47 protein-coding genes and 1 riboswitch are annotated in these 46,293 nt (G+C 41.1%); of the genes, 12 read left to right on the forward strand and 35 right to left on the reverse strand.

What is annotated here, in order from left to right:
• Positions 1-355: 355 nt before the first annotated feature.
• A complete protein-coding gene (locus tag Q1J64_RS12080) occupies positions 356-1,759 on the forward strand; it encodes a purine-cytosine permease family protein (RefSeq protein ID WP_301109329.1) in 1,404 nt (467 codons plus the stop codon).
• Between the two features lie 315 nt (positions 1,760-2,074).
• Here Q1J64_RS12080 and Q1J64_RS12085 read toward each other — a convergent pair whose 3' ends face one another.
• The 18 genes from Q1J64_RS12085 to Q1J64_RS12170 all read right to left on the reverse strand — a co-directional run bounded on the left by Q1J64_RS12085 (position 2,075) and on the right by Q1J64_RS12170 (position 19,028).
• On the reverse strand, positions 2,075-2,371 hold the full coding sequence (locus Q1J64_RS12085; protein WP_301109330.1) for a hypothetical protein: 297 nt from the start codon (positions 2,369-2,371) through the stop codon (positions 2,075-2,077).
• Positions 2,372-2,390: 19 nt separating this feature from the next.
• Positions 2,391-3,611: an MFS transporter gene (locus Q1J64_RS12090; protein WP_301109331.1), complete on the reverse strand. Its 1,221-nt coding sequence runs from the start codon at positions 3,609-3,611 to the stop codon at positions 2,391-2,393.
• Between the two features lie 74 nt (positions 3,612-3,685).
• Complete coding sequence (locus Q1J64_RS12095; RefSeq protein WP_301109332.1) at positions 3,686-4,477, reverse strand: 2-keto-4-pentenoate hydratase; 792 nt, start codon at positions 4,475-4,477, stop codon at positions 3,686-3,688.
• Positions 4,478-4,479: 2 nt separating this feature from the next.
• On the reverse strand, positions 4,480-5,499 hold the full coding sequence (gene dmpG / locus Q1J64_RS12100) for a 4-hydroxy-2-oxovalerate aldolase (protein ID WP_483315959.1): 1,020 nt from the start codon (positions 5,497-5,499) through the stop codon (positions 4,480-4,482).
• A gap of 22 nt (positions 5,500-5,521) precedes the next feature.
• Positions 5,522-6,400: an acetaldehyde dehydrogenase (acetylating) gene (locus Q1J64_RS12105; protein WP_301109334.1), complete on the reverse strand. Its 879-nt coding sequence runs from the start codon at positions 6,398-6,400 to the stop codon at positions 5,522-5,524.
• A gap of 29 nt (positions 6,401-6,429) precedes the next feature.
• Entirely contained in the window at positions 6,430-7,209 is a 780-nt protein-coding gene (locus Q1J64_RS12110) for a 2-keto-4-pentenoate hydratase (protein ID WP_301109335.1), read from the reverse strand.
• 65 nt (positions 7,210-7,274) lie between these two features.
• Entirely contained in the window at positions 7,275-8,744 is a 1,470-nt protein-coding gene (locus tag Q1J64_RS12115; protein WP_301109336.1) for an aldehyde dehydrogenase, read from the reverse strand.
• Between the two features lie 10 nt (positions 8,745-8,754).
• Positions 8,755-9,201 (reverse strand): RidA family protein, encoded by a 447-nt coding sequence (locus Q1J64_RS12120; RefSeq protein ID WP_009498735.1) that lies wholly within the window; start codon positions 9,199-9,201, stop codon positions 8,755-8,757.
• Complete coding sequence (locus Q1J64_RS12125) at positions 9,198-10,208, reverse strand: amidohydrolase family protein (protein WP_301109337.1); 1,011 nt, start codon at positions 10,206-10,208, stop codon at positions 9,198-9,200. The genes Q1J64_RS12120 and Q1J64_RS12125 overlap by 4 nt, the downstream gene beginning before the upstream one ends.
• A complete protein-coding gene (locus tag Q1J64_RS12130; RefSeq protein ID WP_301109338.1) occupies positions 10,205-10,750 on the reverse strand; it encodes a 3-hydroxyanthranilate 3,4-dioxygenase in 546 nt (181 codons plus the stop codon). The genes Q1J64_RS12125 and Q1J64_RS12130 overlap by 4 nt, the downstream gene beginning before the upstream one ends.
• A gap of 281 nt (positions 10,751-11,031) precedes the next feature.
• Entirely contained in the window at positions 11,032-11,538 is a 507-nt protein-coding gene (locus tag Q1J64_RS12135) for a flavin reductase family protein (RefSeq protein WP_483315960.1), read from the reverse strand.
• Between the two features lie 186 nt (positions 11,539-11,724).
• Positions 11,725-13,209, reverse strand: a complete 1,485-nt coding sequence (locus tag Q1J64_RS12140; RefSeq protein ID WP_301109340.1) for a 4-hydroxyphenylacetate 3-hydroxylase family protein — start codon at positions 13,207-13,209, stop codon at positions 11,725-11,727.
• 340 nt (positions 13,210-13,549) lie between these two features.
• Positions 13,550-14,827, reverse strand: coding sequence for a TRAP transporter large permease (locus Q1J64_RS12145; RefSeq protein WP_301109341.1), 1,278 nt, complete (start codon positions 14,825-14,827; stop codon positions 13,550-13,552).
• The gene (locus tag Q1J64_RS12150; protein ID WP_301109342.1) at positions 14,824-15,309 is read right to left on the reverse strand and encodes a TRAP transporter small permease; all 486 of its coding nucleotides are present in this window, start codon (positions 15,307-15,309) and stop codon (positions 14,824-14,826) included. Before Q1J64_RS12150 ends, Q1J64_RS12145 begins: the two co-directional genes overlap by 4 nt.
• A gap of 14 nt (positions 15,310-15,323) precedes the next feature.
• Positions 15,324-16,352 carry a TRAP transporter substrate-binding protein gene (locus Q1J64_RS12155; RefSeq protein WP_301109343.1) on the reverse strand — a complete coding sequence of 343 codons (1,029 nt, stop codon included), beginning with the start codon at positions 16,350-16,352 and terminating at the stop codon, positions 15,324-15,326.
• A gap of 146 nt (positions 16,353-16,498) precedes the next feature.
• Positions 16,499-17,245 (reverse strand): IclR family transcriptional regulator, encoded by a 747-nt coding sequence (locus Q1J64_RS12160; protein ID WP_301109344.1) that lies wholly within the window; start codon positions 17,243-17,245, stop codon positions 16,499-16,501.
• Positions 17,246-17,866: 621 nt separating this feature from the next.
• Complete coding sequence (locus tag Q1J64_RS12165; RefSeq protein ID WP_301109345.1) at positions 17,867-18,505, reverse strand: hypothetical protein; 639 nt, start codon at positions 18,503-18,505, stop codon at positions 17,867-17,869.
• Positions 18,495-19,028, reverse strand: a complete 534-nt coding sequence (locus Q1J64_RS12170; RefSeq protein WP_301109347.1) for a sigma-70 family RNA polymerase sigma factor — start codon at positions 19,026-19,028, stop codon at positions 18,495-18,497. The genes Q1J64_RS12165 and Q1J64_RS12170 overlap by 11 nt, the downstream gene beginning before the upstream one ends.
• A 186-nt stretch (positions 19,029-19,214) precedes the next feature.
• Between Q1J64_RS12170 and Q1J64_RS12175 the strand changes: the two genes are divergently transcribed.
• From Q1J64_RS12175 to Q1J64_RS12210, 8 genes are all read left to right on the forward strand, one after another.
• Positions 19,215-19,472 (forward strand): hypothetical protein, encoded by a 258-nt coding sequence (locus tag Q1J64_RS12175; RefSeq protein WP_301109349.1) that lies wholly within the window; start codon positions 19,215-19,217, stop codon positions 19,470-19,472.
• A gap of 171 nt (positions 19,473-19,643) precedes the next feature.
• A complete protein-coding gene (locus Q1J64_RS12180; protein ID WP_301109350.1) occupies positions 19,644-20,471 on the forward strand; it encodes a gluconate 2-dehydrogenase subunit 3 family protein in 828 nt (275 codons plus the stop codon).
• Between the two features lie 17 nt (positions 20,472-20,488).
• The gene (locus tag Q1J64_RS12185) at positions 20,489-22,234 is read left to right on the forward strand and encodes a GMC family oxidoreductase (protein WP_301109351.1); all 1,746 of its coding nucleotides are present in this window, start codon (positions 20,489-20,491) and stop codon (positions 22,232-22,234) included.
• Between the two features lie 404 nt (positions 22,235-22,638).
• Positions 22,639-23,199, forward strand: coding sequence for a TetR/AcrR family transcriptional regulator (locus Q1J64_RS12190; protein ID WP_301109352.1), 561 nt, complete (start codon positions 22,639-22,641; stop codon positions 23,197-23,199).
• Positions 23,200-23,279: 80 nt separating this feature from the next.
• Positions 23,280-23,747, forward strand: coding sequence for a GNAT family N-acetyltransferase (locus tag Q1J64_RS12195; protein ID WP_301109353.1), 468 nt, complete (start codon positions 23,280-23,282; stop codon positions 23,745-23,747).
• Positions 23,744-25,090 carry an MATE family efflux transporter gene (locus Q1J64_RS12200; RefSeq protein WP_301109354.1) on the forward strand — a complete coding sequence of 449 codons (1,347 nt, stop codon included), beginning with the start codon at positions 23,744-23,746 and terminating at the stop codon, positions 25,088-25,090. Before Q1J64_RS12195 ends, Q1J64_RS12200 begins: the two co-directional genes overlap by 4 nt.
• 60 nt (positions 25,091-25,150) lie before the next feature.
• Positions 25,151-25,344, forward strand: a riboswitch (cobalamin riboswitch).
• Positions 25,345-25,380: 36 nt separating this feature from the next.
• A complete protein-coding gene (locus Q1J64_RS12205; RefSeq protein WP_301109355.1) occupies positions 25,381-25,533 on the forward strand; it encodes a hypothetical protein in 153 nt (50 codons plus the stop codon).
• A 59-nt stretch (positions 25,534-25,592) separates the two neighbouring features.
• Positions 25,593-25,814: a hypothetical protein gene (locus tag Q1J64_RS12210; protein ID WP_301109356.1), complete on the forward strand. Its 222-nt coding sequence runs from the start codon at positions 25,593-25,595 to the stop codon at positions 25,812-25,814.
• 60 nt (positions 25,815-25,874) lie between these two features.
• On the opposite strand, the gene Q1J64_RS12215 is transcribed toward Q1J64_RS12210, so the two are convergent.
• The 10 genes from Q1J64_RS12215 to Q1J64_RS12260 form a co-directional block, all read right to left on the reverse strand.
• Positions 25,875-27,815, reverse strand: coding sequence for an FtsX-like permease family protein (locus Q1J64_RS12215; RefSeq protein ID WP_301109357.1), 1,941 nt, complete (start codon positions 27,813-27,815; stop codon positions 25,875-25,877).
• Positions 27,805-28,566 carry an ABC transporter ATP-binding protein gene (locus tag Q1J64_RS12220; protein WP_301109358.1) on the reverse strand — a complete coding sequence of 254 codons (762 nt, stop codon included), beginning with the start codon at positions 28,564-28,566 and terminating at the stop codon, positions 27,805-27,807. Before Q1J64_RS12220 ends, Q1J64_RS12215 begins: the two co-directional genes overlap by 11 nt.
• Positions 28,567-28,659: 93 nt before the next feature.
• Complete coding sequence (locus Q1J64_RS12225) at positions 28,660-29,664, reverse strand: sensor histidine kinase (RefSeq protein ID WP_301109359.1); 1,005 nt, start codon at positions 29,662-29,664, stop codon at positions 28,660-28,662.
• The gene (locus Q1J64_RS12230) at positions 29,661-30,350 is read right to left on the reverse strand and encodes a response regulator transcription factor (protein ID WP_301109377.1); all 690 of its coding nucleotides are present in this window, start codon (positions 30,348-30,350) and stop codon (positions 29,661-29,663) included. Before Q1J64_RS12230 ends, Q1J64_RS12225 begins: the two co-directional genes overlap by 4 nt.
• A 158-nt stretch (positions 30,351-30,508) precedes the next feature.
• Complete coding sequence (locus tag Q1J64_RS12235) at positions 30,509-31,291, reverse strand: YqhG family protein (RefSeq protein ID WP_301109360.1); 783 nt, start codon at positions 31,289-31,291, stop codon at positions 30,509-30,511.
• Positions 31,245-32,825 (reverse strand): DEAD/DEAH box helicase, encoded by a 1,581-nt coding sequence (locus Q1J64_RS12240; protein WP_301109361.1) that lies wholly within the window; start codon positions 32,823-32,825, stop codon positions 31,245-31,247. The genes Q1J64_RS12235 and Q1J64_RS12240 overlap by 47 nt, the downstream gene beginning before the upstream one ends.
• A 175-nt stretch (positions 32,826-33,000) precedes the next feature.
• The gene (locus Q1J64_RS12245) at positions 33,001-34,842 is read right to left on the reverse strand and encodes a YcdB/YcdC domain-containing protein (protein ID WP_301109363.1); all 1,842 of its coding nucleotides are present in this window, start codon (positions 34,840-34,842) and stop codon (positions 33,001-33,003) included.
• A 9-nt stretch (positions 34,843-34,851) separates the two neighbouring features.
• Positions 34,852-35,217 carry a hypothetical protein gene (locus tag Q1J64_RS12250; protein WP_301109364.1) on the reverse strand — a complete coding sequence of 122 codons (366 nt, stop codon included), beginning with the start codon at positions 35,215-35,217 and terminating at the stop codon, positions 34,852-34,854.
• Between the two features lie 226 nt (positions 35,218-35,443).
• On the reverse strand, positions 35,444-36,883 hold the full coding sequence (locus Q1J64_RS12255; RefSeq protein WP_301109365.1) for a vWA domain-containing protein: 1,440 nt from the start codon (positions 36,881-36,883) through the stop codon (positions 35,444-35,446).
• A gap of 14 nt (positions 36,884-36,897) precedes the next feature.
• Positions 36,898-38,082 (reverse strand): AAA family ATPase, encoded by a 1,185-nt coding sequence (locus Q1J64_RS12260; protein WP_301109366.1) that lies wholly within the window; start codon positions 38,080-38,082, stop codon positions 36,898-36,900.
• Positions 38,083-38,484: 402 nt separating this feature from the next.
• Here Q1J64_RS12260 and Q1J64_RS12265 point away from each other — a divergent pair, with 402 nt between their 5' ends.
• The gene (locus Q1J64_RS12265; protein ID WP_301109367.1) at positions 38,485-39,216 is read left to right on the forward strand and encodes a Bax inhibitor-1/YccA family protein; all 732 of its coding nucleotides are present in this window, start codon (positions 38,485-38,487) and stop codon (positions 39,214-39,216) included.
• 52 nt (positions 39,217-39,268) lie between these two features.
• Here Q1J64_RS12265 and Q1J64_RS12270 read toward each other — a convergent pair whose 3' ends face one another.
• The 3 genes from Q1J64_RS12270 to nadX all read right to left on the reverse strand — a co-directional run bounded on the left by Q1J64_RS12270 (position 39,269) and on the right by nadX (position 41,607).
• Complete coding sequence (locus Q1J64_RS12270) at positions 39,269-39,934, reverse strand: TIGR04104 family putative zinc finger protein (protein ID WP_301109368.1); 666 nt, start codon at positions 39,932-39,934, stop codon at positions 39,269-39,271.
• Positions 39,915-40,436 (reverse strand): sigma-70 family RNA polymerase sigma factor, encoded by a 522-nt coding sequence (locus tag Q1J64_RS12275; protein WP_301109369.1) that lies wholly within the window; start codon positions 40,434-40,436, stop codon positions 39,915-39,917. Before Q1J64_RS12275 ends, Q1J64_RS12270 begins: the two co-directional genes overlap by 20 nt.
• Positions 40,437-40,824: 388 nt before the next feature.
• Positions 40,825-41,607, reverse strand: coding sequence for an aspartate dehydrogenase (gene nadX, locus Q1J64_RS12280; protein ID WP_301109370.1), 783 nt, complete (start codon positions 41,605-41,607; stop codon positions 40,825-40,827).
• 535 nt (positions 41,608-42,142) lie between these two features.
• Between nadX and Q1J64_RS12285 the strand changes: the two genes are divergently transcribed.
• Together Q1J64_RS12285 and Q1J64_RS12290 are read left to right on the forward strand one after the other, a co-directional pair.
• Complete coding sequence (locus tag Q1J64_RS12285) at positions 42,143-42,919, forward strand: DUF2935 domain-containing protein (protein ID WP_301109371.1); 777 nt, start codon at positions 42,143-42,145, stop codon at positions 42,917-42,919.
• A 222-nt stretch (positions 42,920-43,141) separates the two neighbouring features.
• Positions 43,142-43,270, forward strand: coding sequence for a hypothetical protein (locus tag Q1J64_RS12290; protein WP_301109372.1), 129 nt, complete (start codon positions 43,142-43,144; stop codon positions 43,268-43,270).
• Positions 43,271-43,406: 136 nt separating this feature from the next.
• On the opposite strand, the gene Q1J64_RS12295 is transcribed toward Q1J64_RS12290, so the two are convergent.
• The 4 genes from Q1J64_RS12295 to Q1J64_RS12310 form a co-directional block, all read right to left on the reverse strand.
• A complete protein-coding gene (locus Q1J64_RS12295) occupies positions 43,407-43,901 on the reverse strand; it encodes a hypothetical protein (protein ID WP_301109373.1) in 495 nt (164 codons plus the stop codon).
• A 76-nt stretch (positions 43,902-43,977) separates the two neighbouring features.
• On the reverse strand, positions 43,978-44,730 hold the full coding sequence (locus Q1J64_RS12300) for a GNAT family N-acetyltransferase (RefSeq protein ID WP_301109374.1): 753 nt from the start codon (positions 44,728-44,730) through the stop codon (positions 43,978-43,980).
• A gap of 37 nt (positions 44,731-44,767) precedes the next feature.
• Positions 44,768-45,436: an HAD hydrolase-like protein gene (locus Q1J64_RS12305; protein WP_301109375.1), complete on the reverse strand. Its 669-nt coding sequence runs from the start codon at positions 45,434-45,436 to the stop codon at positions 44,768-44,770.
• A gap of 72 nt (positions 45,437-45,508) precedes the next feature.
• Positions 45,509-45,856 (reverse strand): cell division protein FtsK, encoded by a 348-nt coding sequence (locus Q1J64_RS12310; RefSeq protein ID WP_301109376.1) that lies wholly within the window; start codon positions 45,854-45,856, stop codon positions 45,509-45,511.
• Between the last annotated feature and the right edge of the window lie 437 nt (positions 45,857-46,293).

The raw sequence follows: 46,293 nt of genomic DNA on the forward strand, positions 1-46,293 counted from the left end.
TCCTCCAGTCTTTTTGGGATGTTTTGTCGACTACCATTATACAAGACTTGGGGAGGTACTTCTTTTTTGATGCCTTCAACCCCATGGGAGACAAGGGCCTGGAATTATGAAATTCATTCAAAGAATAAAGTATTTTTAATACTTAGCATTAAATATTTTCTTCTGAAATAACTTTAATTTCCATTAGAAATACAAGGAAATCGCAGGATAGACTTGATTTTTTCATTACATTATTGTTAACATAATATAGTATCAATTCAACTTACCTAACAGTTATAAATTTCTATATGAATAAGTATTGGCCAGACATACTTGCAGAAGGGGTTGACTATTTTATCAGAAGGAGCAGATGTGTATGACAACAGAACAGTCCATGTTACCTCATGATTCAGAAGATGAAGCAGTAAAAGATTATTCATTGGAACGTGTGCCTATAGAAGACCGGAATAAAAGCTGGCTGAGCATTACAAACATTACGTTTGGAATCGCAACTGCCATTTTTTATTTTCAGATGGGCAGCGTTATGGCGCTTCAGTTTGGAGCTCCAAATGCCATAGCCTCAGCGATTTACGCTATTGTCGTGGCGGGACTACTCGGTACAGTGATTGCATATTTATCAGCCAAATCAGGTATGAATGTTAACTTGCTATCACGTGGCGGTGGTTTCGGATATATCGGTGCATCACTCACCTCACTCATTTACGCCTCTAATTTCATTATGTATTGTGCTTTTGAAGGGTTGATTCTAGTCTCAGCCGTTCATCATTTTGTTCCAGACCTCCCTCAATGGATTCTTATCGTAGTTTTCGGAACACTTGTCATTCCATTAAACTGGTTTGGCATTGAGCAGCTGGACAAACTCCAGAAATGGTCCATGCCTGTTTTCATCATATTCCTAGTTACAGCTATTGTTGTGTCATTTATAAAACCTGCTGTTTACACCGGATCCGTCTTTTCTTATATGCCTGAAGGAGTTCAATTCGGAGGAACAGCATTATTATTCTGCATAGGAATGCACAATGGGATCATGGGATTGACAGCGCTACTCGCTTCCGACTATGCGCGTTTTTTAAAGCCCAAAGACCGAAAGTACGGTTCAATCGCAATCGGCTTCATCCCACAGATTTTCTGTTACGGTGTAATGGGCGGCCTCGGTATTTGGTTCGGAGTTCGTTTCCTTGAAGACGACCCAGGAGTTTACATCGTTCTATTACTCGGAATCGGCGGTGCATTATTTACTATGCTGACGCAACTTCGAATTAACGTCACAAATATTTACAGTAGTTCGCTTTCTTTATCTAATTTCTTTGAAAATGTTTTCCGTTTCACACCGGGACGTCGATTTTGGGTCATCGTCTCTGCAATATCTGCAATGCTATTGATGCTCGGAGGAATAGTGGATCACTTAGATACCGTGATGACTTTCCAGGGAGTGTTCTTATTCTCCTGGGCCGCTGTTTTAGTGACGGATGCATTGGTTGTGAAAAAATGGATGAAAATTGGACCAAACTATTATGTCGCACGACAGCAATTTCTTCATAAATGGAACCCCGTCGGTGTTGTCTCATTATTAGTGGCAAGTGCATTCGGTTCAGTAGCCGCATCTGGCTATCTGGGCATCTTCCTTCAATCAACAGCTGCCTTCTTCGCTGCATTACTCGCCGCAGTGCTGACAGTAGTGATCGCGAAGATGACAAAAGGTGCTTATTATGTAACGCGGGAACCAAAAGATATAACGGCAGATGATAAATTTTCTTGAATCATAATACAGAGTTAAGATACGATTGCCCTTACTTTTCCAACAGCATCTTGCTAGCGGACTAGCGTTAAACCAACTCGCTTGTATTTCAATATTCCTATACAACCAAAAAGCAAGTGCCTGTAAAATCGGCACTTGCTTTTTTAAATTCCACCTGACTCATTTTTGATTTCCTGAAAGTTCTCGTCGTTCGATATGTCTCCAGTCTCGCTTTCAGCATCGCTGAATAAGCAAAGATGACAGCCAGCATATAGAGAAGCTAAAGCTAAAGCTAAAGATAACCATAATTCATATAATTATTGATAACGCGGGATATTAAATCGCTTTCTCTCTCATATAAAGTAGAACATATGGCTCTTCCAAGTATTCTTCTATCTCTTGACTTAATACTATTTCTCGTGTTTTCAAATACTTTTCGCTATTCAACTCTTTCATTTTAATATATTCCAAAAAGGCCAGATGGTGTCTGCGACGTTCTGATCTTTTATCTATGCCATACCGATAAAAAAATAAATCTATTTCATTGTGTATTTTTTTACTTAACTTGTATTCGCTATAACAGTGATGAATAAACACCGCGTCAGGTACCAATACCATTTCCTCAGTTGACAACTTCATCCCCCTCCTTCTGTTAAACTTTTTTATTCGTTTGTATTAATAAGAGTACAATTACAGCCATTAATGCAGCGACAAACAGCCAGCCGTTTGAAAAGGAACCGCTTGTATCTACGATATAGCCAAACAACGGAGGAATTATCAATACCCCCCATGAGCTGATCGTGACGGTAACACCAGTAGCAAGTCCCGAGTTCTCTTTTTCTACCAATTCCACTATAATCGTCATCCATACTCCGTTATAACCGGAAATCGAAAACCCGAAGATGAATACTGTAATCAATATGGCAAGTAAAGGAGTCGCAGGCAGCAATAGCGCACATACCAATGCGCTGATCCCAGTCAGGACTGTTACAATGAACATAACGATCATTCGATTTCCTGCAAAGAAACGATCACTTATTGTACCCCAGGCAACTCTGCCGATTGAGCCCCCCACTTCAGCCAATACCAGCAAAAGACCAGCCAAAACAAGTGTCATTTCCAGTTTTTCAAAAGCAAATAAGATGATGTATGTTGTTAGGCACAGCTGTGCGCCCTGCAATCCCATCGCACTGATGCTCAATAAAAGAACCTGCCTATTGCTCATGATTGTTCGAAGGTCTTTACGAAATGTACTTTTATTCAATGGTGCGGGCTTCAATATTGCAGATTCCGCAGCATCTTGATAGTAGTAAGACACCAATGCCCCGAGGATCAACAATACGATGCAACTGACGAATAACGCCGGTCTCCAGCCAATTTCTTTAGCCAACGGGAGTAATAGCAGCGCTGCCATGGCAGAACCTGCAGTAATCCCCATTTGTTTAATCCCCATTGCAGTACCTCTGCTGTGCTGGGGAAACCAATAGAGAATACCCCTGTTTGTAGTTGGATGTATGGCTGCATATGCTCCGCCGCCCACCACTACAACCAGTAACAGTAAAACGAAATGAGTCGTGAATGAGATAAGAATAAAGCTGATTCCCAGTAATACTACTGTTCCAAACAGTTGTTTTTTCGAGCCTAAACGATCTACCAGCAAACCGGAAGGAATCGCAGAGAAAGACTGTCCAAGAAATAAAGCGGCAGGCAGCAATCCAATCTGTGTATGAGAGAGGGATAGGTCTTTACCTAGTAAAATAGTTAAAGGTGCCAAACTTCTGCCGACGAAGGACACCATGACTTGAGCAATCAATAACCAAATCAACATTTTCCAAGCTGTCCGTAAAGTAGGTTCTGTGGTTTGTACATTCATGATTCGGATCATCTCTTTTACTTTCTATAATGAAAAAGAGTGAGCTGGCAGCCAGCACACTCTCCTTTGACCGATCACTTACAAAACATCGAAACGCTGCCTAATCCATCGAATTGCGCAACGATGGAATCACCTGATTCAAATGAAATGGCTTCAGACATCGCACCGCTAAGTATGATATCTCCTTTTTTCAAACCTTTACCGCGCTTACTGAGCTCTTTAACAGACCACGCAACTGCTTCAGCCGGATGACCTAAGACAGCAGCACTTGAGCCTGTTTGCTCCACTTTTCCATTTTTGGACATGACCATGCCAATGCCGCCTAAATCTATGGATTCCGGGGAAATCCATTTACTGCCAACAACGAATCGAATCGAAGAACAATTATCAGCTATCACGTCGACTAATGTAAATTTAAAGTCCTTATATCTACTATCGATCACTTCGAGTGCAGGAGCCACATATTTCGTAGCCTTAATTACATCTTCAGCAGTGATATTTTCCCCCTCTAGATCTTCGCCCAATAAAAAGGCAATTTCAGGCTCTACTTTTGGATGAATCAACTCAGAATAGTTGACTGGCTCCCATTCTGTCGCAAGCATATCTGCATGCAAGTACCCGTAGATTGCTTGGTCAACCCCCATCATGACTTGTTTTGCCTTACTCGTAAGCCCAAGTTTCACGCCTACATGCTTCGTATTATTCTCAGACAAGCGATGTTCCAACAGACGATCTTGTATCACGTATGCTTCTTCAATTGTCAGTTCCGGATACTTATCGGTAACTTTAACAACCTCACGGGCATCACGCTCCGCTGTATATAAATAGTCCACAATTTCTTTTTCACGATCTGTAAGTACTGTCATAGTTATACCCCCGCTTTCTCCTTCTTGGCCAATTCAGCAGCCACATCCAGAATCATATCTTCCTGTCCGCCAACCACTTTCATTCTTCCCAGCTCCATTAAGATATCGCGCGGATCCAGTCCAAATCTCGCTGCAGCCCGTTCTGAGTGCAATAAGAAACTCGAATATACGCCGGCATAGCCTAGCACCAGACTACCTTTTTTTATTTCCTGCGTGTCGGGAATCAACGGTCCGACAATATCTTCAGCTAAATCCATCATTTTATATAAATCAATTCCTACATCCATACCCATACGATCCATTACCGCGAGCAAAACTTCCGTCTGCGTATTGCCTGCTCCCGCACCTAGACAGCGAACCGCACCGTCTATACGGGTTGCCCCCTCATCAATCGCTGCAAGAGTATTGGCAACCGCTAAAGATAAGTTATTATGCGCATGGAATCCGACTTCAACATCCAATGAACCCCTCAACGCTTTGATCCGCTCACTTACTTGATGAGGCAGCAATGCACCCGCTGAATCCGTTACATAAACCGCCTGGGCTCCGTAACTCTCCATCAGTTTCGCCTGCTCTACTAATTTTTCAACAGGTACTGAATGTGCCATCATTAAAAATCCTAACGCTTCCATTCCTAGTTCGCGAGCCTGGCTGATATGCTGGGCTGAAACATCCGCTTCCGTTGAGTGAGTTGCTACTCGCACGAGACTTGCGCCCAATTTATGTGCTTGTTTCAGCTCACTCATCGTGCCGATACCCGGGATTAGCAAGACCGCTACTTTTGAATTGGTACATTCATCGACGGCAGCTTCGATCAATTCCATTTCATTGACCAAGGACTTTCCGTATTGAACCGTTGAGCCGCCCAGCCCATCACCATGACTTACTTCTATATAATGCATGCCTGCTTCATCTAATGCGCGGGTTACATTTCGTACCTGCTCAACAGTAAATTGGTGCGCTACGGTATGGCTCCCATCGCGTAAACAAACTTCTGTAATTTTAATTGGTTTCTTCGTCATGTACTTCACTCCTTCCCATTCATTAAATAACAGATCCTTGCATCGACCGCGCAAAGTCTTCCGCTACGCGTGTCGCTGCGGCTGTCATGATATCAAGATTGCCTGCATACTCCGGGAAATAATCGCCTGCTCCCTCCACTTCAACAAAGACCGTTACGACATTGCCTTCAAAAAGTGGTGCATGCTTCAATCGATATCCCGGCACATACTCTTTCACTTTCTCCACCATATTTTCAATGGATTCCTGAATCGCTTTTTCATCCATATTTTTCACTTCACAATAAATTGTGTCACGCATCAAGATAGGTGGATCAGCAGGATTTAAAATAATCAACGCTTTTCCTTTATCCGCCCCGCCGACTTCTTCTATTCCTCTACGTGTAGTAATCGTAAATTCATCGATATTCGCGCGTGTTCCCGGCCCAGCACTCAAACTTGAGATAGTCGCTACGATTTCTCCATATGTAACATCCGCTACCTTATTGATGGCATTCACAATGGGTATCGTTGCCTGTCCGCCACACGTAATCATGTTGACGTTATCCAGCTCACCTGCATGTTCTTCATTGCTTACAGCCGGCGAGAAAAAAGGCCCAATGGCTGCAGGTGTTAAATCGATTGCCAGCTTCCCTAATTTCTTAAGTACTTCCGCATGATGAATATGAGCTTTTGCAGAGGTTGCATCAAATACGATATCCGCCAGTTCCGGATGATCGACAATCGCTTGAATTCCAGTAGAGAAAACTTGATAACCTCTCTCTTTCGCCCGCTTCAATCCATCCGATTCGGGTTCGATTCCAATTACAGCTGTTAACTCTATAACATCACTGCGTTCAAGTTTGTACATTAAATCAGTTCCGATATTTCCGGAACCGATGATCGCCGCTTTTATTTTATCCATCTCATACTTCCTCCTTACTAGCCTGGTTTTTATTCAAAGTGTACAGTGACAGCACCGACCGGGCCAAAATCCGCCTTGATCGTGTCTCCTGCTTCCACTACAACCGCGCCGGATAGTGCTCCTGGTAGAATCAATTCGTCTTTTTTCAATGAAATGCCGAATTCATGCAATTTATTAGCAAGCCACGCAACAGCATGTGCCGGATGACCAAGCGCAGCAGCTCCTGCTCCTGTTGCAATCAACTCTTCATTTTTATAAAGAACCATACTATTTGTTCGTAAATCTAACGTTTCTAGCGTTGATTGCTTTTCACCAACCACCACTTTTGCGCTCGAACCGTTATCAGCAACTGTATCAATTAATTTAATTTTCCAATCTGCTACACGGCTGTCGATAATTTCAATCGTTGGTACGACATATTTAGTAGCCATCATGACGTCCAGATACGTTACATTCGGTCCCACTAAGTCTTCTGACAGCACAAAGCCAATTTCTGCTTCAACCTTTGGTGATACCATCGAATTCACTTTGACGACAGCTTCATTTTTTAATTCCATATCGTCATACAGATGACCGTAATCCGGCTCATCAACATTCAGCATTTTCTGCATCGCCGCACTTGTCAGGCCTACTTTTTTACCGATGACTGTTCTTCCTTCGGACAATTTCCGTTTCACCATTTCCAGCTGTATATGATAAGCATCTTCCACAGTTAATGAACTATCTCTATCCGTCAAAGGCGCTATTCCTTTGCGTGTTTTTTCCGCTTCTAATAGTTCTGATGCATAATCTTCAATTTTAATAGACAAGTTATTCCATCCTCCTGCTTGAAAACAACAAAAGGCGGGCGCAATGCCACCTTTAGTTGTTCGGTTTATTTTTTAATCGTAATGGTCTTCGCTTCTGTATAGAAATCAAAGCTGTGGCGGCCGCCTTCTCTTCCAATCCCGCTCGCTTTCGCCCCTCCAAACGGAGTACGCAGGTCTCGGACGTACCAGCAGTTTACCCACAGTAAACCCGAATGCACTTGAGAGGTTACGCGTTGACCGCGCCGCAAGTCATTTGTCCACACAACGCCAGCTAATCCATAAATGGAATCATTGGCAATGTCGATCGCTTCTTCTTCTGTCTTGAAAGGAATAATGACAGGAACCGGTCCAAAGATTTCTTCCTGTGCCACACGCATTTTATTATTCACGTCATATAAAACAGTAGGTTCATAGAAGTTTCCTTCCGGTAAACCTTCAACCATCTTACCGCCGCATGCCAGTTTCGCACCCTCATTAAGACCAATCTGAACATAGTCGGCTACTTCTTTTAAATGGCTTTTTGATACAAGCGCACCCATATCAGTAGCTTCATCTGTCGGATCGCCGACTTTAATGTTCTTCGTTGCCGCTACGAATTTCTCTAAGAACTTTTCATAAATGCCTTCCTGTACGAGAATTCTAGAACCCGCCAGACAAATTTCACCTTGATTTCGGAAGATCGCTTCAATTGAGCCTTCTACCGCTTCATCCAAATCCGCATCTTCAAATACAATGTTGGCCGATTTCCCGCCCAATTCCAATGAAACAGGAGTCAGATTTTCCGCAGCATTACGCATTACGGTCTTGCCTGTCTCGGATTCACCGACAAATGAAATCCGCTGAACATATGGATGCTTGGCCATTACAGTTCCTACCGTACTTCCAGGTCCTGTAAGAATGTTCAAAACTCCAGGCGGCAAGCCGGCTTCATTGGCAATCTCTCCAAGCAACACTGCACTTAAAGGCGTATCGGAAGCTGGTTTAATCACTACCGTATTTCCTGCGGCCAAGGCAGCAGATGCTTTCCAGGTCATTTGCATAAATGGAAGATTCCACGGAATAATTAAGCTAGTAACACCAGCAGGAGCATATTGTACATAGGACATGTGGTTCGCCATATCATAATGCTCATGCACCATATATTTCGCCATTTCAGCAAAGAAACGGAAATTTGATGCAGCACGCGGAATATCGAACTCACGGCTTTCACGAATTGGTTTTCCGACATCCAACGTCTCAATATATGCAAGCTGGTCCACTTTTTCCAGAATCAAATCGGCCATACGACACAAAATCTCTGAACGTTTTTCAACCGGCATATTGCTCCAAACTCCGCTTGTGAATGCTTTGTGTGCCACTTCAATTGCCAGGTTGGCATCTTCTTCTCCACCCTTTGCAACTGTAGCAAGCTTTTGGTTTGTTGCAGGATTTATCGTATCGAAAGTATCTCCTGAAATCGCATCTACGTATTTTCCACCTATAAATAGTTTCGCATCCTGGACAGTCGTATTGTCCGCTACTAATTCTTTAGCCACGATATTCCTCCTACTCTTCGATCTCGATGATCATCTCAATTTCTATCGCCGTATTGTTAGGAAGTTGCGACATACCGACTGCAGACCTTCCGTGCTTTCCTTTTTCTCCAAACACTTTACCGATTAAATCGGAAGCGCCGTTCATTACTTTCGGCTGATCCGTGAAATCCTCTGTGCTGTTGACCATACCCAGAACCTTCACAAACTGCTTTACTTTGCTCAGCTCACCAATTTCTTCTTTGACAACACTGATCAGGTTCAGCATGGATTGCTGAGCAGCCAAGTATCCTTCTTCTACAGTCAGATCTCTCCCCAGTTTGCCATGGTACTGATCTACGCCCTGTCCGGCTGTAAATAATAAATTTCCCGTGCGGACACACCGAACATAATCTCCAAGTGAAGGACGTAAAGGAGGCAGTTCCAGCCCTAATTCTTTCAATTTTTCTTCAGGTGTCATTTTTTCATCTCTTCCTTTATGGATATGTTTAAAAATTCCAGTGCATTTCCACCAAGAATCGCTTTTCTTTGTTCATCAGATAGATTCACTGTTTCATCAACTACTTTGCCGGGTGGGATTTCACGCAGCAGGAATGGATAATCAGAACCCATTACAATCTTTTCATGGCCGAAACGATCGATCATATAATTAAGATTCAACGGATCATAATTTAATGAATCAAAGTAGAAGTTCTTTGCATAAAAGCTTGGCAGTTCTTTCGTCTGTCTCAGATGCGGCCAAACTTTCCAGCCTTGGTCCAATCTCGGAAGAATATACGGGAATGACCCTCCACCGTGTGCAAAACAGACTTTAAGTTTCGGAAACTTCTCTATTACGCCGCCATTGATCAAACTCGCTGCTGCTAAAGCTGTCTCACTCGGCATGCCTACTGTATACATGAAGTTATGTCGTGGCATCCTATCTTTACCAAGAGTTTCCCATGGGTGTACAAATAAAGGAACTTCCCACTTTTCCGCCATTTCAAAGAACTTTGTGAAATCGGGATCATCTAAATTCTTACCATTAATATTTGTACCGATTTCAATTCCTTTTAAGCCAAGCTCCTTGACGCATCTTTCCATTTCACGAATCGATACTTCTACGTCCTGCAATGGAACAGTGCCCAGTCCGATAAAACGGTCTGGATATTTTTTAACAGTATCTGCAATAAAATCATTTTGGATTTTAGACATTTCTTCTGCCTGTTTGCCATCTGCCCAGTAGGAAAACGTTACCGGAATTGGAGACAGCACTTGAATATCGACGCCTTCCGCATCCATATCGTCAATGCGTTTTTCAGGGCTCCAAACCTGATCAGTTACTTCACGAAAAACATTGCCTTCAACCATGATATTTGCTCCGCAGGAACAGGTCTTTTCTAAAGTTGGCCAGCGTCCGCCACCGAACTTTTCCACAAAGTCAGGGATGTTTTCAGGAATAATATGTGTATGAAAGTCTACTCTCATTTCCACAACCCTACTTCTTCAGGCATTACATGACCACAGTTATTACATGTGCGCAGCTCCTCACTGCCATTGAACTCTTCAATCCCAGCTTTTACCTGTGTACCGATATCAGTCAGCTGAATCGTTTTTCTATGCATCTCCTGATCACAACTTTCACAGAACCAAACGAAATCTTCTAGTTCACCTTGGTCGCGTTTACGCTCAATTACGAGACCATACGTGTCTGCAATTCGATGCGGAGAGTGAGGCATCATAGCAGGGAGCATAAATACTTCTCCTTCTTTCACTTCTATTACTTCACGCTTGCCTTCGAAATTAATGACTTCAACAAAACAGCTGCCTTTAATTTGATAGAAAAATTCTTCAGAAGGGTCCACATGAAAATCCCGCCGTCTATTTGGACCGCCTATAATCATACAAATAAATTCCGAATCTTCCCATAAAACCTTGTTGTTGACTGGCGGCTGAAGTGCGTCCTTATTCTCTTCGATCCACTGCAGCAGGTTGAACGCCTTTAAAGTTTTGATTGTTGAAGTTGTCATTTGAAACCCTCCATTATTTTAGTTTTTTTCGTGCTAGAAGATGGAGATGTTCTGTACAATTCCACATTAAAATTGCACTGACCCCGACATCCTCTCGTGCCTTACTAGTTATAGCTTCACTATAAATGAAAACGCATACATTTTTCTATATCGCTATTTCACCATGTGAAATAGTTAGAATTTTTTTAATAAATATTTTTCAAAAAAAGGTCCAGACTCTCATGTAGAAAGTCTGGACCTTTTTCTTATCGCTTCATAGATCGTGTATTTTAGTCGATTACTTATTTTGCTGTGTAAAAATCCGCCGGAATAGAACCAAACACTCTGCGGTGGTATAGCATTGGATCCTTGCTAGCATCTACCTTCAAATCAACTACTTCACCTATTAACACCGTGTGATCACCTGCTTCAATCGCTTTAAATGTCTTACATTCAAAAACGCCGAATGCGCCATCAATGATCGGCAGCCCATTTTCAGATTGATGCCATTCACATGTACTGAAACGATCTTCGTGGCTGCTTGCAAACGTTTTGCACAGTTCGGATTGTTCTCCCGCCAATACATGCACTGCAAACTTTCCACCTTCCGTAAACTCTTTCAATGAAGAGACTCTATGATCAATAGACCATAGTAACATCAATGGATCAAGGGAAACAGATGCAAATGAATTTACAGTTAAACCAACTGGTACTCCCTCACCTGTAGTAGTCGTAACAATTGTTACGCCAGTTGGGTAATTCCCCATAATATCTTTAAATACTTGTTGTTTTTCTTCTTTATTCATCATTATCTCTCCCTAAAATTAATTCTATTTATATCAATTCACCAAAATTATAGCATAAGCCGGATGCTACTTCATGATATCCATCTGATAGAATAACCAAATTTTTAAAAAATCTAAAATATAGTAGACAAAAAGCATTACCAAAGTAAAGGCCTCTTACCTGATAATGCTTTTTTACTTATGATTCGATTAATTGACTACAGTATCTTTCGCCATTTCCAATGAATCTTTCAATGCTTTATTAACCATATCATATGACGGATTATTACGTTTGTGAGTATTATAGAACATACCTAATTTACGAACCGGATCTCCAGAATAGTAGCGCTCGTATTGTACAAGACGCTGACCGAATGCTTCTCCGCATAGATCCCAAGCCAACTTGAATAAACGCACGCGGTGTTCAGCTGTTACGCCAGAACGGCCACTGTAGTATTTGACCATATCCTCTGCTGTTTCAGGATTTGCGAAATCTCCGCCTGTAGGAGACATTAACAATCCACCAGCACCGATCGTTTGCAAGATTTCCATTGCACGCGGATAAAGCGTTGGCAGGATTCCTCGAATCGTCTCTAATGGTACGATAGCAGGAAGTGCTTCTCCGTATGGCGTCATAACAAATTCTTGCTCCGCTGTTCGCACTAATGCGCGAATCGTCTCGACTCCTTGAATCAGTTCAGATAATTGGTTTTGCACGTTGAGGAATCCATCGACCCCTACAGCGTCCGCAACTGCACAGGTAACTTCAGTAGCAAATGAAATCTTTGTCAGGCCGCGAACTGCTGACTGATGTGAAGGCTGCAAGTTGATGCCTGTTTTCGGATATAGCATATTTCCTGCTTCCACATTTTGATTGATAAATACACGATCCCACGGTACCATTACATCATGGAACACAAGCACAGCATCCATTTCTTCAAAACGGCTGGCAAGCGGGTGATCCCATGTAGAACGTTCACCACTTTGCGTCTCTTCACGGCAATACATACGAAGTCCCGGAGTATCGATGGGAACAGCAAATGCAATTGCATACTTTTCATCACCTGGCTTGAAACTTGGATAGGAATAGATAATGACTTCGTCGGTTACAGGTGCAAGCGTTGCAAGCATCTTAGACCCTCGTACAATCAAGCCTTCCTCTGTTTCACGCACCACACCCAAGTGCAAAAATTCGTCATCTTGCTGACTGGAGGCTTTACTACGGTCATTCTGTGGGTTAATGATTGCGTGAGTCAAAAACAAATCATTATCTCGAATGTATTTATAATAGTTTACAATATTATCTCCCCAGCGTTCACCATATTGTCTGAAGAACCAATCATTAGAAGCCATTGCCGTTACGACTGTTGCCAAGAAATCGGGAGTACGACCCATTAAACCGAACGTCGCTTCTGCCCATACTTCAAAAACCCGCCTGCGCGCTTGCAAGTCTTCTCCACTTTTTGGAATAAGAAACGCATTGTTTACTCGCTCGCCCGTTTCCTCACATACATGCGTGATTTCTTCCTGATACTTCGGATCATGCTGCATATCATATAGTCTGGCCATTTCTTTAATAGGCTGTTTGAATACTGGTTCTTCCGCCAAGTTGAAAATACGGCGGCCTCCTAAATATACTTCCGGCTGACGCGATTGAACTGCTTTAATGTAATCCGCACCTGTTCTAATACCCATAGTGTATTCCTCCTGTATGTTGATAGTTTCTTCATTGAGAATCGTGAAATTGGTCAAAAACGAAATTGTAAGCCCTTTCATTTCCTTTTATTAAAAGAAGCTTCTAAGATATATAAAGCCTTTTTCATCTCACACAATTTCACTTCAATTAACTTACTTGTAATATACCGAATCCGCAAATTCGTCACAATATTCATATTTCATCATATGAAATAGTAAGAATATTTCATAAAGAAATTTTTATGACATACTGAAAGACTAGTGGGTGATGATACTTCTACAAAAAGAAAGACTGTAGATTTCCTCCTTATTTTGGAGTAGATCTACAGTCTTGAATATTCTAATCTTTATACAGGCTCGGAATCCATAATGCAGCATCTTCCCAGTATGTCAGGATGAGCAGCACGACAATCGCCATCGCCAAAAAAGGCATAATAGATTTGATAAGATCTTCAAATTTCACCTTGGCAATGGACGATACAATGAATAATCCTGTGCCTACTGGCGGTGTCAGAAGACCAATCGTTAAGTTAATACATACAATTACACCGAAATGTACGGGATCAATCTGGTATGTAGCAAGTAACGGAAGCATAACCGGTATTAATATAATTAATGCCGCTATCCCATCCAGCACAGTACCAATCAATAGTAAGAAAATGTTTACCAACAGCAAGAATACTAATGGATTCTCTGAAAGACTAAGCATAGAATTAGCTACCAACTGCGGTATCTGCTCATATGCAATGATAAAACCAAATAAATTGGCAGTGACAATCAGGAAAGAAATTGTCGCTGTATTTACTACTGTGCTGACAAAGATTTCAGGCATATCTTTCAGTTTCAATTCCCGGTACGCCAATCCAATGACAAATGCAATAACACAAGCAATTGCTGCAGATTCAGTCGGCGTAAAGACACCGCCGAGTATACCGAAAATGATGGTGAAAGGAATTAACATTGCAGGCAGTACACGTAAGAATGATTTAACAATCATATCGAAGGTTGCTTTTTCACTCTTAGGAAACTGCTGCTTGTGATTCATGAATCCTATTACAATGATAAAACCAATTCCCAACAAAATACCCGGTATCACTCCAGCCATAAACAAATCAGCAATGGATGCTCCTGTCAGTGTCCCGTATATGATAAATAGCATACTGGGAGGAATAACAGGGGCTACGATAGAAGATGCCAATGTGATTGCTGCGGAAAAATCACGCTTGTAGCCTTCCTTTTCCATTTCAGGAACCATCACTTTACTCATCATCGCAGCCTGTGCATTGGCAGAGCCTAAGATGGATGCTAAAAACATATTGGCAATGACAGTTACATACGCCAATCCACCGCGATAATGTCCAATTAGAACTCTCGCAAATGACACAAGCCGGGTTGTAATTCCTCCGCCATTCATTAACTCACCTGCCAGCATGAATAACGGAATAGCCAAGAGGCCAAAATTATCAATTCCGGAAAACATTTTTTGTGGTGCCGAGCTCATCAGTGTCGTCAAATTCGAAAGAAGCAAATAACTGAGGGACGTGATTGCAAGTACTAACGAAATCGGAATACCGATTATTAAAAATAGTAAAAATAATGCAATGACAGCAAATATCATGTCGTTTGTCCCCCCTGCTCTTTCGGCTTAAACAAGTTCACAAGGTGGGTTAATAAGTGAATGAAGGCAAAACTTAATCCTACCGGGACCGATGCATATGGAATCCACATCGGAATCCGCATAGTAGACGATTTTTGATTCAAAACGGTGATCAGCCATTCGTAACTCAAATATAGTAAGATTGCAATAAACGCCAAGATAATTACATATGAAACGATTTCCAAATATTTTCTTCCTTTTTCCGAAAGCCGATCAACTAAAAAGGTAACAGAAGCCTGGGACTTATATTTAAGTCCCAAACTTCCACCAATAAACGTAATCCATGCCATGATGAAAATACTTGCTTCATTCGCCCAATAAATTGGTGCGTTCAAGAAGTAGCGGAACACTACGGCGACTGCGATAATAATCGTCATCGCGGCGATCAGTATCATCGCCATAACTTTTTCTAACGTTTCTATCCAGCTGCTCAGTTTATTCATACTGCGTATTCCTCCTATTTACGGAACGTCTCAATAAACTCTTTAATTAAAGGATCTTTTGCTTTGTATTGCTCATCGTATTTCTCTTTAAAAGGATCAAACAATGACTCGTCCATTTCATACAATTCCATTCCTCTATCTTTCAACGTGTTCATGTATTCCTCTTCTAAAGATGAACGTTTCATCGTTCCGTATTCAGAAGCAGCAGCCATTGCTTCTTCAACAATTTTTTGGTCTTCTTCAGGCATTGCATCAAACTTTTCACCGCTCGCAATCATTACTGAAGGCCATACCATATGATTCGTCAAAGCAGCAAACCCAGTTACTTCATTGAAATTCGATGTAACAGCAGCGTCTAAATCCATTTCCATTCCATCAATAACGCCTGTTTGTGCAGCTTGGTACACATCCGGAAGTGATATAGACTCAGGATTAGCACCCAGCAAACGATACCAATCTTGTAATGCAGGACTAGGTGTTACGCGCAGAGTCAACCCTTTCATATCTGCAGGCGATTCCACTTTCTCTCTGAACATCATCGTACGATTCCCTGAGAAGAAGTAGTTCATTGCACGCAAACCTTGATCATCAAGTGTTGCAAGAATTTTCTTCGCTATATCAGAGTCTTTTGCTTCAAAAGCAGCTTCATATGAATCAAACAAATACGGTGCAAACCATCCGCTGAACGCATCTGATCTAGATGTCAAAAATGCCGTTGTGATAAATCCAAAATCCAATGAACCTGTCTCTAACTGCTGAACCATATCAGGCTCACTGCCCAACTGCCCGCCAGGATATAATTCCATTTTCATTCTGCCGTCAGAACGTTTTTCAAGTTCTTCAGCAAACTTTTCAGCTGTTTCATTCCAAATATGATCAGGCGGTGCAATATGAGCAAGCTTAAAGTTATATGTCTTTCCCGCATCCTCCGTTTTACCACTATCATCAGCCTTTACCTCATCGCTATCTTTACCACATGCACTTAAAAAAAGTGCGGCTACAATGGTCATAATAAAAAAATACATTCCTCTTTTTTTCAACATAATAGATTCCCCTTTTCTCTTTTTCTTAGTTTAAGTCACAATATTCCGTAAATTCTTTTTGAAAATTTTCGTCTATTTCTGTATGTTGAATAAGTAAATCCATCTGTTCTTCATCTCGCCCCCTTATTTGACTGTACTTTACGATTCTATACTTCTATATATCCTAGTTCCTTGGATATGGAATCTGCTGTCTTAATTACACTCTGTCTAATCATTTGCTGATTGATTCCTTGCATATAAGAAACAGGACCAGCCAAATTTACAGCCGCTATCGTCTTACCTGAGTACGATAAAATAGGTGCGGCAATAGCATACGTGCCTGTACTATTCTCGTTATTACTTATAGAGTAGCCGACGTTTCGTACTTGTTTGAGATCTTCCTTCAACTTGTCAATATCTGTGATTGTATTCGGGGCTTGCGGGGAAAGTCCTCTTTCAATTGTTTCTTTTAGATAGTTTTTATTATAGGCCAATAGAACCTTTCCGGTGCTCGTGGCATAAGCGGGCTTACGTGATCCGATGTATGTGTGAATAGGTGACGCTTCTTGAGAGGATATTTTCAATACAAATACGACCTCTCCCTTATCAAACATCCCTATATGTGCGGTACCCACGAATCTGCTAATCAAATCTTTTACAAGTGGAATAGCCTTATCATAAATATCTTGTTGAAACATGACATTGTTATTCCACTCCAACAATTTCCAACCTAAGCGATACCTTCGATCCTGGTCTCTCATTAATACACCTTCATTGCAAAGCGTGCTGACTAAGTGATGTGTTGTGCTAGGGCTCATCCCAAGTTTATCTGCAATTTCCAAATTCCCCAAAACAGGTTGTTCGCTAGAAAAACAACTGATTATATAGCATGCCTTTTTAACGGATTCTATCACGTTTTTTCTCCTCTCCGGCTTGATCTTAGCCTGTTCGGTAATTCAATTGATGTAAACGCTTTCAAATAAAGAAAAAAAGACTTTCTGACTAAACCTTTCGCCAGCTGTTTTAGGACGGTAAGTTTTAATGATTCATCTTCTTTCGAATCGACCATTGTAAGTAGTAATTCATATTATATGAATGTAAAAACAAGATAACAAGTCCCAAATTCCACATTATGAAATTTGTTTAACAAATTATCAAACTAGTTACTTATCAAGCTTACTATTAACTGTTAATAAAACAATCAACTTAGGACCCATTTCACCCAACATCTAATCTGGATTCTATCTGGAAAATGAGTTAGATTCCTATTTATAGTAAACCTTTTTACTTTTCAAATGACTTCTAGCCTATAAACCTGAAATTTTGAACTAAGACTTCACTTGTTGAAGAAATAAAAATGTGATCACTGCAGTGAATGCAGGAGGATAATACATCACAAAAAAGCGAACCTCCGCAGAAAGTTCACTTTTCAACTTGACACAAAGTTATTTATTTACTGTTGGCTTTTCTATTTGATTTGTTTTTTTATAGAACTGCCAACGCCCCACACCAATACTTCTATTACTACGATCTTTTTATTGAATCGGCATAAACGCAACTTGCCAAATGCCGTTTTCATTTTGGATCAAGTTAAATATACTGGGTATATCACGGTTTTCCGCTGCTTCAAATTCGACTGTCCCTTCATACTCACTCGTCTGATGAAATACTCCATCATTGAAGTGCTGAAAATACGTATAGATATCCTCAGCGCTGTCATTTACAATCTCACGGTGCTCTTTGTCTTCCTCCTCACTCCACGCAATCCATTCTTCGCGGTCAGTGTACAGTGCGTACATCATGTCATGATCTTGATTGGCACTTGCTTCAATGTAGAGTTTGGCTACCGACATGGGTTCAAGACCTGCCAATACCTGCTGATCGAATGTTTCATTAAATGCATGATATATCTGCTGTTCTTCAGCAGTTAAAGTAAATTGTGGCTGTTGTTGCACCGATCCGGCCGACCGGAATTCCTGCTGAGTGAAGTAGACACCGATGAATAAAATAATCGCTGACAATAGAACACCCACAGCGCGTGGTACCATGACACTTCTTTTTGTCGGTATTTTTAACTTATTTATTACCTGCTGCTTCTGTTCGTCAGTAAAGCGAGTTTCCGTAAATAACTGTTCATCCATTACTTTCCGAAGATTCTTCAAGTCAACCGACACTTGTCTCACCTCTTTCCAAGTTTACGCCAAGTAATTCTCTGCCGCGTTTCAGTCTCGTTTTGATTGTATTTATATTAATTTTAAGCAAAGCACTTATCTCAGCTACCGATAATTCTTCATAATAAAATAAATGTATAACTTCTCGATACTTAACTGGCAGCTCGAGCACTTTTTTAACTAGCATTGTATTTTCATCTCGCGCTATAACTGCCGCTTCTGGTGATACTGTGGTTGACTTCAGAAAAGCAAACAGGTTGTTGTTTACTGTCACCCGTTTAATCCAAGAGCTTTTTAATACGTCTTTACAGCGATTGATCGTAATACGGTAAGTCCATGCTTCAAGCGACTGAATTTCTTCGATTTTTGCGTACTGACTATAACAAGTGAAAAATACATCTTGAACTACTTCCTGCGCCTTTCCCCAATCTTTTAGATAACTGTAGGCCAAATTAGTCAGTCGACCTCCATACTCATCCATTAAATTTCGCAGCCACTTTTCCGATTCACCTTGCGAATTCTCCAACATCTCACCGCCTTTTCACGTTCTCACCCTAAAGACGAGATATAAATCGTCTCGGTTTCATTTTCCCCATAAAGATATTTCGTACCAACGTCCCATTTTACATCGTTTAGGTTTATAAATGTCAAATAGGGCTATTATTAACTTAGAGCGATCAGCAATTAATCAACTAAGAGGAGGAGATCTTTCATGGATCTTACAAAATTAAAAAATAACAACTTACTAAAAGTTGGAGCAGCAGCAATATTATCTATAGGCGTACTAAGTGCGTGCGGTGACGATAAAGACGATCCTGTTATTGATAATAATGACGATGTAGATATCGATCAGCCGGCAGATACAACACCTAACGATGATGTGGATGTGGATATGGAGCCGGATGCTGATGTAGACATGGACGTTGATATGAAGGATGAGGAAGACGGAGATACTAAAGCAACTAACTAAAATTTAATAATATGACAGATCCCTGAGCCATCCAGTTCCCCCTGGACAGCTCAGGGATTTTTTATGTATAAATTTCAACTTATAGGTATAGTTTCAGCAATATCACCACAAGATGACTCATAGTTGATTGGTAAAAATGTGTAACCTTACATTCATGAGGAGGAGATATATGTGACAGGATCACAACAGCCTGAAACTGAACAAAAAGGCATGAGCCGCCGTAATTTTATGAAAAATACCGGTTTAGTGGCAGGAGGATTGGTAGGAGGTTCTTTATTAGGAGGTTTAGTAACCCACCAAGTTCAGAAGCCAACTACAGGGAAGGAATCATCAACAGATAACATATTGGAAGCGCGGACGTTTTTCAGCCGTAGTGAAGATTTTGAAATCCTCTCTGCTGCTACCGAGCGACTCTTTCCGAAAGATGATCTCGGGCCAGGCGCAATTGAACTGGGTGTACCCTACTTTATCGACCGTCAGCTTACCGGCGAATGGGGCATGAACGCGAAAGAATATATGCGTGGACCTTTCCCGCAGACTGCTGAGACCGCTATATATGAAAGGCAAGATCGCGACCAAGATACGCAAGGCCCGAACGCAGAGACGCAAGTACCCGCTCCTACTCCGAGATACCAAACTCGAATGACGAGAGCTGAAATTTTCACTGAAGGTGTACGAGCCCTTGAACAGACTTCGCAAGAGAAGTTCAAGACAAACTTTAGAAAATTGGAAGCTTCACAGCAAGATGAAATCCTTCAGCTGTTTGATGAGGGCAAAGCCAAAATGAACGGCGTATCTTCCAGTATGTTTTTCAACCTGCTGTTGCAGACAACATTAGAAGGTGCATACGCAGATCCTGTTTACGGTGGCAATCGAAATATGGATGCCTGGCGGATGAAAGAATTTCCCGGACCCCGCATGAGTTACACAGAGGATATCGACAAAAAAGAGTTCATTGTAATGGAACCAGAAAGTTTACGCAGTTACCAAGGACACTGATAAATGGAGGAACTTAAATGGCGAAAAAACTAGAAAAAGTTAATGTAGTGGTAGTGGGAAGCGGCTGGGCGGGCGGTGTTGTAGCTGCTGAACTGTCAAAAGCCGGGCATAAAGTCGTGGTGTTAGAACGCGGAAAAAAACAGGACCGCGCCGACTATATTGGGGTAAAGGACGAGTTGCGTTATACAAATCGCTATGAAATGATGCAAAATCTAGCACCTGAAACGATTACATCTCGCGTGACGATGGACGATACGGCTCTTCCCGTCCGTACACGTAAAGAAATGATGGCCGGGACAGACCTGGGCGGAGGCAGTGTTCACTGGGCAGGCGCAACGTACCGGTGGAGAGCATACGACTTTGAAATTCGCTCTAAAACGATTGAACGATATGGAAAAAAGAAAATCCCTGAAGGCATGACAATTCAAGACTGGGGCATCACCTACGATGAAATGGAACCTTATTACGACCGGTGGGAAAAGACGGCCGGTATTTCAGGGGAACCTGATCCGCTCGGTGAAAAACGTTCGAGTGACTACCCGACTCCGCCAATGAAAGAATCACCGGCAGTTCGTTTATTCAAGGATGCAACCAAAAAAATGGGTTACCACCCGTATCAAGTTGCTTCCGGAAATCTGTCACAGGCATATACGAACCCTGACGGTGAGTCGTTGAATGCTTGCATGTTCTGTTCATATTGTACGCAATACGGCTGTGATTTCAGTGCGAAATCAGATCCATTAGCAACCGTTATTCCGACTGCTCTGAAGACTAATAACTGTGAAATCCGCACAAATTCACTTGTCCGCCGAGTTCTTCACAGCGGGGGGAAAGCGACCGGTGTACTATACACGGATACGCGTACCGGGGTAGAGTATAAACAGCCCGCAGATGTAGTTGTGCTAGCTGCTTTTTCTTTTTCTAACAATCGGTTGCTTATGTTATCAAATATCGGTGAGCAATATAATCCGAAAACTCGTAAAGGCACGATCGGACGTAATTTTAATATGCAAGGCAATATTACATTCTTAGGTGCCCGCGGTTTCTTTAAAGATGAGAAATTCAACTTATATATGGGAGCAGGAGCACTGGGCGGGACACTCAGTGACTTCGCCGGAGATAACTTTGATCATACGGACTTGAATTTCATTAATGGCGGTGGAATAGAACTTCGTCAGTACGGAGATGGGGCTATTGCGAGTAATCATGTCCCGGCCGACACACCAAATTGGGGGCCAGAGTTCAAAAAGAATTCTGTTAACTATGCCAATCGTTCGTTACGGGTGTGGTACACATCGGCTATCATGTCTTGGTGGTTTAATTATCTGGATTTAGATCCTACTTATAAAGATGAGTACGGAGATCCGTTATTACGTGTCACAAATCAATACACTGACCAAGACCGCAATATTGCTAAATTCGGTATAGAAAAGTGTACGGAAATCATGAAAGAAATGGGAGCGGATATTGTAGACGAGGATGTAGTTCCCGAACAATTCGACCATATCTACGACGGAGGTCACTATGCCGGTGGTGTGATCATGGGAGCTGACCGGGCAACTTCTGCGGTAAATAATTACCTGCAGATGTGGGATATGGAGAACCTTTTCGTTGTTGGCGGTTCTGCTTTCCCGCAATTCGCAGGTCATCACCCTACAGCTACAATCGGCGCACTTGGCTATCGTGCGGCTGAAGGTGTGGAAAAGTACTTGAAAAACGGCGGTCCACTAGTCGAAGCGAAACAAGCCAGTCTAAACGCCTAAACATAACAGCTGGGGTTACTTTTCTCAGCTGTTTTTCCTATGTATCACGCAATGCGACTGGATATGCGTTTCATGCTTTTAATCAAGCTCCCTAAGACCTTACAGTGCTTCATTCGTACAGCTCGGAATGAAACACTGTGTTAACGAGGATGATCATCTACCTTGTACGTCCTGAGAATATTCAAGATGTATGGGTACAGGGTGAATTAGTTCATTCCAGATGATCATTTCTCCGGATTGCTGTGGCGTGATAGCAATCCTTTTTTTATACTCACACATTAGTTCATCACATCGAGTACTGTTCTTTGCATTTTTCCCTTGCCCCTTATATACTTAAACAGAACCTGAAAAACTAAATTTGTTTATATAGTTTTCCCGTAATGGATAAAAGAGGAGGAGGATAAATGAAAGCTCGCATTATGAAGGCTTTTTTGGAAGAAGTTCATGAGAAAAGCATGAAGTTTACAATGGATGATCTGACTAAGCGACTCGGGATCAGTAAACGAACACTCTATGAACATTTCTCTTCCAAAACAGAAATCCTCGATGCTATTATCGATTCTACACTGAAGGAGTTTGATGATAAAACTGAAATCATCATGCAGGATACGCAATTGACACTAATAGAGAAAATCAAGAAAGTCATAACGGTCATACCGAAATATAATGATTTTTATAACTGGCAGATTCTTGATCAGATGCGGAAGTCACACCCTGCACAGTGGGAACGTGTCCATGCTGCCTTGAATGAGTGGGACGAACTGCGTGAGCTTATTGAACAGGGTATTCGGGAAGGTATTATTGCTGACCAAAATGTTTCTCTGCTAATGAAGCTGATCATTGACGCTACCAACTCTACGATGGACCGGCAGTTCTTCTATGAAAACAGCATAACTGTAACAGAAGCGCTAGACTCAATTGTCGATATTTTGCTGTTCGGCCTCATTAAGAAAAATCCTGAATAATGTTTTTTATTACCTAAATAAACCCATAAAACAAAAATAGTTTTTATATTTTACAACAACTTTGAAAGCGAGATGGAATTATGAGCCTCTACATACGTGAGGTAACTGCTGAAAATTGGGAGGATATCGCCTACTTATCAGTGAATGACAATCAGAAAAATTTTATAGAAAGTAACTCATTTTCTCTGGCCCAGTCAAAATTTGAGCCAGAATGGAAATCAGTGGGTTTATATGATGAGGAAGAATTAATCGGCTATGCGATGCACGGCCGTGACAAAACGAGCAGTAATGTTTGGCTGGACCGCTTCATGATCGATCAGAATTACCAAGGCAAAGGGTATGCCAGCCGTTTCCTGCCGATGCTGCTAAAAGGAATGCAGAAAAAGTATAGCTGTGACATGATTTATTTAAGTATTTATCCAGATAATAAGAAAGCACAGCATCTGTATGAAAAATTCGGATTTGCGTTAAATGGAAAAATAGATGATGTCGGCGAATTCCCATGTCTCGTCATGGAACTTGATTTAAAAAGGAGTCCTTTAGCATGAGTTCGACTTCACCCAAACTGAATCAATTGGATACCGAACCCGTAGGACGCATCTTTTTACGGTATTTGATCCCTTCCACCGTCGGCATGTTGCTGATGGCGATCAATATCGTCGCTGACGGAATCATGGTCGGTAATCGATTGGGCGCAGAAGCGTTGGCAGGTGTCGGGATTGCTGCTCCTGTCTATACGATTTTCTTCGCAATTTCACTCTGGATTGGAGTCGGTGCCGCCACGAAATACTCAATGGCGATGGGTGCAAAAGACGTTAGAAAAGCACGGGAAATTTTCACCCATGCAATCTTTTCAATAGCTTTTTTCACACTGTTGCTCGGACTGACGGCATTCATATTCCGGAATTCGCTCGCTTATGCACTTGGTGCAAACACAGAGACGTTCCCCTATGTATCTGACTATTTATTAGTCATCCTGCTGTTTGGATTTATTTTTACGGTAGAGAATACGTTCAGTATCTTTGTACGCAATGATGGGGCCCCAAATCTATCAATGATTGGGCTAATCGTCACATCGGTCGTCAATATCATACTGAATTATATATTTTTATTTGTTCTGGATTTCGGTGTGTCCGGTGCCGCTATAGCGACAATCATTGCTTCCTTCCTAGGCATGCTTGTTCTGACTACCCATTTCTTTAAGAAAACTAATAACCTGAAACTTATTCGATTTTCATTCAATAAAAAGCTGTTCACAGCAATCATCATTATTGGTTTCCCGAGTTTCCTGTCTGAACTCGGTATTTCTGTCTTTACGATTTCCCATAATATCGCATTTGAAAGAATGGCGGGCACGGAAGGTGTTGCGGCGTTTGCTATTTTAAATTATGTGCACAGTGTCATGCTCATGTTGTTTTTAGGAATGGGTGGGGCCATTCAGCCGTTGATCAGTTATTATCACGGCGCGCGCAACCTACAGCGGCAGAGGGAAACCATGAAAAAAGCTATGTTGACAGTTGTTTTGGCTGGCGCTGCCTTCTTTCTCATCGGACAGTTTGCTGCAGGTCCGATTGTCTCGATTTTTGGGGAATTCCCACAGGACGTACGTGATTTAGCCAGCACAGGAATTAATTTATTCTTCATTGCCTATTTGTTCACGGGTACGAACTTTGTCATGATGACGTATTATCAATCTGTCGGCAATGTGCGGATGGCGACTTGGATTACCGCTTCACGTGAAATCATCGTTATGCTGATTTTCCTGTTGATCCTGCCGAGACTGTTTGGTCTGAATGGTATCTGGCTAGCAATTCCGGCATCTGAATTCGTTGTTTTTATTGGTGTCTTCCTATATCAGAGGAATGCAACAAAAAACTCCAGGCTAGTCTGACTTGGCATTTCTTTTTCTGTTCCACAAATTGTGAAGAGTGCTATACTAAAGAAGCAACTGAATATCGTGTTAGAGATAGGTGCGTTTGTTGTTTCATAGACAGCGCTTAAAAGGGAAATCGGTGAAAAACCGATGCTGTCCCGCAACTGTGAGTTGGAGTGCGTTTTATTTCCACTGTCCCCTGCAAAGGAGATGGGAAGGAGAATCGTATGTTGAAGACGAGCCAGGAGACCTGCCTAGATCGAGTACACACCAATACCCTACGCGGATAGGAGGTGTCATGTGCGGCTATGAAAAAACTTTCACAGGCCGTCGTACGACAAAACGGTACCAGGACATTTTATGGATGGATTCGGTGGATCTCACATCGAGTAGACATTCAAAACGTCCTGATGAACCGTTTAGTTCGTCATGGCTTCCCACATAAACGTCCTCTAGGTTAACTTAGACGGATGTTTTTTTATGGCGAAATATAAATACAAACACGATGAGGAGCATGATCATGCCAAATGAAAACGTTGAATATTTCAGAAATCAATTGAAGGATTCCATTATGTCAAATTGGACAGCTGCGCGTTCCAAAGAGCTTTCAGTGATTCTGGAAGACTGCAAAAAGCACATAGCTGACAACCTTTCGATTACGTCCAATGAAAAAGAAGAACAGCTTCGCTATTTGAATAAAGCTTATGAGAAAGTTGTGGAAGAGCTTGTAGGCTGCGAATGATCCGCCATTATGTAAAAAAACCAGACATCGATTTAGATGTCTGGTTTTACTCGTATCTGCTTATAAGGAATCACGAATTACCCGTTTATAATTCAATACCGACAGTATGCCGAAAATCGAATACAGTGCTGTATAGATCAGCATCACAATAATCATCGGTGTCAGCATCTCTGTACCGAAGAAAAACCAGCCAGATTTTACGGCGAAGTAGCTGTGTAATAAACCGACGACCAGCGGAATACCGAAGTTAAACAGTTGTTTGCGCTGGATGCCTTTCAACAAGTCTGACTGTGTATAACCAAGCTTTCGCAAAATCGTGTAATTAGCTTTCTCATCTTCACTTTCGTCCATCTGCTTGAAATATAGGATACAGCCAGAGGTAATCAAGAAAGCCAGTCCTAAAAATCCGACAATGAACATGATCACGCCTATATTTTCTTTTTGCTTTACTTTTTCATCGTATTTGGATTCCTGCCCTGCCCAAACATCCAATTCCAACTCTTTAAACACATCATTTGCCAGGACGAGTTCTTTAGCATCTTTAATAGAAATACCTGTATAGATTGGAATTTCAGGTGAAAATTCAGTTTGCTGATCTGCTTTCATCTGTTCAAAAATTTTCTCATCCACTACAGCTACTGGAAAAGCATAAGTAATTCTTGTAGGAAGTATAGCCAGATCACTTACTTTTGTCAGCGTAAGTTTGTAGATGTTTTCTAATCCGGTAAATTCAATTTCTCCACCCGCCCGGATTTTTATGACTTTTTCAGTCAGCTCATTTTGATTGATGAATACGACTTCCGATTCAGCGATATCCAAATCCGACACCACCCGTTCACTGATCACTGTCATCGAACTGTTTTGAACAGCATTAATATCCTCTACTCCAGGAAGGGTCAGCACATTCGATAACTCCGCATTAAACTCCAATAAATCTATTGTTTTTTCTGTATAGCCAATACTTTCATTTGTAAGCTTCTGCATGAATTCTTCCGCATGATCAGGATTGATCATAGAGAAATCATACGGTATATTCTTCTCAACCGATTTTTCTACAGAATAATACGAGATATAACTTAACGAAAGTAGCGCGATCGATAACGCAGACAACGCGGTAATGATTGTCAGTAAAAAGGAATTCGATCTCATTCGGAACATGATGGCTGATAACGATAGAACATCATTAACGTTCAGATAACCGCCTTTTCGTTTACGGATCGAATTAAAAATGAAACTGACGGATCCTTTATAAAATAAATAGGTTCCTACAATAACGGATGCCAGTATAAGAATCATCACAAGAAATAACTGATTCCCCATAAACAAATCGCTGAATAATCTTGATGACAGATAATAACCAAACAGAATCAGCGCAATGCCTAACACGCCTATTACTGCCTGGAGCAGAGTCATTTTCTGTACTCGCTGCTGTGCGACAGAAGATACTCGGAACAACGACAGGATACTTTGTCTTTTGATGAACAAATAGTTCATGACCAGAATCAGTACGTAGATCGCCGAAAAGACTATAATGGTTTGAATAAGTGCTTCGGGAGAAAAACGAAGCGTTGCTATCTCTTCTACACCTGTCACTTTAAAAAGGATAATCATCAGCAATCGGGACATTGAAAAACCGAGCAATACACCAACTACAAGTGAACCAATATATAATAGAAGGTTTTCTAAGCTAAGAATTCGAAATACCATGCCCTTAGTCATCCCGATCAATTGAAACAGCCCGATTTCCTTCCCGCGCCGTTTAATAAATAAGGTATTGGCGTACAGCAGGAAAACCGCAACGATGACGATTAATAAAACAGAGCCCGATTTAAAGGCTGCAGCTGCTTTTACCGATCCGGAAGCATCGTCTATCGCAGGATCAAACTGCAGCGTGACGAATGAAAAGTAAAGACCCACACTGAATACAAGTGCAAAAATATACACGTAGTAGTGTTTGATATTTTTCTTGATATTACGCCAGATTAATTGATTAAGCGTCATGCTGAATCCCGCCTAACACACCCTGCGTCTTGATGATGTCATTGAAGAACGCATTTCTTGTCTGATCCCCTTTATTGAGTTGCGTATAGATTTGTCCGTCTTTAATGAACACGACACGTTCGCTAAAGCTTGCTGCTAGGGGATCATGCGTCACCATGACAATCGATGTAGCTCGTTTCGTGTTTAACTCACTCAATTTATTCAGCAGATCAGATGCCGCCTTTGAATCAAGAGCACCCGTCGGTTCATCCGCAAAGATGATGCTCGGCTCATGAATGAATGCCCGCGCAGCAGATGTACGCTGTTTTTGACCTCCCGAGATTTCATTCGGATACTTATTTTGAATATCCCAAATACCCAATTCCTCAGCAACTGCTTTGAATTTATCATCCGCCACTTTTCTCTTCACTTTCTGAACAGACAGCGGTAAGAGTATATTTTCTTTCACAGTCAGTGTATCCAGAAGGTTGTAATCCTGAAAGATGAATCCGAGATGCTGCTTTCGAAACTCGGCAAGCTGCTTCTCTTTCAGCTGATTGAGATTCTGCCCTTCAATTTGGATTGTCCCTTGGCTCACCCGATCAATCGAGGAAAGCACATTAAGCAATGTCGTTTTCCCGGAACCAGATGCTCCCATAATACTGACAAATTCGCCTTTATTCACTTGCAGATCGAGCGCCCGCAGCACTTCTTGTTTATTTAATTTATTGCCATATGTTTTAGATATCTTTGAAGCTTCTAAAATAACCATGTCCATCACTCCTTGTTACCCTTATCTTAAACAATCAGGCAGACTTTCTCCTGTCTTTGACATGACAATGAGTAAAAGCATGTGACATTGTCGTCACATGCCTGCAATGCGTACCATTTCATTTTTTGTCGGGAAGGTTAAAGTGAAAATAGTTCCCCTACCTACTATCGATTCAACCTGAATCTTTATATGCAGCGATTCCGCCACCTGAGTCGCTAAATATAAACCCATTCCAGTAGCTGCATGATCCTGATGATGCGCTGTGCCCGTGAAACCTTTATCAAATATCCGTGGAAGGTCTCTGGCAGCGATTCCGCGTCCAGAATCTTCTATGGATAATTTCTTCACTTCGCCCTCCGCCCAGCTGCAAATTCGAATATCGGAAGCTTCGCTGTATTTCACGGCATTCGTCAACAGCTGCCGGGTCATAAAGCCAAGCCATTTGCCATCCGACAGCACTTCGTCAACCTGCATCTCCACATCAAATCCAATTCCTTTTTGCACACACCACAGCTTGAGTGATTTGATTTCCTGATAGATCGCTTGCCGCAGGTCGATCTGTTCTATATATAAATCATTCTGAATGAAAGGAATACGCTTTTGATGCAGTTGCTGATCGAGCAGTAAATGAATTCGAAGCCATTCGTACATAATTTGCACACGAAGTGGTTTCTCCTCAATACGATCAATCATCAATTGCATGGTCGTCAAAGGAGTTTTCACTTCATGAATCCAGTTGAGCATATCGTCCTTCTCCTGCTTCACATTAATCTCCAAATAATCTAATCGATCTTTGTACGCCTCAATTTGCTCTGTCATTTTATTGAAAGCAATATCTTCAAAAGGGCTGTTCGCTTCAGGAACTGCTGTCAGATCCAAAGCATCCTGTTGACTTTTCAATTCCCGATAAAAGCGTGTCTCTTTAGAATAGCGAATGAATAGAAAGAACAGAAAAGAAAGACTGGACAAAAATGTTATGTAGAAAACGGACTGGATCGGGATACTGGCGTCCAAATAGCCCATCATCAGGACAAGAAGCTGCAGAAACATAAAGAATAGAATCCAGGCTGCTCTTTCCTTTAGAAATACTTTGATCATACAGTTTTATCCTTCGCAATATAGCCCTGACCGATTTTTGTTTCAATCGCTTCGCTCAGGCCCAGGTCTGCCAGTTTCCTCCGCAGTCGGTTGACATTCACCGTCAGTGTATTATCACTGACGAATCTCTCATCATCCCACAGGCTCGTGATGATTTCTTCCCTTGTGACAATTTCATTTTTCCGTTCAACAAGTAATTTCAGGATATACAGTTCATTTTTCGTCAGTTCAATGGATGCCTCTTCATTTGAGATGGTTCCCTTTACTAGATCCAGCGTTGCACCGCACCATGTTTTCAATTCCAGGTTCTGTTCCGTGTTGTAATTATATACACGGCGCAATGTCGCCTGAATCTTGGCGATCAGCACGTCAAAATGAAAGGGTTTTTGCACAAAGTCATCCGCGCCGAGCTGCATGGACATTACCATATCAGTCGGATGATCCCGGGAAGACAGAAAAACGATCGGCACTTTTGAATGAGTACGAATCATACGGCACCAGTGAAATCCGTCAAATTTCGGTAGTTGAATGTCGATAATGACGAGGTCAGGCTTACGCTCTGTAAACTCTTGCAAGATATTCGAAAAATCCTTCACACCGACTACTTCATATGACCATTGCGTCAGACGCTCTTTTAATTCAGTAAATAATGTTTGATCATCCTCTATCAGCATAATTGTAAACAGAGTACTCACCCACTTTTCCATTTGTTAAGCTACTTACCACTATAAGCAAAATAGCCTGACCAAACAAGTTTACACTTTGTCTGGTCAGGCTGTATTCATATGACTGCTCACATCTTGTTCAACAAATAGGCTAATAAGCTTCGCATGCCCGCCCCGTACTATTGTAGATAAAACAGTCCGCCATTTACGATATCAATCGTAATTTTCGGTTTGAACCTTTCTGCAATTGCTTGTTTTTCTACTTCATAGCTATCCGCTTTATTTTCCTGTCCTTCATAAAAGTAATCAAGCACCGCTTGATCCTTCCGCCACTTCTTTTTTGCTTCTTCTGCCCATGTCTGATCTTGTTCATCCACAATTCGATCAATTACTGCATCCAAACGGGCCAATGCACGCATTGGTGTAATGATATACGGCAATTGATAAACTTGCTCAGGGGGTTTGTCTGCTAAAAAACGCGCATCCATCATTTCGTTAAACTCTTGAAAAACCGCTCCCGTCATCAAGTTGATTCCTAATGAGTACAATACTTCCTTCGTTTGATGGCAGTGGTAAGAAACTTTATAATTCACGCACAGCCAAGGTGTCAATACCCTTTGCGAATCCTGATTTGCACTGAGCTGCTCAAACATCTTTACAAACAAGCCCATTTCTTTTGTCGCTTGAAACAGCTGATGAAGTCTTGGAGAGCCCATGTGGACGACTTCCCCCTTCACACCGTTCTTCAGCTGCTGAATGTCCGTGATAAGTGTAAGTTGCGCCGGCCTCGGTGTTTCATTGACGCTTTCCACATAACGCCAGTAAAATGGCCGGTTCATAATTTTCTTATCCATTTCAATGGTTAGCTGCACTTGTAGATAATTCTCGTGTCTTTCTATTACTTCACAGTTATTTTCATTGAAGAATTGATGGAGATAATCGTGGATTTGCTTCGGATACATGCTGGCCCTCCTTCCCGGCAGTTGTCAGAATATCATCCAAATCCCCTACGACTTTTTCAAACACTCCAATTTTATCTTGAAGCACATGGAGCATATGATCTTCTATTGTTTCCTTAATGGCTAAATTATAGATATGCACATCCTGGGTCTGCCCCAATCGATGAACACGTCCGATTCGCTGTTCGAGTTTCATTGGATTCCAAGGGAGATCGTAATTGATAACATGATGACAAAACTGCAGGTTGATGCCTTCTGCTCCTGACTCTGTCGCAATCAAAACTTGTGCTTGCTGTTTAAACAGATGCTTGACCCATTCTCTACTATTTTTACTTAGCTTCCCATTAAAGATTACACTGGAAATCCCTTGTGAATAAAAGTATTCATGCAAATAGTTCTGGGTTGCCCGATACTCCGTGAAGAGAATCACTTTATCGTTTGCCTTCAATATTAGATTCGCAGCTTTTTGAGCTTTCGAATGAATAGCCGGCTTTTCAAGCTGCTGTATGATATCTGCTACATAGTCTATTTCCTCCGGCTTCATGCATTCTCCCGACAGCTTCTGCAAAGTACCTAGCGTCGCCAGCTGACTGCTGCACATCTCACGTTGCAGTGTGATCACCGAGAAAGCATCTGAAAAAACAGGAGAGATATCCTTCAATGCTGAAACAGACTGATAAATCTTTCGCTCTTCTTCAGTAAACTCAATAGGAATCACTTGCACCCGCCGGTTTGTCCATTCAATTCCCGTATCAGAACGCTTATTGCGCACCATCACTTGACCGACCAATTCCTTTAAATACTCATCTTGTTCAGCGTCTCGTTTGCGTGCAGAAAACACGGCTGAAAAGTTTTCATAATTCCCCAAATGACCTTGTTTGAGAAGCGTTACCAGGTAGAACAATTCGAATACATCATTCTGAATTGGTGTGGCTGTCAGCAGCAAGCAGAATTTTTTCTTCAAATTCTGTACAAACTGATAACTAATCGTCTTATGATTTTTTAATTTATGCGCTTCGTCTACAATAATGAGATCATACTCCTGCGCATCGATTTTCTCTTTATGGGGACTTCGCTTTGCGGTATCGAGACTCATAACGACCACATCGACATAATCCAGTTCATAATTCTTTCTATAGAGCATAGCAGGTATGTGGAATTTATAATGGAGTTCTTCCACCCATTGATTCGCAAGTGATGCAGGCACTAAGATCAGGGCTTTTTTCACTAGCCCTCGAATTAAGTATTCTTTCAGGATTAATCCCGCTTCAATCGTTTTCCCTAATCCTACTTCATCTGCCAGTATTGCTTTGCCGTTCATTTCTTCAATCACCCGCTGCGCTGCTTCTAACTGATGATCAAGCGGTTTAATATGAGGCAAGTATTTTAAAGACTGCAAGCCGCTGAAATCGGTAATTAAATTGCTCTTCGTGATGTCATAACTCATTTTATACAGCGTCCAGCTGTCCCACGGCGCACTATTTTCCAACCGATCCACAAAACCTTCCTTCCAATCGGAACGTCTCTCAATTAGCACATAAATCACCTCAACTTGCTTTTCATTGAGTTTAGGATGTCCAATAAAGAGATTCTTATGAGGAATCCATTTTTACGCTTTCTATCTGCCAAAACAACTATACAGAACAGTAATTCAATATTTCCCATAAAAAAAACACGCTTTTATGTCAGCGTGTTTTTTAATATTCTACTTATTAAAAACCTCTTCCGCTCTCTGCCATTGCATGTGCCAGACGTATCGAAGCGGACGCCAATTCTGCGTAGTTCACATCTTCCCCAGGATGAAACAGGTTCTTCTCAGCCTTCATTATGCCCAATGAATTTGCAATTGCCACGTAGCCTATTAAACTAGGCTGAACTTTATTGGCATCTGTAAAGTTCAGTTTGTAAATAGTACTTTCCTTTGCTGCCTGTTCAAGACCTAAAATCCGTATATACCATACGGCCACTTCTTCTCGAGTGATAGAGGATTCTACGTCAAAATTCTTGTCAGGTTTAATGACACCGAGTTCAACTGCGTGTTCAATCACATGATATAACGGATGTTTACTGCCGATATTTTCAAAGGTTTGCGGCGTTTGCTCCTGGTTAAAATAATGGTCGCCCGGATAGAAATACGTTAGTGAATTCATAAGTACTTTCAACGCTTCGCCTCTTGAAACAGGAGCATCCGCATTAAACTTCTTCACATCTTTTATATCTAATATTTTGGCATTCAGAAGATAGTTTAACTCCGCTTCTGCCCAGGGATGTGAAATTACATTGGATGATTTATCACCAAACAAGTTTTTCCACTCTCCTGAACCCGCATCCAGATAATGCTGGGGATTCCCATTAAACACAGGGACATATACGAGATCATAATGCGCTTCAGTTTCCTTTTGTTTCAAATACACTAATTGTAGATCAAGCGACTCTTTGAAAATCTTGGTGGCTTGAACTTTAGGAATTGCTTTCTCGATTGCCGGCCACTCTTCAATATCTTGATAGTCGATGTTTAGATTAGTTAAAGATCCATCCACAGCAATTCCAATATTGATTTGATCACCTGATACAAGAATTCCATTTACTGCTCTTGGGAATGAAAAGTGAATCGAACCGGTTGATTCATCAATATATGGATCGGCTACCGGCATGGCATATTGGTGCAAGTAAGACGGTGCCCATTTTTTAATATAAGAGATTGCTTTCTTGGTTGCATCTTGCCGAGAAATGGATTTCTTATTAGTATTCTCTTTACCCATTTCTCTTACTATATTTTCCTGCAAGCTATGAAACTGAATTACTTCTCCTGTCTTTTTACTAATGTCTAGGCTTGAACCCATTCCACCATTTGCGTATTGATACATATATTGAACACTGAAAATGTTTTCGCCGCGTGGTCTCTCTATTTCCTGAACTGATTCGATTATTAATTTTATTTCATTGGAATCTGTCGCAAGAAGTTGTTCAGCCAGTTTCTTCGCTGCATCTGCAGTTATGCCGTTCTGACGCGGCGGAAGTGGTTTTGCCGCCAGTTTTTCTATTTTTTTTGCTGCCGGATACTCATTGGTATATCCATTTTCGGTCTTCCATTTCCCTGAAATTGCATGGATTCCCAGTAGAGCGCTTGCGGGTTGATAAACAAGCCGCACATCACGCTCACCTGTCACATAGTCGTAGTGTATCTGATAATTTAGTTCTGCCGAAAGATCAGTCTTCATTTTCTTCAATAATTCCTCCGGCTTTTTGATTTTCGTCAGTTCATCAAAAGTTGAATGTTTCGTTAAGGGTAATGTTTTATAGAAGCTGGATATTTCTCCATTTCCTAAAACAGTCACTTCAATGTGCTGATCAGCGATCGACACTTTATCCTTTATACGCGTGAAAATAAATGAATATTGAATAGGCTCTGTCAATGTCCTTCTCGGTTCGTTGGAAGCAGCTCCTGCTTCAAGTCGATAATCATTTCCACCAATAAATTTCTTTATAAATCCTTCCGCTATTTTACTTGCCTCTTCTTCGCTAACTTTCGCAGGAAATAATGCTTCAGCCATATTGACAGGCTAATAGTAGAAGTTTTCAATCTCCATATTGTTTCCAATAAAACCGACACTACCAAACAATCGCTTACCGTTCACGTTTTTTGTGAAATAAAGATCATATCGGACAGTTTCATCGTCAGGATAAATATGTGCGCTATTCATTTGAAAGTCACCAACTGCCAAAAAATCGAACTGATTCGGGAAGGCTTTGCGGAATTTTTTAATTAGATCTTCTTTAGTATAAAGATTTTCCGCTGCGGCGAGTTGAATCCTCGTCTTTTCCGGTTGACCATTTCCGATAGTTGAAGCAGAGGTGATGGATGAGAACATGCCAATTGATAAAACTGCTGAAGCAACTACTGCACCGATCTTTCGAGTAATAACCAAAATAATCCCCCTAGTTAAATATATTCATGTTATACAATCAGTTACTTCATCTGTTGCTGTGAAATTTCTTTCCGTTTTTAACTGAAGCTCGACAGCTTAAATTCCCCCTCTGCATTCAATATCCAAACTATTTTATGAATGCCTGAGTAGGTACATGCTTAAATCTATAAATAAATAACAAAAAACACTCACTAATACATTGAGTGTTTTTATTGTAAAATATAGATCATATTTCAAAAGCAGTGAAACTGCCTTCCTCATCAAAATCCGTAACATGAATGACCCTATCAGAAAAAGCATCAGCCTGACCGGTTTCATTGCCGATGACAAGTGTCAGCACATGGAACTCTTTTTCCTTTTTCTTTCGATTAAAGGTATCAAGAAATTCTGCACTCACTTCATCTTCTCCGTCTGTCACGAAAATCACATCGGCTTGTTTGAAGGCACTTTGATCGATCACTTGCAGCGCCGCATTAAGTGAAAGTGTAAAATCGGTTCCGCCGCCTAAATATGTTCTTGCCAGGCGGATTAGTTCATTGCCTGTAATTTTACCTCTGTAAAATGTATCGCGCTGCAGCGTTGTAGAAAATAGCAGTACACATAAATCCCGCCGCTGTTTTTTTGCAATAGACAGCAGTGCCAAAATAAAGCCTTTCGACTGGTTATCCAGCAACTTCATACTGCCAGACTGGTCGAGACAAAAAACAATCGGTCCTTTGCCCAGCTCTTCCCGCTTTTTTTGTTCAAACTGCAACGTTTCGCCTTCTGCAAAACGACGAAGAAAATCATTCTTCGTCGCTTTGTGCGTATACAGGCCTAACTCCATTGGCAGCAGGCGCTCCATTTCATTGCCCATTGTCACGCCTCTTCTTTCTATTGATTCCGCATAATTAGATTTTTGTTTTTGACGTGCGACTTCTTTGAAACGTCCGGCCCATTCAGCAATTTCTTGCATCTTCGGATCCATCGCTACTTTATCTGCAACAGCCAGCTGATCACGCAGCGGCACTTTCTTCAGATCCGCGTCCCCCTTACCTGCACTCAATCCGCCCATCAATGAGATCAAACTTTCTTTCACCTTTATCGTTTCTTTCACTGCATCGTCCATAGCCTGCATGAATCGTTCCCCGTTTGTTTCAAGTGTTAGTTCCAATTTTTCATTGAGCTTTACGCTCGCATCTTCCAACTCTTGAAGAGTTCCACTTTCTACTTCTTCTGCTTCTTCTGCCTGTTTCACTGGAAATTCATCCTGCAATACCTGAACTACATCGAGCTGCTGCTGCAGTTCTTCGTCCTCTGCCTTTTCTTCAGCAAGCCAAGTATTAATTACCTCACCAAATTTCACTGCACAGATAGCTGAAGCCAGATCATCCAATTTCGTATAACTTCGATGTTCTTCAAACTTTTCATCTGTCATAATTCGTTCCATTAACGTGCGGTTTGGTTTCAAACTGATATCAGTACTTCCCTTCAAGAGCTGGGGTTTCATCTTATAGAATGCGGCCCAGATATCACCAAGTAGCGCTTCGATCGTCGGCAATTCGCCTTCTTCTCTCACCTTTTGCAGTCCTTCAGACATTTCAAACAGCTCTTTAAAACGTCTTTTATCAAAAGAATCTGTATTGAGTACTGAACGATGATCTCTGATTATTTTACTTGGTCTCATAGAAATCATCCTCCCTACATTCTAAAAAAGACTCCGTGCTGACCTTCATTTCCATCTTTCTTCCGGTCAGCACCACCGTAATATTCAGCATCCAGCCTGCTGCTTTCCACTTCATTTTTCATGGAATTCACTTGCGTCTGCACCTTATCAATTTCAGCAGAACGGCTTGGCGTACTTTCTTTCAGCTTAGTCAAATCTGCCGATAGCACCTGGAATTTCTTAATCGCTTCCATACCCGCTTCTGTCGAATGATCACGTTTTGCTGCATCAAACACTTCATTTGCTTCATTTTCTATCGAAGCAAGAGTTTGTGCTGCATGATCTTTTGCATGCCTGCGGACAATATTCGAGACGGCTTCTTTTTGATCGAGCGTCTCCCAAAGAGCATTTTCAAGTATGGCAATGTCATCAATTTGAACAGTTTCCCTTTGATTGATCAGAGCTTTTGCCCTCAAAACACCAAGTGACTGCTTGAAACGGCGGTCCGACGGCTGAATTCCTTCGTCCTGAAGTTTTCTTCGGACCAATAATAATGTCTCATACACTTCATCTGGAATCTGGACATTGTCCGTCATTTTCTGCAGCTGAATTAACTCATCCAAATGCATAGCCGGCGTTTCCACAGCGTCGCCATTGTCTTTCATCATCGAAACAAAGTTGGATTCATCCGCAATGAAATTTATTTCAAAACGTAAGAGAAAGCGGTCGAATAAAGCTTCCAATCCTTCGCCTTCTTCTGGATATTCATTGGATGCGCCGATTACGGACATCAATGGAACTTCAATAGGCGAGCCGTCATTATAGAATAACCTCTCATTAATCAACGTCAGCAGACTATTCAGTATGGCGGAGTTTGCTTTGAAAATTTCATCTAGAAATACGAGGTGAGCTTCCGGCATTTTCGTCGCGGTGTTACGTTTATAAACTCCCTCTTCTAAATCTTTTAATGATAGCGGTCCAAATACTTCTTCAGGTGTACTAAATCTTGTCAGCAGCCACTGAAAATATTCAGTGCTTTGTACAATTTTAGCCAGTTCTGCAGACAGGGCCGATTTAGCAGTACCTGCCGGCCCGATCATCAGCATATGCTGGCGCGCCAGCAGTGCGACTAAAATTCCTTCTACTTCATTTTCTCGTTCATAAAACTTTGTATTCAGTGCCTGCTTTATCTCTTCCAGCTTCTTTAAATTCGCATTCATTGCTCACACAACTCCTCAAATTATTGTCAAAACAGACGTTTTACGCAGTATGATATTTTGTCTAACCTTTGATAGAGTTAATGTTTGTTTTTACACATATAAAAATCCAACTGCTGTACTCTTAGTCTTACCCTTTTTGATGTTTTCCCACTCATCAGAAAGGAATTATTTTTTCGAACACCTTGTACAAAGTTTACACAAAATAATCAGACAATCTTCATATTATACTTGAGCTGCATGCAAGGAACCAAACAGCAGGTGAGTGGCATTTCTATCAGTTACTATTCCATTTCCTGCGTCAGTTCATCTAAATGAACTGATTTTTTTATTTGACAACTGAAACTAATTCTCTTTACGAATCGTATACTGCTATATGGAACAGGAAAGAGAGGACTGAAATATATGAGATCATCCAATCCAAGTTTAGGCAGAGATACGTTTCGCGGACTGCGGACTGACAGCACTCGGCAAGTCATGACGATTAACGGTACGGTAAATAAGACGTTTCTTCTATTTATTCTTTTGTGTGCAACTGCCACATTCACTTGGTCACAATACTTTGCGGGAAACAATATACAGCCGCTGATGTTAATCGGGCTGATCGGCGGATTCGTTGTGGCGCTTATTACGATCTTTGTTAAAAAAATCGCAGCCTATACCGCTCCTTTATATGCATTACTGGAGGGTCTTGCCATCGGCGGTATTTCAGCTATGTATGAAACACAGTTTGCAGGAATCACAACGCAAGCCATCCTGCTCACATTCGGTACATTATTTTCGCTGCTGTTCATCTATAAATCAGGCTGGATTAAAGTTACCCAAAACTTCAGGATGGGTGTATTTGCGGCAACCGGGGCAGTGTTTTTCGTTTATATCGCAGACTTGATACTCCGCTTCTTTGGAATGAACGTTCCTTTCATTCATGAAACTGGTCTTGTCGGCATAATCATTTCTGTCGTTATTGTCGTGATCGCCGCATTGAATCTAGTGTTGGACTTCGATTTCATTGAAGAAGGCGCAAATCAGCAGGCACCGAAATACATGGAGTGGTACGGAGCATTTGGTTTGATGATCACTCTTGTATGGCTGTACTTAGAGATTTTGCGTTTGATCTCGAAGTTGCGAAGTAAATAGAAATAGACTGATTGAAGTTCGATTACTTCAATCAGTCTATTATTTTTGTCTATTACCAAAATGGTTCTTTATCGGGATTTTCTGATTGCAAAACCATGTAATAAGGAGCAACAAGTATATAAAGAATTATGAACAGTATCAGATACACGACAATCCCCACAAACGATCCGGAAAATATCTGCGCGATTATGAGAATAAAAGTGAATGAAAATTGAAACCATAACATATTCTTATTCGTTTTTCTGGTTAAATACTGTGTAGCACCGCAATAATAACATGTTCTTCTATTTTTGATAGAACCAAAAAATGACTGCTTCCTCGTCCATTCCTCACCACAATTTGTACAAACCGGGAAAGTTCTTTTTTCTTTACGAATATTCCGCATGAGTATAAGGTACACAATCATGAACAGAGCCAGCATACTAGCCAGTTTCACAAATTCAGATTGCAATAATGTCATGATGCTGAAAGTAGATTCCCCAGATACGTCAGCTGAATTAACAGCAAGGTTTCCAGTACCCGTACTGACGAAACTGATATAAGTGAAACTTAGCGCCAATATCACAAAACTTACAAGCACGGTACGATACTGCCATTTCCCCGATTTCAAGCTTTTTTGTTCGGGTTTCTTGATCGCATGAAGCATTTGCTGTTTGCGCTCTTTAGAAATTTTGACAGTGGACAGTTCAGAATATAATCTATCCTTCATTCCAGACATCATACATTACCTCCCGATTTTCGTCCTGAAGTCGTTGCTTTAACTGCCTTCGTCCCCGCTGCAGACGTGTTCGTATCGTTGCCTCCGGACAGCTGAGCAATCCTGCAATTTCCACTGTGGATAGCTCTTCAAAATAGTAAAGGATCAGCACTTCCCGGTAGATGAGCGTCATCGAAAACATAGCCTTCACAAGCACCTGATTATCTTCATTTTTAATCATTTGCTGTTCCGGTGATCTTTTAGCAGAAATGCCTCTTAGCTTTTCCACTAAAACAAGCCCCTTACTTTTCCAGCTCCGTAAATAATCATGGCTTCGATTAACCGTCATCTTCACTAAATATGTTTTCAACGAGGACTGTCCTTTAAACTGCCTTTGATTCTGATAAAATTTCATCATGACGTCCTGTACAATGTCTTCTGCTATATTTTCATCTTTCACATACAAATAAGCTACCCGAAGTAAATAATCTCCATATTCCCCGAGCACTTTTTCGATATCCACTGCGACCACACCTGCCTTTACACTATAGACGGATTGATTTCTGTTTCCGATTCAATTATAAACGAATATTTCGTCTGCAAATTGCAGATATTCGCCTCACTCTGTTCTTAATTTCTTATAATTTTTTGGGCGAAAATGTTACATTATTTGAGCGAAATATTAATTTATTATAAATTATTTTGAGGATTGAAGCCGAAGATGGGCGACTCCTGCGAGAACAGCAAGAGCAGAAGCCCCTGGGCTGAGGCCGCGGCTGCGGAAAGCGTCCCATCTGCAGCGCAAACCGCAGACAGCATACTAAATATGCTGTCAAGTACATGTGTTGATGACAATCCCAAATTGCACCAGAAAAAATCCTCAACCCTGATGATTGAGGACTGCTAGTAAATTAACTGCCGATAGTTATGGAGTTCCCTTTGTTTTGTAATGTGGATAAAATACTGAGTGCAGCCAGATAACTCGTTTTTGGATTATTTGGCATCGGTTCGTTTTCGATGGTCAAATTCATTTCGCCGAAATCACCGCTAGCTTGGATGGTGTGCGTATTTCTTTGGATTTTGGGATCTGCAATTACTCGAACCTTCGTTTTGTCAGCTCCGAGGCCGGCAATTGACAGCAGCAATGCGACATTCACATTCTTCGGAAACTGTTCAATGGCATCAAGTGCAACGCCATCGAATAAACACTCCTCCTCATACTTCACTTCCATGCCCAATGATGCATAGGATTTCCTGGTCGTGATCCTAACTTCTTTCAAGCCGCCGACTGAATTAGCTGACTGAAGTAAATCCAGTCCACCGATTGCCCCTGAAGGTAAATAGATGTGCTGCCCAGTGGAACGAGCGAGTTCTTTCATTTCATTGAGAAACGCTGTATCTTTAAAAGCACCTATACTGCTGAGAATCAGATCTTTCTTACAGTGGAGTACATCATGCATGTGCTGAACAGCAACCTCAATTGTCGCGGCTTCGACGACAATATCGATTGGCGAGTTAAGAAATGCCTCGAAGTCTGTATAGAACGTTGTATTGTACTGTTTCTCCAGTCTAAGCCCCACCTCTTGATTACGGCCGAAAATAGAGACAACCTCACCCCCAAGTCTTCTGGAATTATTAATTGTTTCCAATAAATATTGAGCAATATTCCCTGTGCCGATTACTCCGATTTTCATTTCAGAACACTCCCTAACCAGATGTAATTGTTATTCTTTTCAACAATATTTTATACCCTTTATTATACTGAAGAATTGTTTTATTTCCTATGTATCAGCAATATATGTTGTCAAATCAATTCCGTAGTAAATGTATTAGTTGTTAGAACCATTTTATTACTATTATTAAATACTTTTAAAGCTATAAACATATCAATACTAAAGGTATAATATACTATAAAAATTTAGAGAGCTCTCTCAATCGGCATTAGAATTAAATAGCTTAGTCGGACGATTTAAAGTCTGACACCCTAATACAGAAACAGCAATGTCCAGAAAATCTAAAATGATAACCGGGTAGTTTTTTATGTAATTATGTATATGGAAAGTAATGGTTTCAGCGTATTTAGCCATACTCTTAGAGATGCTGGAATATGTTTGATGCCTCAAAATAGAACTGTCCATTTTTTTATTAATCACCCTATCCATACATATAAAACCACAACTCTTAATAGGATGGATAGATGCCTTTTTAAAAGACGGGGGGAATGGTAGGATGGCTGGCTATACCGATAATTATGAAAGAGACACCTTTGGAATCATTGATTTCTGGGTGCGTAATAACCTGGAGCATGGTGAGTTCTTCGACAGAGAAATTAGTCACCACGAAATGGCGCTTGCCCGTGCCAACCAGCAAATGATTGACAGAATGGCAAAGATATTTAAAAAGACGGAATCTAAAACAGGTGATATCGAATTGATTATTGACGAGGCTAAAAGTGCAACGCATGAATTCAAGGATTTACTTATTCATACGATGGATCGAGCGCTGCGTTGTGACGTCATTATCTCTACCCCCACTTCACTTCTCGACCATATGATCAGGGAGGCAGAAGAATCGGAAAGAGTCTTTAAATTAATTGAAACAAATGCCTACATCACACCAGCTGATGCAACAATTCATGAAAGTAACTTTTGGCTGAGGCAAATGGTGGACCATTTGATTTTCATCAGTCATTACGTAGATGCCTCTAACTACGAATTGCATGACCAAGTCAGAGCGATGACTAGAAAGTTTGAGAACCTTTTGCTTCAGGCTATTTCATTAAAGACCATGATTCGCCGGCCGCGCAATGAAGTCTCACCTATATTGAATACGTTTAACCAGATGGTCATTAAGGAAGCAAAAGCACTTGAAGCATTTAAACTGGAGCTGAGTGAACTAATTAAAGCCTGTGCTGCGGTAACAACTGCTCCGCCTGATTTACTTGAGCATATCGCAAGAGAAGCCCATCACTTGTGGAAAAACTTAGAGGATCAAATTGTAACCTGAGTTCTATAAACCTATATGTATCGAGAAAAAGACAGATATCTTCTGTCTTTTTTTATTTTGTTAAAACTTTTTTTAAACGTGCCTCGTTATAGTAGTAGAGAGGCGGTGATGGGAATGAATTCGGCTGATTTAGAGAAAATCATAACGCTGTGTCTTCTACTCCCAGCCAGTCACATCCTGAAAAAACTTCGTTCTGTTTTACTTGTCTATGATCGCTTGTAGATGACTTATGAGCGTAAACCAAACGCCTATGATCACTTGGCAAAATGGTATGAGCGGCTGGACACGCCGTATGAGCGTGAAACGTACCGCTATGAGCGCATGCAGAAAACTTATTCTAGGGGGCATTAAAGAAGAGCAGTCCGGAATTTTTCTCCGGGCTGCTCTTTTATATGAATTATTTGTTTGACGCTTTCCGCTTTTGGTGTCATCCAGCTACAAGCGCCAGCCTCTCGGGTCGTTTCAGTAAAGGCACCAAAAATCCCTGTCATCGATTTTCACTCTCCAAAGGATTTATCATGCTCTTGTATAAACCATCCATTTTCACAATAAAGGCATCGAAATCATTAACTGTAATTTGAATGCCCTGGCCAAAACCATTTTTTCGCAGAACTGAATGAAGCTCTTCAAAATGGGTTACATCTGAGGCGTTGTCCTTGCCGGAATCGTTACCGTCACTTTTCTTATAGACCTTTAATTTGCTGAGAGCAGCAGTAATTGTTTTATTGTCATGCTTACCGGCAATATTTGACGAAGTATTTACTAAGTCTCCCGACCGATGCATCGTCTCCAGGGATTGTTCCAGCTGTCTTGATACAATTTCAGGATCTGTCCAGCCTGCTGACATCTGTTCAGCAATAGTGGTTTCCAGGTAAATTAATTGGTGCTGAATCTCATTTGCAGCTAATTCTTTGCTGCTGTTCAGCTTAGAATAAACGGTGAAAACTATGAATAGTAAAAGGACATTGAGGATAATTGACACAGAGATGATTACATTTTTTCTTTTTATAATTTATTCCTCCTAGCCACACCTGATAAAACATAAATGACAACTGCTCTTAATCTATTTTTATCACTTCGTATTTGAAACCCTGATACGCATAATTTTGCTTTCTGTACATTTCTCTGGGGGTATCTTCCCCGTCAGCCACCAGAATCACAGTCCTATTTGGAAACAGCTCCATTGCGAAACTTTGCAATCGACTTCCGATTCCTTTGTTCCGGAACAACTCCTCGACGCTCAGATTGTCGATTTCTACTGTTTCATCGCTAACAATCAGTTCCACATAGCCAGCTGGTGAGTCTTTATAATAGGCTAACACCTGACGAATAGTTGGATCTTCAAATTGGCGTTTAATTAACCCAACCTTCTGCTTTGCAAATTCCACTCCAAACTCCAAATCATTATGATATTGCAAATTCAGGAATGTTTCCAAGTTCTCTTCTGTCACAGCCTGAATATCTATTTCCGGACAATTTTTCATCAGAGGAAAATGCTTTGGTTGAATGGCATACAACTCCAGGAAACCAATTTCGTACCCCGTTTCATTCAAGTATGCGTATAGCTCCTCTGTCGGCTTCGTATTCTCAGGAAAGTAAAATTTCACGTGGTTCTGATCCCTTTTAACATGATAGTCTTTGAGAAATTCTTCCGCTTCTTTGAAATCCACTACAGACGGCAATTCTTTAAACTCTATGAAGTTACTATCATATCTTGATAACATCTTGTCGTAATGGACATGTATGTACTGATTATTTTCGTCCACAATATTCCCCAGCGTATAAATATCTTTAAATGTTATTTGTATCATTTCCTTATTCTCCTTGTTTATCTAGTGCTTTATTGGTTTATTGACCTGTGTTCATAAATTGGGGTAATAGATCTTTTAACTCCAATAAGTCATCTATTATCAGATCCGCCTGAGCAAGCTCATCTTTATGAGCAAAATCAAAATTGCATCCTACTGCCAGTAAGCCATTTTCTTTTGCCGCATGTATATCGGACAGACGATCACCCACCACCGCCGCGCTAGTAATATGATATTTCTTTACGATACTCTGGACTAAGTCTGACTTATTTAATGAAGCAATTTGTTGAATGCTAAATGTTTCCGTGACCCATTGATCTAAACCATAATAGTCGACGATAGCATGCAGGTAATCAATTAACCCGTTACTCGCTATGTAAATTGAACAGTCGTTCTCTTTTAAATAACCGAAGATTTCTTTTACGTTAGGATATAAAGCACCGTTTCCGTTTCTTATATTCTCCAGCAATTGTTCAAGAAAATAGGCATCGGTATAGTTTCTGTCTTCATTAGAATGATGGGGCAGCAGCGTTTCCCATACTTTCGGTAAAGGTGCCCCCATGATTTCACGAAATTGATCAATAGGCACCGCATCATTCCATTTATTCATTGTCCTCAAATGATCAAACGTATCATTAAGTGCCAGTTCTAAAATAGTATCTGTCTGAAAAAGTGTGCCATCCATATCAAAAATCATTGACTGAGCCATCGCTTTCCACCTCGTAAATCGACAAATTTCTTGTTCATTAGTTGCGTCCATTTCTAATAAATCTTTTCGGATTTAAGCGATCAATTCATGCACCTCACCCAGAATAAACATAGTCAAACCAATGATTGATAGAGCTATTCCTACATAAAATGGCCAAGGATTATCCTCTTTTTCCCGATCAAAGGTAAACAGTGTCACGATACAAAAAATCAAAGCGATAACTGGAATAAATCCATATTTCGGCCCAAAGGCAAACGCTAACCCGCCGAACATCATCCCCAGAAGACCGTACGGGTTTTGAGTAGGTATTCTGTCCAGATACTCTTTTTCATCAGTAGAAAGACCTTCAGTTTTGTCTCCCCAAACATCCACGGCTTTCAATCTGTTCAGGAATTCAATCATTCTTTTAAATTGCTTCATGCAGTACACCCGCCCTGTTTACAGTTTCAAACCGGCAACCAATTCATCGGCCCCAAAATTGTGATAAAAACACCAGAGGTCCAGTATGGTTTACATCCATCACTTATCAATTGACATCTTACTTCTTCATTGAATAACCGGCCCTAATAGCTTAGACATATAGTATTCGTCAACAAATCTATTGCCTATGAATAAAGAATTCTTTTTTGTACCCTCAATCTTAAAGCCCATTTACTGAAATGGGTGCAGTCCTTCTTCAAGAATTGCACCCGCTAGCGAGAAGGTAGTTTAAAACCGTTGATTTCCGTTTCAGGCGGACGCTTTCCGCGGGCATGGCTTGAGCCTCCTCGTCGCTACGCTCCTGCGGGGTCTCAAGGCTCATGCTCATAACGCTTCGCTTTTACTCGCAAAAGTAATTGCTATTCCCGCAGGAGTCG

This window comes from Sporosarcina sp., from assembly GCF_029257255.1.
Lineage (GTDB): Bacteria > Bacillota > Bacilli > Bacillales_A > Planococcaceae > Sporosarcina.

Excerpts from the sequence above, each read along its gene's own strand:
- Q1J64_RS12260 (WP_301109366.1), bottom strand. The coding sequence starts at position 38,082 with ATGAATGCGAATTTAAAGAAGCTGGAAGAGATAAAGCAGGCACTGAAT.
- Q1J64_RS12175 (WP_301109349.1), top strand. The coding sequence starts at position 19,215 with ATGGATCTTACAAAATTAAAAAATAACAACTTACTAAAAGTTGGAGCA.
- Q1J64_RS12185 (WP_301109351.1), top strand. The coding sequence starts at position 20,489 with ATGGCGAAAAAACTAGAAAAAGTTAATGTAGTGGTAGTGGGAAGCGGC.
- Q1J64_RS12245 (WP_301109363.1), bottom strand. The coding sequence starts at position 34,842 with ATGGCTGAAGCATTATTTCCTGCGAAAGTTAGCGAAGAAGAGGCAAGT.
- Q1J64_RS12235 (WP_301109360.1), bottom strand. The coding sequence starts at position 31,291 with ATGTATCCGAAGCAAATCCACGATTATCTCCATCAATTCTTCAATGAA.
- Q1J64_RS12225 (WP_301109359.1), bottom strand. The coding sequence starts at position 29,664 with ATGATCAAAGTATTTCTAAAGGAAAGAGCAGCCTGGATTCTATTCTTT.
- Q1J64_RS12190 (WP_301109352.1), top strand. The coding sequence starts at position 22,639 with ATGAAAGCTCGCATTATGAAGGCTTTTTTGGAAGAAGTTCATGAGAAA.
- Q1J64_RS12300 (WP_301109374.1), bottom strand. The coding sequence starts at position 44,730 with ATGATACAAATAACATTTAAAGATATTTATACGCTGGGGAATATTGTG.
- Q1J64_RS12310 (WP_301109376.1), bottom strand. The coding sequence starts at position 45,856 with ATGAAGCAATTTAAAAGAATGATTGAATTCCTGAACAGATTGAAAGCC.
- Q1J64_RS12140 (WP_301109340.1), bottom strand. The coding sequence starts at position 13,209 with ATGGGTATTAGAACAGGTGCGGATTACATTAAAGCAGTTCAATCGCGT.
- Q1J64_RS12290 (WP_301109372.1), top strand. The coding sequence starts at position 43,142 with ATGACTTATGAGCGTAAACCAAACGCCTATGATCACTTGGCAAAATGG.
- Q1J64_RS12205 (WP_301109355.1), top strand. The coding sequence starts at position 25,381 with ATGAAAAAACTTTCACAGGCCGTCGTACGACAAAACGGTACCAGGACA.
- Q1J64_RS12150 (WP_301109342.1), bottom strand. The coding sequence starts at position 15,309 with ATGAATAAACTGAGCAGCTGGATAGAAACGTTAGAAAAAGTTATGGCG.
- Q1J64_RS12220 (WP_301109358.1), bottom strand. The coding sequence starts at position 28,566 with ATGGTTATTTTAGAAGCTTCAAAGATATCTAAAACATATGGCAATAAA.
- Q1J64_RS12105 (WP_301109334.1), bottom strand. The coding sequence starts at position 6,400 with ATGGATAAAATAAAAGCGGCGATCATCGGTTCCGGAAATATCGGAACT.
- Q1J64_RS12095 (WP_301109332.1), bottom strand. The coding sequence starts at position 4,477 with ATGACAGTACTTACAGATCGTGAAAAAGAAATTGTGGACTATTTATAT.
- nadX (WP_301109370.1), bottom strand. The coding sequence starts at position 41,607 with ATGAAAATCGGAGTAATCGGCACAGGGAATATTGCTCAATATTTATTG.
- Q1J64_RS12125 (WP_301109337.1), bottom strand. The coding sequence starts at position 10,208 with ATGAGAGTAGACTTTCATACACATATTATTCCTGAAAACATCCCTGAC.
- Q1J64_RS12200 (WP_301109354.1), top strand. The coding sequence starts at position 23,744 with ATGAGTTCGACTTCACCCAAACTGAATCAATTGGATACCGAACCCGTA.
- Q1J64_RS12155 (WP_301109343.1), bottom strand. The coding sequence starts at position 16,352 with ATGTTGAAAAAAAGAGGAATGTATTTTTTTATTATGACCATTGTAGCC.
- Q1J64_RS12285 (WP_301109371.1), top strand. The coding sequence starts at position 42,143 with ATGGCTGGCTATACCGATAATTATGAAAGAGACACCTTTGGAATCATT.
- Q1J64_RS12080 (WP_301109329.1), top strand. The coding sequence starts at position 356 with ATGACAACAGAACAGTCCATGTTACCTCATGATTCAGAAGATGAAGCA.
- Q1J64_RS12145 (WP_301109341.1), bottom strand. The coding sequence starts at position 14,827 with ATGATATTTGCTGTCATTGCATTATTTTTACTATTTTTAATAATCGGT.
- Q1J64_RS12090 (WP_301109331.1), bottom strand. The coding sequence starts at position 3,611 with ATGAATGTACAAACCACAGAACCTACTTTACGGACAGCTTGGAAAATG.
- Q1J64_RS12130 (WP_301109338.1), bottom strand. The coding sequence starts at position 10,750 with ATGACAACTTCAACAATCAAAACTTTAAAGGCGTTCAACCTGCTGCAG.
- Q1J64_RS12270 (WP_301109368.1), bottom strand. The coding sequence starts at position 39,934 with ATGTCTGGAATGAAGGATAGATTATATTCTGAACTGTCCACTGTCAAA.
- Q1J64_RS12120 (WP_009498735.1), bottom strand. The coding sequence starts at position 9,201 with ATGACACCTGAAGAAAAATTGAAAGAATTAGGGCTGGAACTGCCTCCT.
- Q1J64_RS12135 (WP_483315960.1), bottom strand. The coding sequence starts at position 11,538 with ATGATGAATAAAGAAGAAAAACAACAAGTATTTAAAGATATTATGGGG.
- Q1J64_RS12210 (WP_301109356.1), top strand. The coding sequence starts at position 25,593 with ATGCCAAATGAAAACGTTGAATATTTCAGAAATCAATTGAAGGATTCC.
- Q1J64_RS12305 (WP_301109375.1), bottom strand. The coding sequence starts at position 45,436 with ATGGCTCAGTCAATGATTTTTGATATGGATGGCACACTTTTTCAGACA.
- dmpG (WP_483315959.1), bottom strand. The coding sequence starts at position 5,499 with ATGACGAAGAAACCAATTAAAATTACAGAAGTTTGTTTACGCGATGGG.
- Q1J64_RS12265 (WP_301109367.1), top strand. The coding sequence starts at position 38,485 with ATGAGATCATCCAATCCAAGTTTAGGCAGAGATACGTTTCGCGGACTG.
- Q1J64_RS12215 (WP_301109357.1), bottom strand. The coding sequence starts at position 27,815 with ATGACGCTTAATCAATTAATCTGGCGTAATATCAAGAAAAATATCAAA.
- Q1J64_RS12195 (WP_301109353.1), top strand. The coding sequence starts at position 23,280 with ATGAGCCTCTACATACGTGAGGTAACTGCTGAAAATTGGGAGGATATC.
- Q1J64_RS12255 (WP_301109365.1), bottom strand. The coding sequence starts at position 36,883 with ATGAGACCAAGTAAAATAATCAGAGATCATCGTTCAGTACTCAATACA.